The sequence below is a fragment of the Sorangium sp. So ce1335 genome, assembly GCF_051521615.1.
In the GTDB taxonomy this organism is placed as follows: domain Bacteria; phylum Myxococcota_A; class Polyangia; order Polyangiales; family Polyangiaceae; genus Sorangium.
Genome location: NZ_CP150363.1, coordinates 6,773,852 through 6,830,500, shown reverse-complemented (window position 1 = coordinate 6,830,500; position 56,649 = coordinate 6,773,852). Strand labels below are relative to the sequence as shown.

At 71.5% G+C, this 56,649-nt stretch carries 48 protein-coding genes (2 of these 48 only partly in view); 28 read left to right on the top strand and 20 right to left on the bottom strand.

Going from position 1 to position 56,649, the window contains the following annotated elements; translation table 11 throughout:
- The 4 genes in view from WMF24_RS25315 to WMF24_RS25300 are tightly spaced (at most 1 nt apart) and all read left to right on the top strand, a layout consistent with a single transcriptional unit that may run on beyond the window.
- On the top strand, positions 1-345 hold the end of the coding sequence (locus tag WMF24_RS25315; protein ID WP_437729950.1) for a TolC family protein. Its footprint begins 1,167 nt before the window's first position; 345 of the gene's 1,512 nt are visible here — the last part of the coding sequence; its start codon lies beyond the left edge, outside the window; it ends in the stop codon at positions 343-345.
- Complete coding sequence (locus WMF24_RS25310) at positions 342-1,583, top strand: efflux RND transporter periplasmic adaptor subunit (RefSeq protein WP_437729949.1); 1,242 nt, start codon at positions 342-344, stop codon at positions 1,581-1,583. Before WMF24_RS25315 ends, WMF24_RS25310 begins: the two co-directional genes overlap by 4 nt.
- A 1-nt stretch (position 1,584) precedes the next feature.
- Complete coding sequence (locus tag WMF24_RS25305; protein WP_437729948.1) at positions 1,585-2,316, top strand: ABC transporter ATP-binding protein; 732 nt, start codon at positions 1,585-1,587, stop codon at positions 2,314-2,316.
- Complete coding sequence (locus tag WMF24_RS25300; RefSeq protein ID WP_437729947.1) at positions 2,310-3,512, top strand: ABC transporter permease; 1,203 nt, start codon at positions 2,310-2,312, stop codon at positions 3,510-3,512. The genes WMF24_RS25305 and WMF24_RS25300 overlap by 7 nt, the downstream gene beginning before the upstream one ends.
- 196 nt (positions 3,513-3,708) lie before the next feature.
- On the opposite strand, the gene WMF24_RS25295 is transcribed toward WMF24_RS25300, so the two are convergent.
- Both WMF24_RS25295 and WMF24_RS25290 read right to left on the bottom strand, forming a co-directional pair.
- The gene (locus WMF24_RS25295) at positions 3,709-4,545 is read right to left on the bottom strand and encodes a helix-turn-helix domain-containing protein (RefSeq protein WP_437729946.1); all 837 of its coding nucleotides are present in this window, start codon (positions 4,543-4,545) and stop codon (positions 3,709-3,711) included.
- Positions 4,546-4,572: 27 nt separating this feature from the next.
- Positions 4,573-5,589, bottom strand: coding sequence for an aldo/keto reductase (locus WMF24_RS25290; protein ID WP_437729945.1), 1,017 nt, complete (start codon positions 5,587-5,589; stop codon positions 4,573-4,575).
- 59 nt (positions 5,590-5,648) lie between these two features.
- On the opposite strand from WMF24_RS25290, the gene WMF24_RS25285 reads away from it, so the two are divergent.
- The gene (locus WMF24_RS25285) at positions 5,649-5,963 is read left to right on the top strand and encodes a hypothetical protein (RefSeq protein ID WP_437729944.1); all 315 of its coding nucleotides are present in this window, start codon (positions 5,649-5,651) and stop codon (positions 5,961-5,963) included.
- A 28-nt stretch (positions 5,964-5,991) separates the two neighbouring features.
- Here the strand turns inward: WMF24_RS25285 and WMF24_RS25280 are convergent, their stop codons facing one another.
- Positions 5,992-6,753: a hypothetical protein gene (locus WMF24_RS25280; protein WP_437729943.1), complete on the bottom strand. Its 762-nt coding sequence runs from the start codon at positions 6,751-6,753 to the stop codon at positions 5,992-5,994.
- Complete coding sequence (locus WMF24_RS25275; RefSeq protein ID WP_437729942.1) at positions 6,750-8,063, bottom strand: AAA family ATPase; 1,314 nt, start codon at positions 8,061-8,063, stop codon at positions 6,750-6,752. The genes WMF24_RS25280 and WMF24_RS25275 overlap by 4 nt, the downstream gene beginning before the upstream one ends.
- Positions 8,064-8,251: 188 nt before the next feature.
- Between WMF24_RS25275 and WMF24_RS25270 the strand changes: the two genes are divergently transcribed.
- The 5 genes from WMF24_RS25270 to WMF24_RS25250 all read left to right on the top strand — a co-directional run bounded on the left by WMF24_RS25270 (position 8,252) and on the right by WMF24_RS25250 (position 14,159).
- Positions 8,252-8,734: a hypothetical protein gene (locus WMF24_RS25270; RefSeq protein ID WP_437729941.1), complete on the top strand. Its 483-nt coding sequence runs from the start codon at positions 8,252-8,254 to the stop codon at positions 8,732-8,734.
- A gap of 160 nt (positions 8,735-8,894) precedes the next feature.
- Complete coding sequence (locus WMF24_RS25265; RefSeq protein WP_437729940.1) at positions 8,895-9,608, top strand: zf-TFIIB domain-containing protein; 714 nt, start codon at positions 8,895-8,897, stop codon at positions 9,606-9,608.
- A 338-nt stretch (positions 9,609-9,946) separates the two neighbouring features.
- Positions 9,947-11,545 carry a glycoside hydrolase family 26 protein gene (locus WMF24_RS25260; RefSeq protein ID WP_437729939.1) on the top strand — a complete coding sequence of 533 codons (1,599 nt, stop codon included), beginning with the start codon at positions 9,947-9,949 and terminating at the stop codon, positions 11,543-11,545.
- A 218-nt stretch (positions 11,546-11,763) separates the two neighbouring features.
- A complete protein-coding gene (locus WMF24_RS25255; RefSeq protein WP_437729938.1) occupies positions 11,764-12,909 on the top strand; it encodes a PAS domain-containing protein in 1,146 nt (381 codons plus the stop codon).
- 200 nt (positions 12,910-13,109) lie between these two features.
- The gene (locus WMF24_RS25250) at positions 13,110-14,159 is read left to right on the top strand and encodes an iron-containing alcohol dehydrogenase family protein (protein ID WP_437729937.1); all 1,050 of its coding nucleotides are present in this window, start codon (positions 13,110-13,112) and stop codon (positions 14,157-14,159) included.
- A 36-nt stretch (positions 14,160-14,195) separates the two neighbouring features.
- On the opposite strand, the gene WMF24_RS25245 is transcribed toward WMF24_RS25250, so the two are convergent.
- From WMF24_RS25245 to WMF24_RS25235, 3 genes are read right to left on the bottom strand one after another with little or no spacing between them, the layout of a single operon-like run.
- The gene (locus WMF24_RS25245) at positions 14,196-15,014 is read right to left on the bottom strand and encodes an ABC transporter ATP-binding protein (protein WP_437729936.1); all 819 of its coding nucleotides are present in this window, start codon (positions 15,012-15,014) and stop codon (positions 14,196-14,198) included.
- 2 nt (positions 15,015-15,016) lie between these two features.
- Entirely contained in the window at positions 15,017-15,826 is an 810-nt protein-coding gene (locus WMF24_RS25240; RefSeq protein ID WP_437729935.1) for an ABC transporter permease subunit, read from the bottom strand.
- A complete protein-coding gene (locus WMF24_RS25235) occupies positions 15,823-16,863 on the bottom strand; it encodes a sulfonate ABC transporter substrate-binding protein (protein WP_437729934.1) in 1,041 nt (346 codons plus the stop codon). Before WMF24_RS25235 ends, WMF24_RS25240 begins: the two co-directional genes overlap by 4 nt.
- A 275-nt stretch (positions 16,864-17,138) precedes the next feature.
- Here WMF24_RS25235 and WMF24_RS25230 point away from each other — a divergent pair, with 275 nt between their 5' ends.
- The 3 genes from WMF24_RS25230 to WMF24_RS25220 all read left to right on the top strand — a co-directional run bounded on the left by WMF24_RS25230 (position 17,139) and on the right by WMF24_RS25220 (position 20,447).
- On the top strand, positions 17,139-17,846 hold the full coding sequence (locus WMF24_RS25230) for an SDR family NAD(P)-dependent oxidoreductase (protein WP_437729933.1): 708 nt from the start codon (positions 17,139-17,141) through the stop codon (positions 17,844-17,846).
- Positions 17,847-18,046: 200 nt separating this feature from the next.
- A complete protein-coding gene (locus tag WMF24_RS25225; protein WP_437729932.1) occupies positions 18,047-18,829 on the top strand; it encodes a hypothetical protein in 783 nt (260 codons plus the stop codon).
- Between the two features lie 367 nt (positions 18,830-19,196).
- Positions 19,197-20,447: a pectate lyase family protein gene (locus tag WMF24_RS25220; RefSeq protein ID WP_437729931.1), complete on the top strand. Its 1,251-nt coding sequence runs from the start codon at positions 19,197-19,199 to the stop codon at positions 20,445-20,447.
- 103 nt (positions 20,448-20,550) lie between these two features.
- Here the strand turns inward: WMF24_RS25220 and WMF24_RS25215 are convergent, their stop codons facing one another.
- The 5 genes from WMF24_RS25215 to WMF24_RS25195 all read right to left on the bottom strand — a co-directional run bounded on the left by WMF24_RS25215 (position 20,551) and on the right by WMF24_RS25195 (position 29,657).
- On the bottom strand, positions 20,551-23,490 hold the full coding sequence (locus WMF24_RS25215; RefSeq protein ID WP_437729930.1) for a glycoside hydrolase family 3 protein: 2,940 nt from the start codon (positions 23,488-23,490) through the stop codon (positions 20,551-20,553).
- Between the two features lie 194 nt (positions 23,491-23,684).
- A complete protein-coding gene (locus WMF24_RS25210; protein WP_437729929.1) occupies positions 23,685-24,722 on the bottom strand; it encodes an NAD-dependent epimerase/dehydratase family protein in 1,038 nt (345 codons plus the stop codon).
- Positions 24,723-24,818: 96 nt separating this feature from the next.
- Positions 24,819-26,171 carry a cytochrome P450 gene (locus WMF24_RS25205; protein ID WP_437729928.1) on the bottom strand — a complete coding sequence of 451 codons (1,353 nt, stop codon included), beginning with the start codon at positions 26,169-26,171 and terminating at the stop codon, positions 24,819-24,821.
- An 11-nt stretch (positions 26,172-26,182) separates the two neighbouring features.
- Entirely contained in the window at positions 26,183-28,306 is a 2,124-nt protein-coding gene (locus WMF24_RS25200; RefSeq protein WP_437729927.1) for a glycoside hydrolase family 52 protein, read from the bottom strand.
- 61 nt (positions 28,307-28,367) lie between these two features.
- Complete coding sequence (locus WMF24_RS25195) at positions 28,368-29,657, bottom strand: DNRLRE domain-containing protein (protein WP_437729926.1); 1,290 nt, start codon at positions 29,655-29,657, stop codon at positions 28,368-28,370.
- A gap of 219 nt (positions 29,658-29,876) precedes the next feature.
- On the opposite strand from WMF24_RS25195, the gene WMF24_RS25190 reads away from it, so the two are divergent.
- On the top strand, positions 29,877-30,068 hold the full coding sequence (locus WMF24_RS25190) for a hypothetical protein (RefSeq protein WP_437729925.1): 192 nt from the start codon (positions 29,877-29,879) through the stop codon (positions 30,066-30,068).
- A 145-nt stretch (positions 30,069-30,213) separates the two neighbouring features.
- Positions 30,214-30,702 carry an FHA domain-containing protein gene (locus WMF24_RS25185; protein ID WP_437729924.1) on the top strand — a complete coding sequence of 163 codons (489 nt, stop codon included), beginning with the start codon at positions 30,214-30,216 and terminating at the stop codon, positions 30,700-30,702.
- Between the two features lie 105 nt (positions 30,703-30,807).
- Here the strand turns inward: WMF24_RS25185 and WMF24_RS25180 are convergent, their stop codons facing one another.
- The gene (locus WMF24_RS25180) at positions 30,808-31,872 is read right to left on the bottom strand and encodes a hypothetical protein (RefSeq protein WP_437729923.1); all 1,065 of its coding nucleotides are present in this window, start codon (positions 31,870-31,872) and stop codon (positions 30,808-30,810) included.
- Positions 31,873-32,261: 389 nt separating this feature from the next.
- Here WMF24_RS25180 and WMF24_RS25175 point away from each other — a divergent pair, with 389 nt between their 5' ends.
- Together WMF24_RS25175 and WMF24_RS25170 are read left to right on the top strand one after the other, a co-directional pair.
- Positions 32,262-33,335, top strand: coding sequence for a hypothetical protein (locus WMF24_RS25175; RefSeq protein ID WP_437729922.1), 1,074 nt, complete (start codon positions 32,262-32,264; stop codon positions 33,333-33,335).
- Positions 33,335-34,834 (top strand): hypothetical protein, encoded by a 1,500-nt coding sequence (locus WMF24_RS25170; RefSeq protein ID WP_437729921.1) that lies wholly within the window; start codon positions 33,335-33,337, stop codon positions 34,832-34,834. The genes WMF24_RS25175 and WMF24_RS25170 overlap by 1 nt, the downstream gene beginning before the upstream one ends.
- Before the next feature lie 42 nt (positions 34,835-34,876).
- Here the strand turns inward: WMF24_RS25170 and WMF24_RS25165 are convergent, their stop codons facing one another.
- Complete coding sequence (locus WMF24_RS25165; protein ID WP_437729920.1) at positions 34,877-35,062, bottom strand: hypothetical protein; 186 nt, start codon at positions 35,060-35,062, stop codon at positions 34,877-34,879.
- A 130-nt stretch (positions 35,063-35,192) separates the two neighbouring features.
- Here WMF24_RS25165 and WMF24_RS25160 point away from each other — a divergent pair, with 130 nt between their 5' ends.
- The 4 genes from WMF24_RS25160 to WMF24_RS25145 all read left to right on the top strand — a co-directional run bounded on the left by WMF24_RS25160 (position 35,193) and on the right by WMF24_RS25145 (position 40,976).
- Positions 35,193-36,713 carry a hypothetical protein gene (locus WMF24_RS25160; RefSeq protein WP_437729919.1) on the top strand — a complete coding sequence of 507 codons (1,521 nt, stop codon included), beginning with the start codon at positions 35,193-35,195 and terminating at the stop codon, positions 36,711-36,713.
- Positions 36,714-37,183: 470 nt separating this feature from the next.
- The gene (locus tag WMF24_RS25155) at positions 37,184-38,524 is read left to right on the top strand and encodes a sigma-70 family RNA polymerase sigma factor (protein WP_437729918.1); all 1,341 of its coding nucleotides are present in this window, start codon (positions 37,184-37,186) and stop codon (positions 38,522-38,524) included.
- 463 nt (positions 38,525-38,987) lie between these two features.
- Positions 38,988-39,722 carry a TetR/AcrR family transcriptional regulator gene (locus WMF24_RS25150; RefSeq protein WP_437729917.1) on the top strand — a complete coding sequence of 245 codons (735 nt, stop codon included), beginning with the start codon at positions 38,988-38,990 and terminating at the stop codon, positions 39,720-39,722.
- Between the two features lie 6 nt (positions 39,723-39,728).
- A complete protein-coding gene (locus WMF24_RS25145) occupies positions 39,729-40,976 on the top strand; it encodes a cytochrome P450 (protein ID WP_437729916.1) in 1,248 nt (415 codons plus the stop codon).
- A 91-nt stretch (positions 40,977-41,067) separates the two neighbouring features.
- Here the strand turns inward: WMF24_RS25145 and WMF24_RS25140 are convergent, their stop codons facing one another.
- Together WMF24_RS25140 and WMF24_RS25135 are read right to left on the bottom strand one after the other, a co-directional pair.
- Positions 41,068-42,336, bottom strand: a complete 1,269-nt coding sequence (locus tag WMF24_RS25140) for an RNA polymerase sigma factor (protein WP_437729915.1) — start codon at positions 42,334-42,336, stop codon at positions 41,068-41,070.
- Positions 42,333-42,728 (bottom strand): YciI family protein, encoded by a 396-nt coding sequence (locus WMF24_RS25135; RefSeq protein ID WP_437729914.1) that lies wholly within the window; start codon positions 42,726-42,728, stop codon positions 42,333-42,335. The genes WMF24_RS25140 and WMF24_RS25135 overlap by 4 nt, the downstream gene beginning before the upstream one ends.
- A 181-nt stretch (positions 42,729-42,909) precedes the next feature.
- Between WMF24_RS25135 and WMF24_RS25130 the strand changes: the two genes are divergently transcribed.
- The 3 genes from WMF24_RS25130 (at position 42,910) to WMF24_RS25120 (ending at position 46,872) form a co-directional block, all read left to right on the top strand.
- Positions 42,910-44,016 carry a DUF3089 domain-containing protein gene (locus tag WMF24_RS25130; protein ID WP_437729913.1) on the top strand — a complete coding sequence of 369 codons (1,107 nt, stop codon included), beginning with the start codon at positions 42,910-42,912 and terminating at the stop codon, positions 44,014-44,016.
- A 711-nt stretch (positions 44,017-44,727) separates the two neighbouring features.
- Positions 44,728-45,591 carry a tyrosine-type recombinase/integrase gene (locus WMF24_RS25125; RefSeq protein ID WP_437729912.1) on the top strand — a complete coding sequence of 288 codons (864 nt, stop codon included), beginning with the start codon at positions 44,728-44,730 and terminating at the stop codon, positions 45,589-45,591.
- Between the two features lie 6 nt (positions 45,592-45,597).
- On the top strand, positions 45,598-46,872 hold the full coding sequence (locus WMF24_RS25120) for an IS91 family transposase (RefSeq protein WP_437729911.1): 1,275 nt from the start codon (positions 45,598-45,600) through the stop codon (positions 46,870-46,872).
- Between the two features lie 524 nt (positions 46,873-47,396).
- Here the strand turns inward: WMF24_RS25120 and WMF24_RS25115 are convergent.
- Positions 47,397-48,911 carry a flavin-containing monooxygenase gene (locus tag WMF24_RS25115; protein ID WP_437729910.1) on the bottom strand — a complete coding sequence of 505 codons (1,515 nt, stop codon included), beginning with the start codon at positions 48,909-48,911 and terminating at the stop codon, positions 47,397-47,399.
- Between the two features lie 395 nt (positions 48,912-49,306).
- On the opposite strand from WMF24_RS25115, the gene WMF24_RS25110 reads away from it, so the two are divergent.
- Both WMF24_RS25110 and WMF24_RS25105 read left to right on the top strand, forming a co-directional pair.
- Complete coding sequence (locus WMF24_RS25110) at positions 49,307-50,314, top strand: AraC family transcriptional regulator (protein ID WP_437729909.1); 1,008 nt, start codon at positions 49,307-49,309, stop codon at positions 50,312-50,314.
- Positions 50,315-50,731: 417 nt separating this feature from the next.
- Positions 50,732-51,685 (top strand): transposase, encoded by a 954-nt coding sequence (locus WMF24_RS25105; RefSeq protein WP_437729908.1) that lies wholly within the window; start codon positions 50,732-50,734, stop codon positions 51,683-51,685.
- Positions 51,686-52,152: 467 nt separating this feature from the next.
- Here WMF24_RS25105 and WMF24_RS25100 read toward each other — a convergent pair whose 3' ends face one another.
- A complete protein-coding gene (locus WMF24_RS25100) occupies positions 52,153-53,319 on the bottom strand; it encodes a hypothetical protein (protein WP_437729907.1) in 1,167 nt (388 codons plus the stop codon).
- Positions 53,320-53,533: 214 nt separating this feature from the next.
- Here WMF24_RS25100 and mazG point away from each other — a divergent pair, with 214 nt between their 5' ends.
- The gene (gene mazG / locus WMF24_RS25095; RefSeq protein WP_437729906.1) at positions 53,534-54,388 is read left to right on the top strand and encodes a nucleoside triphosphate pyrophosphohydrolase; all 855 of its coding nucleotides are present in this window, start codon (positions 53,534-53,536) and stop codon (positions 54,386-54,388) included.
- A gap of 31 nt (positions 54,389-54,419) precedes the next feature.
- On the opposite strand, the gene WMF24_RS25090 is transcribed toward mazG, so the two are convergent.
- Positions 54,420-55,028 (bottom strand): hypothetical protein, encoded by a 609-nt coding sequence (locus WMF24_RS25090; RefSeq protein WP_437729905.1) that lies wholly within the window; start codon positions 55,026-55,028, stop codon positions 54,420-54,422.
- Complete coding sequence (locus WMF24_RS25085; protein ID WP_437729904.1) at positions 55,025-55,615, bottom strand: RNA polymerase sigma factor; 591 nt, start codon at positions 55,613-55,615, stop codon at positions 55,025-55,027. Before WMF24_RS25085 ends, WMF24_RS25090 begins: the two co-directional genes overlap by 4 nt.
- A 305-nt stretch (positions 55,616-55,920) precedes the next feature.
- On the opposite strand from WMF24_RS25085, the gene WMF24_RS25080 reads away from it, so the two are divergent.
- Positions 55,921-56,649, top strand: the 5' portion of a protein-coding gene (locus WMF24_RS25080) for a SulP family inorganic anion transporter (RefSeq protein ID WP_437729903.1). The gene runs 906 nt beyond the window's last position; the window shows 729 of its 1,635 coding nt (coding positions 1-729); it begins with the start codon at positions 55,921-55,923; its stop codon lies off the right edge, out of view.

Below are 56,649 nucleotides of genomic sequence, written 5' to 3'. Positions count from 1 at the left end.
ACGCAGCTCGCGGCGGCCGAGGCCCGCTACAGGGCGCGCGCCGACGCGATCACGGCCGAGATCACCTCGCTGCGGGTGAGCCTCGAGGCCGCCGCCGATCAGGTCTCGATCGCGACGGAGACGGCCCGCCTCGCCGGCGAGCTGGCCGAGGCGGAGCGGCAGCGGCTCCTGCTCGGGACATCGACGTCGGCGGACGTCGTGAAGGCGGAGCAGACGCTGCGGGAGGCGGAGCTCCGCAGGCTGCGGGCCGCGGTGACAGAGCTCACGTCGCGGTTCCAGCTCGAGCACGCCACGGGCGCGCTCCTCGAGCGCTTCGCTTCGGTGCTTCCCAGGAGGTCGTCATGAACAGGAACAAGAAACGCTACCTGATGTCCGGCGTGGCCGCGGCGGCCATCGCGACGTTCGCGATCGGCGGGTACGCCTGGTATCAGACCCCCTCGCAGGCGCCGGCCGGCCCCACGGTCGAGATCCGCAAGGGGAGCCTCACCGAGACCGCCGCGGCGTCCGGGAAGATCGAGCCCGACGTCCAGGTCGAGGTGAAGTCGCGCGCCTCGGGCCAGGTCATCGAGGTGCTCGTGAAGGAGGGCGACCAGGTCGAGGCCGGGCAGCTCCTCGTGAAGCTCGATCCGACGGACGCGGAGCGCGGCCTCAACGAGGCGCGCGTGGCGCGCGACCGCGTGAAGGCCGACCTCGCCGCGGCGCAGGCGTCGCTCGCCGTCGCCGACCTCGAGCGAAAGAACAACGAGGTGAGCCAGGGGATCGCCGAGAAGAGCGCCGAGCTCGGCCTCGGGTCGACCGACGCCGCCCGGTCGGCGGCGCACTCGACGAAGGTCGCGGGCGCCAACATGACGCTGCGGCGCGCGCAGGTGACCGCGGCCCAGGCGCAGCTCAAGACGGCCGAGCTCGCGGTGCAGGACGCCGAGACGCGCCTGAAGGAGATGCAGATCTACGCGCCGATCGCCGGCACGGTGCTCGACGTGGCGGTGGAGGTGGGGACGCTCGTCTCGTCGGCGCTCACCAACGTGAGCGGCGGCAGCGCCGTGATGACGCTCGCCGACCTGTCGAACCTGCGCATCGTCGGCGCGATCGACGAGGCGCAGATCGGCCGCGTGGCCCCGGGCCAGCGGGTCGACATCCGCGTCGACGCCTACGGGGACCGGGTGTTCCAGGGCGTCGTCGACCGCGTGAGCCCGCTCGGCAAGGAGACGTCGAGCGTCGTGACGTTCGACGTCGAGATCGTCGTCAACGACAAGGACGCGTCGCTGCTCCGGTCGGGGATGAGCGCGGACGTGGAGATCGTGACCGCGGAGCAGAAGGACGTGCTGCTCGTGCCGCTGCTCGCCGTGCAGTCGGCCGGCAAGCGGCGGTTCGTGCGGCTCGCGAGCGGCGAGGAGCGGCCGATCAAGACCGGGGCGACGGACGGCACGCAGATGGTCGTGCTCGAGGGGCTCAGCGAGGGGGACGACGTGCTCGCGAGCGCGCCGCCCGCGGCCGCCCCGGGCGCGCAGGGGCAGGGGCAGCGGCCGGGCGGCTCCAACCCGATGCGCGGGATGGGCATGGGCATGGGCCGAGGGGGCCGCTGAGATGGACGTCCCTGTCTTCGTCGAGGGCCTCTCCAAGGTCTACCACGCCGATCGCGCGGACCTCGCCGTGCGCGCGGTCGACCGGATCGGCTTCGAGGTGCGCCGCGGCGAGTCGGTGGCGATCATCGGGCCGTCGGGGTGCGGGAAGTCGAGCCTCCTGAACATCCTCGGCTGCCTCGATCGGCCGACGGAAGGCACGTACCGGCTCGGGGGGCGCGACGTGGCGGAGCTCGACGACGACGAGCTCGCGGGGCTCAGGAACCGCCACATCGGGTTCGTGTTCCAGAGCTTCAACCTGCTGCCGCGGATGACCGCGGCGGAGAACGTCGAGCTGCCGCTGCTCTACGGGGCGGTGAAGGACAGCCGCGCCCTGGCCGAGAGCGCGCTCGCGCGCGTCGGGCTCGCGGCGCGCTCGAGGCACCTGCCGTCCGAGCTCTCGGGCGGCCAGCGGCAGCGCGTGGCGATCGCGCGGGCGATCGTGACGCGGCCGTCGATCCTCCTGTGCGACGAGCCGACGGGCGCGCTCGACAGCCGGACGGGGCGCGACGTGCTGGAGCTGCTCCTCTCGCTGAACGCGGACGGGACGACGCTCGTGATGGTGACGCACGACCTCGGGGTGGCGCGGGCGCTCGCGCGCGCGATCCACATGAAGGACGGCCGCATCGTGGCCGACGGGCCGTCGAGCACGGTGGTGGCGGCGTTCCACGCGAGCGAGATGGAGGCGGCATGCTGATCAAGGAGACCGCGAAGAGCGCGTGGCGCTCGCTCGCCTCGAACCGGCTGCGCACGCTGCTCACGATGCTCGGGATGATCATCGGGACGGCCGCGGTCGTGGCGGTGCTCGGCATCGGCGAGGGCGCGCGCAGCAGCGTCGAGGGGCGGATCCGGTCGCTCGGCGCGAACCTGCTCATGGTGCGGCCGGGGTCGGCGTCCACGGGCGGGGTCCGCTCCGGCGCGGTGAAGACGCTGACCGAGGGCGACGCCGAGGCGCTGAGGTCGCTCGACGGCGTGGCCGCCGTCGCGCCGGAGCGGAGCGGCAGCGCGCAGCTCCGGTACATGGCGAGCAACCTGAACGCCTCGGTCACCGGCATCACGCCGGCGTACCTGGAGGTCCGGTCGCTCGCGATGGGCAGCGGCGTGCCGTTCTCCGAGCACGACGAGCAGCAGCGCGCGCGCGTCGTGATCCTCGGCGCGAACGTGGCGCGGCAGCTCTATCCGGGCGTCTCGCCGCTCGGCACGCGGCTCCAGATCAACGGGAGCGCGTTCCGGGTGGTCGGGGTGCTCGCCGAGAAGGGCTCCGGCATGGGCTCGCCGGACGACGGGGTGTTCGTGCCGCTGTCGACGCACCGGTCGGTGCTGTTCGGGCAGGACCACCTGTCGACGATCTCGCTCCAGCTCGCGAGCGAGGACAGGTCCGAGGTGGTGATCGCGCAGCTCGAGCAGCTCCTGCGCCTGCGCCACCGGCTGCGGCCCGATCAGGCGAGCGATTTCGAGGTGCGGTCGCAGGCCGAGATGCTGGCGACGATGGGGCAGATCACGGGCACCTTCACGACGCTGCTCGGCAGCGTGGCGGCGGTGTCGCTGATCGTCGGCGGCATCGGGATCATGAACATCATGCTCGTGTCGGTGCGGGAGCGGACGCGCGAGATCGGCGTGCGCATGGCCGTCGGGGCGCGCCGCCGGGACATCCTGCGGCAGTTCCTCGTGGAGGCCGTCGTCGTGTCGCTCGCGGGCGGCGTGGCCGGCGTGGGCCTCGGGTACGGGGCGGCGGTGCTGCTGTCGCGGTTCGGCGAGTGGGCCACCATCGTGCCGCCGTACGCCGTGGGGCTGGCGCTCGGGGTGTCGATCCTCATCGGGATCACGTTCGGCGTGGGCCCGGCGCGGCGCGCGGCGCGGCTCGATCCGGTGGAGGCGCTGCGGTTCGAGTGACGGTCGGGGAGGGCTGGGGGGCCGCATGACGCGCACTCATGGGTGCATCGGGCTCCGGAGAGGCCGGGGGGCCCAGCCCGATCCGGTTGTGTCTTCCGCTGCTGTCCATGAGCCCGGCGCAGGGCTCCCTCGAAGCCCACGCACTGGGCGAGCCAGAGAACGCCGTTGCGATGGAATCGACGGTGGCCGCGCCGAGCTACAGGACAGGCAGCGGAAACTCCGAAATGATCAGCTTCGGCTGAGTCATCCGGCCGCCCGCGCGTCTGGAGAACGCGCCCGGTGTGAGCCCGACGAGCTGACGGAAGTCGGCGATGAGGTGGGCTTGGTCATAATAGCCCGCGTCCGCGGCGATGCGTGCCCAGTCGCACGAGGTCGCTGCCATTCGCACCGCGCGTTGCAGGCGGGCGGTCCGCGCGAACTCCTTCGGGCCGATGCCGACGTTCTCGGTGAAGGCGCGGCGAAGATGCCGCGCCGTGACGCCGAGCCGGTCGGCAACACCCTCCACCCGGACCTCGCCCTCTTCGAGCAAGCGAACCGCACGACGAGCGAGCTTCGCCGATGCCGTCTCGAAGGGGTGGCTGGCACGAAGGGCGAGCGCCCGGGCGACGCAGTCCATCACGTCCGCGCGGCTCCTCGCGGCGAGGAGCTCACCGCCGAGCTCGCGCCCGGCGCGGCCCCACACGTCCTCCAGCGGAACCATCCGGTCCGTGAGCTCGCTCGCCGCCACGCCGAGCAGCGGAACCGACCAGCCTGGCCTGAACCGGAGCGTGACCGTCCGCGCGAGGCCGGTCTTGGTCTTGAATAGCGCGCGCGTTCGGGGGCCCGCGACCCACACATCCCCCTCGCGCGCGCCCTCGAGCGCTCGAAAAAGGAGGGTCGTTCTGCCGTCGGGGAGCCACTCGAGATCGAGCGCCTGACCGGGGGGCGGCGCGACCGCACGGACTTCCTCGACGAAGCGCGGGAGCGCGAGGGTGGGGAGATCCATCGCTGCGGCCACGTTCACCACTCTTACGCCTTTCGTGCGGCCGTTCAAGCCGACGCGGGGCCCCGCATCGATCGGCTACCGCTCGCTGTCGAGGACCTTCATTTGCTGGGCGGGGTAGCGCGCGCCGCCGATCGCGTCCGCTGGCACGATGCGCTCGAGCGCCGCGACGTCGCTCGCCGACAGCGGCTTGTCGAGGGCCACGAGGGCATCGTCGAGCTGGGCTCGCGTGCGGGCCCCGACGACCGGCACCAGCGTGGGTTGCTTCGCCAGCACCCACGCGAGCGCCACCTGAGCCGGCGTCATCCCGCGCTCGCCGGCGAAGGCGTGGAGCTTCTCGACGACGCTCGCGTTCTTTGCCCCTTGCTCGCCTGCGAAGCGCGGCATGTACTGTCGGAAGTCCCCCTTTCCCGAAGGCTTGCTGCCGGTGAGCAGCCCCCGCGAAAAGACCCCGTAGAGCGTCGCGCTCATCCCGAGCTCTGCGAGGGCAGGGAAGATCGACGCCTCGGGCCCGCGCGTCGCGATCGCGTACTCGATCTGCAGGTCCACGATCGGGTGCACCGCGGTCGCGCGCCGGATCGTCTCGACCCCCACCTCGGACAGCCCGATGTGCCGGACGAAGCCGGCCTTGACGAGGTCGGCGATGGCCCCGACGGTGTCCTCGATGGGCACCTGCGGGTCGAGGCGCGCGGGGCGGTACACATCGATGACCTCCACGCCGAGCCGTTGCAGGCTGTATGCCGCGAAGTTCTTCACGGCCGCCGGGCGGGTGTCGATGCCCAGCATGGCGCCGTCCGGGCCGCGCATCGCGCCGAACTTCACCGAGAGCTGGACCTTGTCGCGCACCCCCTCGATCGCGCGCCGGATGAGGAGCTCGTTGTGCCCGTTGCCGTAGAAGTCTCCGGTGTCGATCAGGGTGATCCCTCGCTCGATGGCGTGGCGGATCGTCGCCACGCCCTCGGCCTCTTCGGCCGGGCCGTAGGCGCCGGACATCGCCATGCAGCCGAGGCCGACGGGAAAGACGCTGGGCCCGGTCTTGCCCAGCGGAGTCGATCGGAGGAGGGAGCGGTTCATCGTGGCGTCGAGATTGGTCATGGGATGTTCATGGCACGCGCCCGCGGCCTCCGATTGGATAAACCGGACATCTGCAGCTGATGATGGTTCAGATCGGCGATATCGGACCGAGCGGCGCGGACCTGAGCTGGGTTACAGGGCTCACGAACCTCATGTGGATCGAGGGGCGCTCCGACTCCATCACCGACCTCTCGCCGCTCGTGGGCATACCGCGCGTCCACACGCTGGATCTATCGGACAACCTGATCGAGGACGCGTCCCTGCTGAACGACATCGAGTTCGACCGCTGCGCGCGGGTCTCGATCGCGGGGAACCCCGGAGAGAGTTCTTTCGGCGTGGGCCCGGCGCGGCGCGCGGCGCGGCTCGATCCGGTGGAGGCGCTGCGGTTCGAGTGAGCCGGGGGGGCTGGGGGGAGAGGCCGGGTCAGACGGGCCGGGTGGCGGCGAGGGCGGCGAGGAGCGCGGCGTTCTGGTGGAGCGACTCCACGGCGTGGTGGAGGGATTTCTCGGCGTAATAGACGGCTTCCACGTCGAGGCCCTCGGCGAGCTGGCGGTTGTGGCCGTCCTTGAAGCAGACCTGGTTCTTGGGCTTCACGATCTCATCCAGGGCGCCGCGGTCATTCGCCCAGGCCTGGAACAGGGATACATGCTTTCCCCGGCACGCCGGGTTCTCCTCGCAGAACCGGGCCCCGGCGCGCGTGTTCTGGAAGAGCCAGGCTTCGATGCTGTAGTAGGGCACGACGAGGAGGAGCTGCGACAGCGCCAGATCGCCAGCCGGAGCGCGGCCGGTCTGGCGCCGCCGATGCTCGACGAACTGGCGCACGTCGGTCTCGATGAAGCTGCGGAATTTCGTGACGTTCTCGCTCGCCTCGCGCTCCGTCCACGGGCGGTCGCCGTCGATGTGGTAGAGCACGAAGGCGCGGTCGCCTTCGAGGAGCTTCGTGGCGATGTACCCGATCAGGTCGAGGCGAGCTCGGTAGTCCCGCGGCTCCCGGCTCTTCCAGAGATTGCCGCGGAGGGCCTTGCGTACGCCCTCGCCCTCGGGCGGCTCGAAGCGGACCTGTTGCCAGTCGTAGCTGCTGTCGACGAGGCGGAGGAGGTTCTTCGCGAGCGCGACGAGCGTATCGTGCGCGCCCCCGGCTGAATCCTCGCTGAGCACCAGGATCGAGCAGCGGGCGACGCTCACCAGAGCCCTCGCGTCCGCAGGATCTCGCCGACGTGCTCGATGCCGACCTGGTAGGCGCGATAGAACATGTCCGCCTCGTCGTCGGTCATGTTGCGCCAGATCATCCGCTCGCGGTCGCCGTCGGCCTGGTTGCGGCAGAGGATGAAGCTCTCCTTGACCTGCTCGGCGGACTCGAAGGACAGGTAGTCGAGGAGGAGCGGGTTCTGGCTGGTGAGGAACGCCTGCCGGTCGCCGATGGCGTTCATGCACTCCTCGATCCACGCGTGGTGGAGGCCGTTCACGAGCTCGTCGGCGATGACGAAGCTGGGGTTCGCGTCGAGGTAGTAGAGGAACGCGAGCAGGCGCTTCTGGCCGTAGCTCAGGTGCTGGTCCTGGAAGATCGAACCGTCGCGGCGGGTGAACCAGAATTTAAGATTGCCGAAGTCAAGTTGCTCTATCTTGCTGGTTTCATGTACTCTCTTGTCAATAAGCTCGAACATGGCGGTCGCGGACAGTAGGCCGAGTAGGCGAACTGTTTCGGATAGAAAAGGTAATTCATCGTGGCGGATTGAGTGCTCGATTGTGGATGTGGGTAAGTCCACTCTGGTGAGTATGTCGATAATTTTCTTCGGTACGATTCCATGAGCAGGGATGCCGCCACCCGGTTCTCGCGGCGAGCCATTGTCGGACCGTCGAGCAATGCTAATTTCTGGCCGTAGGTCGCCTTCCGGGAGACCGGTGATAGTTTGTCTCGCTGTGAGTGCGCGAAACATGTCTAGGGATTCGTCGAATCGGCAGGCGTTCCAAAGATCCGTTAGGAAATCGACGAGTGGGCCTATTGGAGGGGTTGATGCAAAATTTAGGATCAGATTGAGTGTGCCGATGGAGCTCATAAGAAGTCCTAGCGGCCACCCATCTTCTCGTCCTCCGCCCTGGATTATGACCCTGTCGTCCGAGCGCCGGATCGAGATTGTCGTCTGACAGTCTGCTACGCTCAGCACGAGATTGAAATCCGGTACCTCGGAGGCTGCGTACGCACCTACGCGGGCCATCGGCGGCAGGCGTAGGAGCTCGGCCGCATCGGTCCGGGGTTCGCGGCTTGCGATCGTCCCGCTGAGCATCCCTCGAGGGAGCATCAGCTCAATCTCGATCGAGAAGGGATCGCCCGGATCCGCCAGGTTCGTCCTGAGCACCTTCGAGATCAGCGAGAGGAGCGTCGTCTTCCCGGCGCCGTTCGGGCCGAGCAGGACGTTGCGGCGGTCGCTAAAGATGAGCTCGCATGGCTCCACGTTGCGGTAGCGGTGGATCTTGAGGCGCTTCAGCTTGACCACGGTGTGGCAGCGTAGTCTCCGGCACCGCCGGCAGGCAACGAGAACGCCTCGGCTCCGGCCACCCGGCCGGTCGGGGAAAGCCGGGGGCCCGCTCCGGTCGCTCCCGACGCGACAACCTCCGCCACGTCTTCGAGATCGCAGAGCTTTTCAGTGCCGGCTCGCCGCCGGCCAGCTATCCTGTCCGGGGCATGTCGGTCCTGCTGCAGAACGATCACCTGACGGTCATCCTGCACGAGGACCTCGCGATCGTCCGGAGCACGCGCTCCGAGGTGCCGTATCCGTCGCCCGACGATTTCATCCGGGTCCACACCGAGGCCCTCAAGGCCTACGAGTCGCTCGATCGCGCGAGCCTCGGCCACCTGATCGACCTCCGACAGCCCCCGATGAACAACGACCCGGGCTTCGAGGCCGCGACGATGCGCACCCGCAGCATGCTCGTCCAGGAGTTCGGCTGCGTCGCCATCGTCGTGCGGACCGCGGTCGGCGCCCTGCAGGTGAACCGGCTCCTGCGTGAGGAGAACAACGACAACGTCCTCGTGTTCCACGAGGAGGAGGTCGCGTTGGCCTACCTCCGCGGCGAGCTGCGCAAGCTGGGGCGCCGCTCCAGCGCGCCGCCGGTGGTCCGCCCCCGGAGCTCCCACCCCGCGGCGCGCCCCGCCAGGCTGCGCTGACGCGGCGCAGCGCCGCCGGCCCGGAGGCAACGCGGCGCCCGGCGCGACGGCGCCCGGCGCGACGGCGCCAGGCGCGACGGCGCCCGGCCCGACGCCCCCAGCCTCACCGCGCGCGCGCGCGCCGCTTCTCGGGCGCGCGGCGTTCTCGTAGAATCGTGCGATGGGCGCCGGCGGCATCACGTGTCCGCGCTGCGGTCTCCTGATCGACGCGCAGGGGCGCTGCTATCCCGGGTGCACAGGCCCGCTCGCCACCCTGCGCTGCGGCGGCTGCTACCAGCCGAACCTGCCCGACGCGGAGCGCTGCGAGGGGTGCGGGCACGAGCTCGGCCTGGAGCCGATCGCGGAGCCCGACGCGCTCCGCTGCTCGGACTGCGACGCGCCGTTCTCAGCGTTCCGCGCCCCGACAGGCCTGCTGCGCGACTGCGGCCGCTGCGGCGGCCAGCTCGTCGACCACGCGCTCCTGCGAGACCTCCTGGAGCGCCGCGAGAGCTACGGCAAGAGCGCGCCTCACCCGCCGCGGCGCCCGGGGCACGTCGACATGCGCGTGCGCTACGTCCGCTGCCCCGCCTGCCGCCAGCCGATGAACCGAAAGAACTTCGCCGGCAAGAGCGGGATCATCGTCGACATCTGCAAGGAACACGGCACCTGGTTCGATCGCGGCGAGCTCCCGCAGCTCCTCTCCTTCGTCGCGTCGGGCGGCGCCGCGAGGGCGCGACAGCAGCAGATCGAGGAGGCGGAGCGCTCGCGCCGCCAGGCGGAGCTCGCCAGGGACGCGGCGAGGCGCGCGAGCGCCGTCGCGCCCGCGTCGACCTGGGAAAACCGGCGCATGGTGGTGGAAGAGCTCCTCGAGCTGCTCTGGCAGATCACCCGCTGATCTGGCGGACTGTATGCGTGGCGACCGCCGCGGACAGGGCACGGACAACACGTGCCAATGGACAGCGCGCGAGGGACAGAGCAACCGACGCTCGCCCGCCGACCGTCGACCGCCGCCGCGCTGACAACTCTTCTCCGTTTCATCACATTACTTAACAGTTCAGTGTGCGTGTCGCGCAGCGCGCGGCGCGGAATCCTCGGCTCTTGCGCGGCGCTGTGCGGAGAACATGAGGTCTCACAAGGTGTCATGTCGAGCCTCGTGTGTGCAGCGTCGCTGGAGAAGGCTCGAAATTCACTCAATGTCTTGATCTTCGACTCTCGTGTGCTTTCTCATGGCTCATGATGACTTCTCGAGCTCGCTTCACTTCAGTTGGTCCCCGACTCCTCCTGTGCGCCGCGCCCGTCCTCCTCGCCGCCTGCGGCTCGGGAGAGCTCGCCGCCCCGGAGCTATCGGATCAGCAGGCGTCCGCCGCCGTGGCGGCCGTGAGCCTGAAGCCGACGAGCGACGTCGCGCTGACGAAGATCTGGGGGGGCGGTGGCACCCCGCCCATCCACGCGCTCGTCGACGACGGCACCTCGTTCCTGGAGAGCGACGGCGGCAGCACGTTCGCGCGGAGCTCGCCTGGGACCGCGACCGCGTCGCTGACGCTCGGCTACGCGGGCGCCCCGGCGGGCGGCGCGACCCAGGTCGTCGTCAACTACCAGGCGTGGACGATCGACGGCGGCGCCGGGACCGTGCGCGTCAACCTCTACGACGGCGACACCCTCGTCGGCTCCGGCCCGGCGCGCACGCTCCGCGCGATGCAGCAGAACCTGAGCGACACGTTCAGCGATCTCAAGGTGAGGAACAGCGACCAGCTCCGGACCGAGCTCGTCTTCGAGAACACGGCAGGACGCGGCTCGCTCGTCACCTCGATCGTCTGGATCGACGTCACGCCCGCGGACGCAGGCACGCCCGCGGACGGCGGCGCGCCAGGGGACGGCGGCGCGTCGACCGACGGCGAGCCCGTCGTATCCGACAAGCTCGTGCCGAGGAACGGCGCCTGGTGGGGCGCCTACAACTCGGCGAAGAACTACGGCTGGGACTGGGGCGCCGCGATAAAGGACTTCGAGGCGAAGGCCGGCCGCAAGCTCGACATCGTGTACCGCTACCACGACTGGGGCACGAGCGATAACGGCGTCTTCCCGGACAGGTACGAGACCGCGCAGATGAGGGAAGGATACATCCTCCACCTGTCATGGGAATCGCGCCGCTACTCGGGGGGCACGAACGTCACGTGGACCGAGATCGCGAACGGCTCGCAGGACGCCGTGATCAGGGCCGCTGCCGAGCGCGCGAAGAACGCGCCCGGCAAGCTCATGATCGCCTTCGACCACGAGATGGACAACGTCGACGTCCACGCCGCGGACGGCCCGGACGCCGACTACGTGCGCGCGTACCGGCGCATCGTCGACATGTTCCGCGAGGCGGGCGCGACCAATGTCGTGTGGGTCTGGACCCCGATGGGCTGGAGCGGCACGCGCGCCCGGCTCCCCGCCCTCTACCCGGGAGACAGCTACGTCGACTGGATCGGGTACGATCCCTACAACTTCTACGTGTGCAACGGGGGAGGGTGGAAAGATCCCGCGACGACGTTCGGGAGCCACTACCAGTGGATGCACGAGCCGGCGCAGAGGGCCTGGCACGGCGACAAACCGTACATCCTGAGCGAGTTCTCGAGCCACGAGGACCCGGCAGACCCGAACCGCAAAGGCGAGTGGATGCGCGGCGTCGTCGACGCCCTGAAGCGGTATCCCGACATCAAGGCGGTGCAGTTCTACAACTCCAACGTGACCCTCAGGAGCGCTTGCAAGCTGGCCGTCGACTCGAGCCCGCAGTCCGTGGCGGGCTATGCCGAGGCCGGGCGCGACCCGTACGTGAATCAGCCGCACCAGTGAACCGGTGAACCAGGGAAGTGCGAGCCAGCCGCACCGGTGAACCAGGGAAGCGCGAGCCAGCCGCACCGGTGAACCAGGGAAGCGCGAGCCAGCCGCACCGGTGAACCAGGGAAGCGCGAGCCAGCCGCACCGGTGAACAGTGGACAAGGGAAGCGCGAACCCTGGACGATAGGTGCGTGCAGGACGGTCGACGGCATCGTATGACGTGCCGCCACGCCATGACGTCCCTTGACCAGCGCCTGTCGGCCTTCGAGCTGTCGATCCTGCCGACCTGGGTCTACGACCACGAGCTCTATCGCTTCCCCTGGGCCAACGCCAAGGCGATCCAGTTCTGGCGCGCGACAGAGCGCGCCGAGCTCCTCTCCCGCGACCTCTCGGACCTGTCCCCGGCCGTCCGCGCGCGGCTCGACGGGTACCTCCGCACCGTCGCGGAGGGCGGCACCGTCATCGAGGACTGGACGCTTTATCCGCGCGGGGAGCCCGAGACCGTCACCCTCCACGGCCAGGGGATCCGCCTCGACGATGGGCGGCTCGCCATCCTGTTCCAGGCGCTCCCGCGGCGGCCCGGCGTCGACGAATCCATGGTGCGCGGCGTGGAGGCGGTCCGCCACTCGTCGGTGCTCGTCAGCGTCGTCGACGGGGAAGGCAAGGTGCTCTTCCACAACCCCGCGGCCCTGCGCGCCCTCGGCGACGCGCCGCAGATCGACGCGGCGTTCCCGGACGACGGCGTCGGCGCAGCCCTCCGCGGCGCGATCGACGCCGACGCGCCCTGGGCAGGCGAGGTGCGGGTCCTGACGACCGACGGCGAGCGGTGGCACCGGGTGGAGGCGCGCCGCACGACCGATCCGGTGACGGGCGCGCCCGCGGTGCTCGTCCAGCAGCTCGACGTCACCGCGCAGCGCCGCGCCGAGGGGCAGATCGAGGAGCAGGGCCGGCTCATCGACGAGCTCAACCGCTCGCTCGCCCTCGTGGAGGAGCAGCGGCGGCAGATCCTGAAGCTCTCGGCGCCGATCCTCGACGTGGGCCGGGGGACGCTCGCCGTGCCGCTCATCGGGCGCCTCGACGCCGAGCGCGGCGGCGAGCTCGGCGAGCGGCTCCTGCCCGCGATCGTCGCGCAGCGGGCGTCCCACGTGGTCCTCGACGTGACCGGCGCGGACGCGCTCGATCCGGACGGCGCCGCCGCCCTGGAGCAGCTCGCCCGCGCCATCCAGCTCCTCGGCTCCCGGCCGATCCTCACCGGCGTCCGCCCCGAGGTCGCCCGCGCGCTCGTCGACGTCGATCTCGGCGAGGACCTGCTCGTCCTGCGCAGCCTGGGCCGCGGCCTGGAGGTCAGCCGGAAGCGCGCGGCGGCACGGCGAGCGTGAACCGACGCGATCAGGCGTGAACAGGCGCCCTGGGGCGTAATCAGGCGCAATCGAACGCGGTCGGGCGTGAGCCGGCGCGATCGGGCGCAATCAAGCGCAATCATGCGTGAGCAGCCGTGAGCAGCCGTGACCGGGCGCGATCGAACGCGGCCGAGCGTGATCCGGCGTGATCCGGCGCGATCCTGCGTAATAACCACCGCATGCTCGGACCGACCCAGATCGGCATCCCCACGCTCGTGCGCATCAAGCCCGGGGCGCTCGCGCGCACCGGCCTCTACCTCGCGCGCGCGGCGCGCCGCCACGTCCTGCTGCTCTCCAGCGCGGGGATGCCCGCCGCCATCGAGGCGGCGATGCTCGAGGCCCTGGCGGGGCAGGGGATCGAGATCGCGGCGCGGCGCGAGGTCGGCACGGCCAGCTTCGAGGAGGCCGCCGCGCTCCTGCCCGCGCTCCCCGCGCGCTGCGACGCGATCGTCGGGCTCGGCGGCGGCCGCGCCCTCGACACGGCGAAGTACCTCGCGTTCCTCGCGCGGCTGCCGTTCCTCGCCGTGCCAACGTCGCTCTCGAACGACGGCTTCTGCAGCCCGTCGGCCAGCCTCACGGTCGGCGGCAGGCGCCGCTCGCTCCCGTGCGCCGTCCCGTGCGGCGTCGTCGTCGACACCGAGGTCTGCCTGCGCGCGCCCGAGGTCCTCTGGCTCTCCGGCGTGGGCGACCTCGTGGGCAAGGTGACCGCTGTGCACGACTGGAAGCTCGCGTTCCACGCGCGCGGCGAGCCGGTCAACGACTTCGCCGCCCTCCTCTCGGACGCGACCGTGTTCCAGTTCATGGCCCGCCCCGAGCGCGACCTCGAGGGCATGCGCCTGCTCGCGACGGCGCTCATGCTGAACGGCATCGCCATGGAGATCGCCGGGTCGTCCAGGCCGGCGAGCGGCAGCGAGCACCTCATCTCGCACGCGCTCGACCAGACCTCCGCGCGGCCGCGGCTCCACGGCCTGCAGGTCGGCGCGGCGGCGTACGTCGTCAGCCGGCTCCAGGGGCGAGACACGGACCACCTCGCCGCCGTCCTCGACGCGACGCGCTTCTGGGACGCGATCCGCGCGGACCCGTTCTCGCTCGACGAGTGGCGCGAGGCGGTCCGCGTCGCGCCGGAGATCAAGCCGGGCTTCTACACCGTCCTCTCCGCCCGCGACTGCGGGCCGGAGGTCGAGGCCATCCTCCGGACCGACCCGCGCCTCGCGGGGTGCTTCGTCTGACGGCGCTCCTCGGCGCGGGAGCGCGGCGGAGCGCCGTCACCCCGCGCCCGCGAGGAGCGGCGCCGCCAGCTGCGGAGGGAGGCTCGCGCGCGACGGGGGCGGCGGCTGCGAGCCCTCGCCCGAGGCGAGGATCGTCCGGAGCAGCGCGCCGGTGAGGCGGCCGACCTCCGGGAGCTCCCTCGCGCGGGGCCGCGGCAGGTCCACCGCGACGCTCTCCACGATGCGACCCTCGTCGAAGACGAGCACGCGGTCGCCGAGCAGGACGGCCTCCTCCACGTCGTGGGTGACGAGGATGGCCGTGAAGCCGTGCTGGGCCCACAGCGACTCGACGAGGCGCTGGGCGCCTATCCGCGTGAGGGCGTCGAGCGCCCCGAAGGGCTCGTCGAGCAGCAGGACCCTGGGGTCGTGGACGAGCGCGCGCGCGAGGGCGACCCGCTGCCGCTGGCCGCCCGAGAGCACGCCGGGGTAGTCGTCCTGGCGATCGAGCAGGCCGACCCGCGCGAGGACGTCGCGCGCGCGCTCGCGGCGCTCCCTGGGCAGGCCGATGCAGACGTTCTGGAGGACGGTGCGCCACGGCATCAGCCGGGGCTCCTGGAAGACGACGCGCACGGCCGCGCCGCCCGCGCCGCCCTCCGGCGTGACGACGCGCGCCGCGCCGCCCGTGGGCTGCTCGAGGCCGCACAGGACGCGAAGGAGGGTGCTCTTGCCCGATCCGCTCCGCCCGACGATGGTGAGGAGCTCGCCAGGGGCGATGTCGAGCTCGATGCCCGAGAGGACTGGCCTGTCATCGAACCGCTTCTCGAGCCGCTCGAGGACGACCCGCGCGCCGCTCCGGCGACTGTCCGGCACGCTCATGTTCACCCCGCGTCCATTCGCTGCAATCGAGGCTGCCAGGGCAGGAGACGGCGCTCGGCCCACCGCGCCAGGGAGTCGGCCAGCTTGCCGAGGATCGCCCAGAGCACGATGGTGAGCACGAGCAGGTCCATCTGCATGAACTCCCGCGCGTTCATCGCGACGTAGCCGAGGCCCTGCGTCGCGCCGATCGTCTCGGCGACGATCAGCACGAGCCACGAGATCCCGAGCGCGAAGCGGAGGCCCACGAGGATCGACGGGAGGGCGCCGGGGAGGATGACCTCGCGGTAGAGCGCGAGCCCGCGGACGTCGTAGACGCGCGCCATCTCGATGATGTGCGGGTCCACGCTGCGCACGCCGTGGAAGGTGTTCAGGTAGACGGGGAAGAGCACCGTCACGGCGACGATGAAGAGCTTGGCCGTCTCGCCGAGCCCGAACCACAGGATGACCAGCGGCACGAGCGCGAGCGCCGGGATGGCGCGGAGCATCTGGAGGGGCCCGTCCACGACGAGCTGGAGCGGGCGCGAGAGGCCGGTGGCCAGGCCGAGCACGAGCCCGATGCCGGCGCCGATCACGAGGCCGCCGAGCGCGCGCAGCGCGCTGACGCCGAGGTGCGCCGGGAGGTCGCCGCTCGCGGTGGCGTGGACCGCGGCCAGCACCACCTCCGACGGCGACGGGAGCAGGCTCTTCGGGAGGATCTGCAGGCGGGAGAGGGCTTCCCAGACGAGCACGAGCGCGATCGGGGCGACCCAGGGGGCGAGGCTCCGGCCAAGCGCGCCCGGCGCGCGGCGGCCCGGCGCGCTGCCGGCCGTCATCGGACGCCTCCGTACGCCGCGACCGACAGGAAGGCGTCCTCCACGCGGACCTCGCGCGGGATGATCGCGAGCTTGTGGAGCGTGTCGGCGATGACCTGCTGCTTCTTCAGGATCTCGGGCGTGATCGGCAGGAGGCCGAACGCGCGCCGGCGCTCGGAGGTGAGGAACGCCTCGTAGGCGACGCCCGACGATCTCGCGAGGATCTGCGAGGTCTCCTCCTTGTTGTCGCGCTCCCACCCGCTCAGGGCCTGGTACTCGTCGAGCACGATCCGCAGGAGCTCCGGGTGCTCCTCGGCGAACTCGCGCCGGGCGACGTAGAAGAGGTGGTTGTCGACGAGCCCCTCGCCGCTCTGGAGGACACGCGCGCCGGCGAGCTCCGCCGCGGCGAGGAACGGGTCCCAGATCACCCAGGCGTCGACCTTGCCGCTCTCGAACGCGCTCCGCGCGTCCGCCGGCGCGAGGAACGAGATCTGGAGGTCGTCCAGCGTCAGCCCGGCGCCCTCGACGGCCCGGATCAGCAGGTAGTGCACGTTGGAGCCGCGGTTGACGGCGACGCGCTTGCCCTTCAGGCCCGCGACGCCGGTGATCGGCGAGCCCTTCGGCACGATGATCGCCTCGGCCTTCGGGGCCGGAGGATCGGTGGCGACATAGACGAAGGGCACGCCGCCCGCCTGCGCGAAGACCGGGGGCGTCTCGCCGACATGGCCGACGTCGACGGCGCCGGCGCGCATGGCCTCGAGCAGCGGAGGCCCCGCGGGGAACTCGACCCACTCGGCGCGCGCGTTCCTCGCCTCGAGCGCCTTCTTGAGGCCCTCCGCGCGGTCCTTGAGCAGGTAGGGCGTGCCGATCTTCTGGTAACCGAGGCGCACGACCGCCGCCTCGCGCGTGTCCTGCGCCCGCGCCGGGGCGACTGCGTCGCTCCCGGTCGCTGCGCCCGGCTCACCGCCGCCGCGATCGCAGCCGAGCAGGGCGCACGCCAGCGCGGCGAATCCAAGCAGCCCGGAGCGGATCGTCGTGAAGGAGGTGTGCCTGATCATGAGGGTCTTCTGGATGCCTTCCGGCTCGCCGAGGACAGTACGGGTTGATTCCAGGTACACGGGATTGGGCGAGGAAATCGCGCCTGGATGTAAGCGCTGGTCTCAGGCAGCCGTCGTGCCAGCCAGGAACCCTGTCATTTCGAGCGCTTGTCGGGACCTCCGCCGGCAGAGTCCGGGTTGCGCTGCTGCTCCAGCAGCACGCGATCAGCAATCCTTGCTGCTGGGGAGGCTTTCAGGTGTCAGCCAGGACGGACTTCTGTCATAAGGGCGCCGTCATGACGGTAGAGATTCAAGGGAAATGGGCGCTTGTGACCGGCGCGAGCCGGGGTATCGGCAAGCAGATCGCGCGCGGGCTCGCGGGTCTCGGCTGCAACCTTGTCCTGCACAGCCGCGACGCGGCGCACACGCGGGAGCTCGTGGGGGAGCTCGCCGGCAAGGGGATCCGGGTGAGCGCGGTCGCGGGCGAGCTGTCGGACCAGGGGGCTGTGGATCGCCTGCTGGACGAGGCCATCGCCGCGTCGGGCGGGATCGACATCCTGTACAACAACGCCGCGATCATGACGCCTTTCCGCACGTCGTACACGGAGACGCCGGCGGAGGATTACCGGCTGAGCTTCGAGGTCAACGTGATCAGCCCGATCCGGATCACGTACAGGCTGCTGCCGACGATGCTGAAGCGCGGCTGGGGGCGCATCGTCCAGGTGACGTCCGGGATCCAGGACCAGCCCGAGCTGATGGCGTATGCGGCGTCGAAGGCGGCGCTCGACAAGTTCGTTCGCGACACCGTCCCTTCGCTGCGCGGCACGGGTGTGCTGATGAACCTGCTCGACCCGGGATGGCTGCGGACCGATCTCGGCGGGCCGAAGGCGCCGAACGACGTCGAGTCTGTCCTGCCGGGAGCGCTGGTGCCGGCGCTCGTCGACGGCGAGGTCCACGGCGTGTTCTTCCGCGCGCAGGACCACGCGCGTCCCGTCGCGCGCTGACGCACCCGGTCCCCCGGCGCGGCGCCTCCGACGGGGCGCCGCGCGGGTCGTGCCCGGCGAAGCGGGGAGGCGCCGTGTCGACCTATTGTGTCGCGCGGCGGGCGCGCGCGTTGCTAAGGTGCCGGGAGGTGAAAGCGATCTCGGGACCTGGGGCGGAGACGGGACGTCGCGCGGCGGCCGGCGCAGGGCGAGCCGCTCCGGTGTGCGCGACGGCCGTCGAGGCGCGCCCGCCGGGGCGGTGGCGCTGGGGGGCGCTCCTGCCCCTCCTGGCGTGCGGCGCCTGCTCGCTCGAGGGGCTGTCCCAGGCGTGGGACACGTCGTCGGCCTCCGCGGGAGGTGCGGGCGCGGCGAGCGGCGGAAGCGGGGCCGTGTCCAGCGGCGGGGGCGCGGACGCGGCGAGCGGCGGGGGCGCGGCGAGCGGCGGGGGCGCGGCGAGCGGCGGGGGCGCGGCGAGCGGCGGAGGCGGAGGCGAGGGCGGAGGAGCGTCCAGCGGCGGAGGCGAGGGCGGAGGAGCGTCCAGCGGCGGAGGCGGGGGCGCGTCCAGCGGCGGCGACGTGCTCGAGCGCGAGGCCGAGGGGTGCATCCTTTACGGCAGGTTCATTCCGATGACTCACCCGGAAGCGAGCGGCATGACGTACGTGGTCGTACCCGAGGAGGCGGGTTGCAGCGTGGGCGACGTTGTCGACTGCGCGTTCGAGGTCACCAGGGCCGGCACGTACCAGATCAAGGCCAGGGTCGCCGAGGGGCCCGACGGCGGCAAGGACAACTCGTTCCTTGTCCGCATGAATTACGAGCCGACCCTGGGGTACCAGTACGACTTCACCGGCACGGATTTCCACGACGACGTCGTCAGCGACGCGAAGGCCACCAACACGGCGCTGCTCACCTTCGCGCTCGATGCCGGGGAACACATCGTCTCGTTCGGGTGCCGCGAGGACGGGTCCATGCTCGACCGGGTCGGGCTCGTGCGCATCGGCCCTTGAGCCTCGCCGCGACCTTCCGTGACGCCGGTGACTCCCGGGGGGCGGACACCGCAGGCGGCTGAGCGGGCGAGGTCCGGCGGCGCGGTGACCGCGCGTGTCCACCGTGTCAACCCCGGGTTGACACCGGCGCAACCCCCGGCGCCGCGTGTGACGCGGGGCGAGGACGCGCGCTGGGGCCGTCACCGCGGGAGATGTCGTGTGCGATGCGCCCATCGGGGTGGCCGCGGCCCGTACTGAGCTGCTGGCATGTGCGTTGCTGCTTCAGGGGCGCGCGTCGCTGTGGCGCCGCCGGAACGGCCCGCGCGCTGTCCGGCTCCTCCTCTGCGCCGCGCGATCGCTTGGCTCATCACGGAAAGGTAGCTTGCTCATGAAGTGCGAAACTCGGGTCGCTCTGGCTGCGCTGTTCGCTCTCGGCATCTCGGCGGTCGGCTGCGGCCCGGAAGCGTCGGAGCCATCGGAGGGCGACGAGGGGCAGCCGACCGGCAGCGCGAGCGTCAGCTCCAGCAGCAGCGCCGGCACGGGCGGGAGCCCTGCGGGCAGCGGCGGCTCCGGCAGCGCGACCGCCGGCACCGGCGGCAGCGATGATGGCGGCGGCGCCAGCGGCACCGGCGGCAGCGACAACAGCGGCGGCGCCGGCGGCAGCGGTGAAGGCGGCGGCGCCGGCGGCAGCGGCGCAGGCGGCTCGGGCAGCTCCGGCAACCCCGGCGGCGTGGACTTCCGGCTCTACGGCTATGCGACGACCGGCGACGGCACGACAGGCGGCAAGGGCGGCGAGATCGTCTCCGTGAGCTCGCTCGACGACCTGAAGACCGAGGCCGCGCGGCCCGGCGCCCGCATCATCCAGATCACCGGCAAGATCAGGGGCAGCGACGACGACGTGGACGTCGCCTCGGACAAGACCATCGTGGGGGTCGGGACGAGCGGAGAGCTCGAGGGGATCGGGCTCAACCTGAGGAGATCGTCCAACGTCATCCTCCGCAACCTGAAGATCCACCACGTGCTCGCCGACACCGGCAACGGCGACGGCATCCACATGGACGAGAGCCGCAACGTCTGGATCGACCACTGCGAGCTCTGGGCCGACTCCCCCGCCGTGAACTCCGACAAGGACAAGTACGACGGCCTCATCGACGCGACCCACGAGTCGTCGAACATCACCATCTCGTGGAGCTACCTGCACGACCACTGGAAAGGCATGCTCGTCGGCTCGTCGGACAACGACGACAGCGATCGCCGCATCACCTTCCATCACAACCACTTCAAGAACGTGAACTCCCGCCTCCCGAGCTACCGCGGCGGCAACGGCCACATCTTCAACAACTACTTCGAGGACGTCCCCACGTCGGGCGTGAACTCGCGCGTGGGCGCCTGCCTGCGGGTCGAGGGCAACCACTTCTTCAACGTCAAGAACCCCATCACCACGCTGGACAGCGACGCCGGCGGCACGCACCGCATCGACAACCTGTTCGAGCAGACCACCGGGACGCAGAAGTCCGGCGCGGACTGCACCTGGACCGCCCCGTACGACTACCCGCTCGACCGCGCGGCCGACGTCAAGGCGATCGTCCTGGCGCACGCGGGCGTGGGGAAGACCGACCCCCTCGAGAACCTGCCCTGATCGCGCGCTGCCTGACCGACGGTGACCTGGGATGCCTGACCGCCGGGGCGAGAGATCGCCCCGGCGTCGCCTCTTCCGGGAGGAGGAGCAGGGATCTGGAGGCTCAGAACGTGCAGGTCGGCGTGGGGCCGGCGGTGAAGGGCTCCCAGCGGACGTCCTCGATCGCCACGTCCATCGGCGAATCCGAGTAGATGAGGAAGGGCGTGTTGACGTTGGTGATGTCGAGCCCGCTGTCCGTCAGGCACTTCAGCGGGACGGAGACCTCGTGCCACGCCCCGTCCGCGATGGATGTCAGCGTGCTCGCGATGTTGATTTCGCCGAGGCAGGGATACACGCAGTGGGCCGAGAGCGTGACCAGCGTGCCCTCGGGCGGAGCATCGACGCGGGCCCGGAAGACGATCGAGGTCTCGGAGTTGTAGTAGGGCGACAGATCGACGCCGGGCATGCCCGCCGAGACCTGCGCGTAGATCTGGCCCGTCGCGCTCCAGGTCACCTGCTTGGCGCTGCCCTGGATCTCGCCGTCGACCGTGCTCACGCTGACCTCGCCGTCGGGCAGGGTGGCCCCCATGCCCACGTCCATGCCGCCCCAGTTCGAGGGGCCGCCGATGCGCAGCACGTAATCGCCCTTCTCGTCGCCATCCACGAAGATCTCGAGCGGCTCGTTCGTTGTGCCGGCCATCCCAGGGTCCGGGGCCGCGCAGCCGTGGCCCGTGGAGACCTCGGGCAGATCGTCGCCGAGCGTGTCGGCGTCGGTGGTCGTGAGGCCATGACCGTACGGGAAGAGCGGCTCTTCGCCGTCCCCCTTGTTGATGGGTGTCTGGCAGTCGGCCGAGGGCCACGAGAACGACAGCTTGCCCTGGAACTCGTGATCGCCGAAGAGCACGTCGGCGACGCCGCCGCCCTCGCTGCCCGGCAGCCAGGCCGCCACGAACGCGTCCGACCGGTTGATCTCCTTGTTGGTGTGGAGCGGGCGGCCCGACACGAACACCGTGACGATGGGCACATTCGGCGCCTGGGCGCGGATGGTGTCGATGACGGCGAGGTCCTCGGGGTGGCGGTTCGCGTGCTCGAGCGTCTCGAACTTGCCGATGTCGCCCTGGCCCTCGGCGTAGGGCGTCTCGCCGATGACGACGATCGCGGCGTCGAAGGTGTCGGCCGCGGCGGTGCCGTCGGGGCTCAGGGTCGCGGTGCCGTTCATCCCGGCGCCCGTGATCGCCTCGTCGATGCCGGCGTAGATGGACTGCGCGTTCGGGAAATCGGCGTTGGTGTTGCCGGTGCCCTGCCAGGTCAGCGTCCAGCCGCCGGACTGGTTCTGGATGCTGTCCGCGGTCTTGCCGGCCACGAGGACGTTCATCGACTTGCTGAGCGGCAGGACGCCGCCCTTGTTCTTGAGCAGGACGAGCGACTTGCGCACCGCCTCGCGCGCCACGGCCCGGTGCTCCGGCGCGGCGAGGAGCGTGTCGTCGCCGGCGACCAAACGCATCGAGGGGGCGCCCTTGTTGGCCCTGGGGCCGAAGAGGCCGGCCCGCATCTTCACGCGCAGGATCCGGGTCACCGCGTCGTCGACGCGGGACATCGGGATCTCGCCGCTCTGCACCCGGGCGATGGTGTTCTCGATGAACGCCATCCAGTCGTTGGGCACCATGATCATGTCCACCCCGGCGTTGATCGCCGCGGCGCATTGCGCGTTGGTACAACCCGGGAGCTGGCCGTGCCCGTTCCAGTCGCCGATGACGAAGCCGGTGAAGCCGAGCTGGCCCTTGAGGATGTCGGTGAGCAGGTACCGATGGCCGTGCATCTTGTCGCCGTTCCAGCTGCTGAACGACGCCATCACGGTCTGCGCGCCCGCCTCGAGCGCGGAGAAGTAGCCCTGGGCGTGGATGTCGCGCAGGACCTCCTCGGAGCAGACGGTGTCGCCCTGATCCTTGCCCTGCTCGGTCCCGCCGTCGCCGAGGAAGTGCTTGGCGGTCGCGACCACGTGCGTGTCGCTGAACAGGTCGGCGCTGTCCGCCGGCCGGCCCTGCAGACCCCGGATCATCCGGCCCGCGTAGCTCTTCACGATCTCCGGATCCTCGGAGTAGCCCTCGTAGGAGCGACCCCACCGGTCGTCCCGCACCACGGCGAGCGTGGGAGCGAAGGCCCAGTCGAGCCCGGTGACGGCGACCTCGGTGGCGGTGATGGAGCCGATCTGCTCGATGAGATCGGGATCGTTCATGGCGCCGAGCCCGATGTTCTGCGGGAACAGCGTCGCGCCGACCACGTTGTTGTGGCCGTGCACCGCGTCCACGCCCCAGAGGACGGGGATGCCGAGGTGCTCGCCGGGCGCGCCGCTCGTGTCGGTGGAGGCCGTGTAATAGGCGTCCGCGAGGGCGACCCAGTCGGCCACGGTCGCGTGCTTGGAGCGGCCCGGCCAGGAGCCGCCGCCGTTCAGCACCGAACCGATGTGGTGCTCCCGGACCTGCTCCGGCGTGATCGCGAGGATCTCGGGCTGGACCATCTGGCCGACCTTCTGCGCCACGCTCATCTGCGCGAGCAGCTCGGTGATGGCGTCCTCGATCTCGGGGTCGAGCGGGATATCGCTGGTCACCGTCGGCCATTCGACCGACGCGGTCTCGCCGCCCGCGCCGCCGCCGCCGGTGGCCGCGCCCGCGCCGGAGCCGCCCGCGCCGCCGCCGCCGCCGGTGGTCGCGCCCGCGTCGGAGCCGCCCGCGCCGCCGCCGCCGCCGGTGGTCGTGCCCGCGCCGGAGCCGCCCGCGCCGCCGCCGCCGCCGGTGGTCGCGCCCGCGCCGGAGCCGCCCGCGCCGCCGCCACCGCCGGTGGTCGCGCCCGCGCCGGAGCCGCCCGCGCCGCCGCCACCGCCGGTGGTCGCGCCCGCGCCGGAGCCGCCCGCGCCGCCGCCACCGCCGGTCGTGGCGCCGCCGCCCGACCCGCCCGACCCTGTCGGGTCAGCCGGGGGATCTGTGGAGTCGTCCCCACAGGCGGGAACAGGGGTGGTCAGGGCTGCGAGCAGCAGCCATCTGGCGTATCGGTTCCAATGGTTCATACGAGCGCCGGAGCATCGTCCCGGCGCAGTGGGGCGTCAAATGATTAGACCGCAGGCTGCGGACTGAGGGCGGCCCCTGGATGCATGGATGACGGCCGTCGGTTCGTGCGCTGAGGCCCGGCGGCGGGCCGACACAGCGGGGGACCCTCGACGTCCCCGCGGGTCTTCTCCCGTGAACCTCGCGGCGGCGGGGATCAGGACTCGGGCTCGTTGCCCCAGGGATTGACGTCGTGCACCTGCCCCGGGGCGGGCTTCTCGCCCTTCGTGAACGCGCCGATCAGGATGTCTTGCAACGGCTCTTCCTCTGCGCGCCGGTAGGTCCCCGCGCGCTCCGACCAGGCGATCTGGCGGCGGAAGGTCTCGACGAGCGGCACGGTGGTGCGGAAGCCGAGGTCGCGCGCGGCCTTGCCGTTGTCGAAGATCGACCCGTATTGATAGATGAACTTGACGCCGACCATGCGGCGCGGGGCGACGTCGTAGAGCCAGCCGGTGGGAATCGAGACCACGGGGGACTTGCCGCCGGCGGCCTCTTGCAGCGCGGCGAAGATGCCGCCCCACGTCGTGTGCTCGTCGCTCGTGAGGTGGTAGGCCTGCCCATAGGCCTTCTGGTTGCCGAGCGCGTTCACGAAGCCCCGGGCCACGTCGGAGACGTGCGCGATGGCCCACGGCGTCGCCCCGTCGTCGTGGACGACGAGCGGGAGCCCGCGGCGCGCGCGATCGGCCATCGAGTCGTCGAAGTAGAGCGCGCCGAGGGCGGTGTGCCCCTCGCCGGTCGTGAACGACGGCCGCAGGACCGTCGTCATGAGCCCGTCTCTGCCGTTCGCCGCGAGCAGCGTCGACTCGATGCGCGACTTGGCCTGGCCGTACCTCGTCACGGGGCGGTGCGGCTCGTCGTCGGTCGCCGGAGAGCGGGTGAGGGGACCGCCGTAGACGCACACCGTCGAGCAGACGACGAGGTGGCCCGCGCGGCCCGAGAACGCCCGGAGCAGCGAGTCGGCGTTCTCCGGCGCGAAGGCGACCATGTCGATCACGGCGTCGAACGTGCGCTGCTGCATCTCGCGCTCGAACTCGGCGTACTTCCAGCGATCGCCGACGATGACGTCGACGTCTCCCTCGAACCGCCGCGCCGTCACGCCCCTGTTGAAGAGCGTGACGCGATCGCCCCGCGCGAGGAGCTGCTCCACGATCGCGGTCGAGATGAGCCCGGTACCGCCGATGACAAGAACTCTCATGAAAGCACCTCGGTCGATCGCCCTTCTGTCAGGCCGGCCGCGCCAGCGCGGCGAGCCCGGCGCGTTCATGGCCGGAGGGGCTCTCGGGCGTCAAGGTCAATCGGCCGGCGGCGCCGCGCGGGTGCGTGTCAGCGAGACCCGGACTCCGTGCTTCGGGCGCAGCGTGATCACGGGCTCCGGCGTGACGCGGTGGCCCGGGACGAGATCGAGCGTGTAGCGCCGGGCGATCGTGGCGAGCAAGAGGACCGCCTCCATCATGGCGAACGCGTTGCCGATGCAGACCCTGGGGCCGCCGCCGAACGGAAGATAGGCATACCGCGGCAGGCGTCTCTGGAGGTCACCCTCCCACCGCTCCGGCCGGAAGGCCTCCGGATCCTCGTAATAGCGCGGGTCGCGGTGCACGACGTACTGGAGGATCCAGAGCTGCGCGCCGCGCGGGATCGCGTAACCGCCGAGCGTCGTGGAGACGATCGCCTCCCGCGCGATCGACCAGACCGGCGGCAAGATGCGCATGGATTCGAGGAGGACCTGCTCGGTGAAGCGGAGCCTCGGGACGTCGGCCACCGTCGGCGCACGGCCGCCGAGCACCTCGTCGAGCTCGCGGAGCAGCCGGGCGCGGATCTCGGGGTGCCTCGCGAGGAGCACCCATGTCCAGGAGAGCGCGGCGGCGGTCGTCTCGTGGCCCGCGAGGAACAGCGTCATCACCTCGTCGCGGAGCTGCCGGTCCGGGAGCGGCGCGCCGGCCTCGTCCCGCGCGGCCATCAGCATGGACAGGAGATCTCCCGCGTCCCGGCCGCTCGCGCGCCGCCCGGCGATGATCCTGTAGATCACGCCCTCCAGCGTCTGCATCGCCCTGTCGAAGCGCCGCTTGCCCGGCGAGGGGATCTGCCGGAGGAGCGGCACGCCGGGCGGGATGTCGCTGAACCGCTGCACGACGCCCTGGACCGCGGCGCTGACCTGCGCGGCGTCGGACGCCACGTCGGCGCTGAAGAGCACCCGCGCGACGATCTCCCGCGTGAGCGCCATCATGTCGGCGTGGGCGTCGCGCTCCTGGCCCGGCGCCCACGCGTCGAGCATGCGCTCGGTGAGCTCGACCATGACGGCGCCGTAGGAGGCCACCCGCTCCCTGTGGAAGCCGGGCTGGACGAGCCGCCGCATGCGCCGCCACCTGTCCCCCTCGCTCGTGACGAGCCCGTCGCCCAGGATCTCCGAGAGATCCCGGGTCGTGCGGTCCTTGATGTAGCTCCTGTGATCCTCGACGAGCAGGTGCTCGATGAGATCGGGCCGGCTGACGAGGTAGGTGGGCGAGAGCGGCACGCCGAGATCGACGATGTCCCCGTAACGCCGCGCGCACTCGAGGCACACCCCGAGCGGGTCCCGCAGGAGGCGCGGCAGGTTGCCGAGGGGCCGCGGCGCCTCGGCGCGCGGGGGAGACGGCAGGATCGGCATGCGGACGCGCGCTAGCGGCTCGCCGACGGCTGCCCCGAGGAGGCCTCGTCGAGCCAGAGGACGGCGGTGACGCCGCGGGGGTAATAGCGGCTGCCGACGGGCACGCCGCGCTGCATCTGGTCGGAGTAGGCCCAGTAGCCCGAGCCCTCGATCTGCCAGCGGACGTGGGCGTCCTCGTGGCGGTCGGGGTCGGGCAGGTCGACCTTCAGCACCGCGCGCGCGATGTGCTGGCAGAGGGCGATCTTGCTCGCCCACGAGTTGTCGCTGCTGCTCGAGAGCTTCCAGCCGCCCTCGGGGAACAGGCACAGCCCGGCCTTGAGCACCGCGAGCAGGTGGCGGCGGAGCACCCGGACGAGCTCGCCGTGCTCGCCCTCGGCGGCGTCGGCGCCGAGCAGGCCCATGACGTGCGGGTAGAGCAGCCCCTCGATCGCGGGGATGATCGCGCTCGTCGAGCCCCCGTCGAGCAGCGCGGGGATGTAGCCCAGCTGCTCGCTCCACGCGGCTGCGATCGCGCGCGCCGACTTCCGGGCCGCCTCCTTCGCCTCGGCGGCGCGCGGCGCGTCGCCGCAGCGCTCGAGCAGGTGCGCGAGGATCACGTACGACGCCCACCCCTTGCCGGCGAGGTAGAGGTTGCCGCGCGCGCGCCCGAGCGAGTGATCGAGCGAGTCGTACGTCGTGATCTCGGCGCCCGCCCCGCAGCGGCTGCTGTCGAGCGCCATCACGCCGGTGCGCGCGCCGGGCTCCGGCGCGTCGCGGTGGGACAGGCTCGCGAGCAGCTCGGCGAAGAGGGCCCGGTGGCGCTCGAGGAACCCCGCGTCGCCGGTGCGCGCGACGTACACGCCCGCGCAGCAGACCCAGTTCGTGAGCTGCTCGTACGTCATGTAGCTGAAGCAGAGGGCGTCGAGGTTCGGGCGCTCGTAGCTGGAGTGGGTGGCGGGCGAGAAGTTGTTGCTGACGCCCATGTCGTGCGTGAACGACACGCCGCCGGGCAGGAGCTCGCCCTGCGCGCCGGGGCGCTTCACCTGGTCGCGGTAGCTGTAGCGGTCGACGTAGAGGTCGAGGACGTTGCGCACGGCCCAGGGCGCGTAGCGCAGCTCGAAGAACAGGTGATCGATCGTGAGATCGAAGGTGTTCATCATCTCGTACTCGCCCTCGTTCACGACCCACAGCGGCGCGGGCGGCGCGGCGTCGTCGAGCGCGGTGTCGAGCCACTCGGTCGAGCCGAAGTAGCCGTGCGTCGCCTGGGCGAGCAGCCATTTCTGGGCGGGGGTGAGCGCCGCGCGCGCGAGCTCGTCGTCGCGCTCGGCCGCCTCGCGGACGAGCGCCTCGCGGCGGTCGAGCGCGGAGGTGAGGACGTCCTCGAGCCGCTTGAAGTAGCGGGTGTAGGCGTAGCGCGCCTCGACGCCCGTCGTGATGACGCCGGCGTCGTGGAACCCGAGCGCGATCCAGATCTCGCGCTTCTCGCCCGGGGGGACGTCGATGAGCAGGCCGCCGGTCTTGCCGAGGCGGAAGAGCCGATCGGCGCTGCCGTCGAACGCGTGCTCGGGCGAGAAGGCCTGGAAGGCGCGGACGCCGGGCTCGGGGCGGACGGCGAGCCCCCAGCGGCGGCCGTGGGCGACGCCGACGAGGCGGCCGTCGCTCGCCGTCTCGAGGTCGCGCAGGCTCGGCGCGTCGAGGGCGAAGAGGCCGGTCAGGGGCTCGGAGCGGCCGGTGTTGTCGAGCTCGAGGCGCGCGATGAGCGCCGGACAGGAGCGCGCGGCGACCTCGGCGGGCGGCGCCGTGCGCGGATCGGGGATCGGGCCGAACGGCGAGTAGAGCGTGAGCGCGAGCCGGCCGGCGCGGATCGTGTCGGTGGCCCAGCCGAGCTCGCGGCGGATGTCCTGCGCCCCGAAGACGCGGCGCGAGCGCGTGTCGCGCGTCAGCGTGACGCCGAAGGGGACGTCCGGGCCGCGGGTCGACTCGAAGTAGGGGAGCAGGCAGAGGTCCCCGTCGCCCTCGCGGTAGCCGATGAAGAGGTTCGAGTCTCCCGGGCGGCCCACCTGGGAGGCGAAGCCGCCCCGGCGGTCGAAGCTGCCAAGCGTGAAGGAGGCAAAGGCGCCGACCGGTGCGTGCTGGACATTGTAGGAGGAGGTCACGGCGGCAACATACGGCGGAGAGAGGGAGAGGGGAAGGGCGGGAAAGGCCCGGGGGAGAGGGTCAGCGAGGTGTGTAACAGACGTCGAGCCTGGGGCGCTGGCTCGCGACGTGGTGCTCGCTGGAGCGGTACGCGGTGCGCGCGCCGGCGTCCTCCTCGAGGAGAACACCGTGGTTGGGGTGGGCGCCGTCGACCCAGGCCTGGACGAGGGCGGTCAGGCCCAGGGCGCTCGTGCCGTACGGGATGCCGGTCGTCGTCGCCTCGACCTCCGGGGCGTAGCGCTCGGCGAAGCGCCTCCAGGTGACGGTCGCCTCGTCCCAGGGCGCGGTGATGCGGTGGGCGCGGATCGACTGCGCGCCGGAGCTGACGGCGGCGGTGACGAGGGTCGCGGAGTGGACGGTGGCGCCGAGCGGGATGGCGTCGAGCGCGAACCGGAAGAGCGCGCGCTTCGTGAAGCCCTGGCTGGCGCCCGAGTAGACATACGCCGCGTCGCCATCGTTGTAGTCCGGATAGGCCGCCCAGACGCTCGCGTCGGCGACGTCGCCGGCGAGGCCGCGCTGGAAGCTGACGCACACCGGATCGCACGCGTCGCCCTCCCCGTCGCCGTCGGTGTCCTCCTGCCCGGGGTTGTGGTGGTAGGCGCAGTTGTCGCGCTCGTCGCAGACGCCGTCCCCGTCTTCGTCCCACGCGCCCGCCGCCCAGCAGGGATCGCAGGCGTCGCCGACGCCGTTGTTGTCGCTGTCGCTCTGGTCGGGGTTGACGTCGCCCGGGCAGTTGTCGCAGGCGTCGCCCACTCCATCGGCGTCGCTGTCCTGCTGCCCGGCGTTCGCGACGGCATCGCAGTTGTCACAGGCGTTGCCGATCCCGACCGAGATCCCGTCGCCGTCGAGGTCGGCCTCGCCGACCGAGCCGAGGTAGCTGTACCCGTCGCACAGGTCGCGCTCGGCGCAGCGGGGGCGCGGCTCCTCCCCCGGCGCATCGTAGATGCAGGCCGTCTCGGTGCCCGCCGCCGACTCGACAGCTACCCGGACGAACCCCCACGCGATGTTCGGCCCGCCGACCGCCTCGACGCGGACGTCGTTGCACTGCGGCGCGTCGAGCAGCGCGAGCACCGCGGCATCCGTGTACGTCACGACGAGGGGCGTCGCGTTGCAGAAACACCCGTTGGTGCTCGGCACCGTGTCGATGTGCGTCCCCCCGACGAACAGCGCGAATCCGCCGCCGTCCCCGCAGTCCGCGTGGCTTATCGTGAACGTGACAGCGCTCGGCGCTGCCTGCGCTGTCCTCCAGGACAGCAGGACTGCGAGAGAGCCGAAGAGCAGCGCGAGGCGCGCTTTGCCGCGACCAAACATGGTGCCTCCTGGTCTGTGTTCCCGTGGGAGGTCTCCTCACTGAAGGCGCGACCCGAGCCCGCGCAGAGCGTCTCCCCGAGTGTATTTATCTTGTGTGCGTGTAATGCGCGCCGGCGTCAACAAGAAAGGCTGTGATCACCGTAGGTGTGTGATCTCCATCGACTCTTTGCGCCTCTCCCGCGGGCCGCGCCGGCCATGGGGGCGCCGCACGGACACGGAGTGTCTGACGGCATCGCCGCGGGCATGGCGCTCGTGAAGGCGGCTGGGAGCACACGTGGTGCGCCGTGCGTCAACCGCATGTGCGTTGTGCGTGAGACGGGTGTGGCAGATACCGACGTTGTGGTCCGCGCGGCGCCTGAATTTTCGACCACAGGGCTCTTCATGGCGCTCGGCGATCCCGTCGTGGACTGATGTATAAGGTCCTTATCAGGCCATGCCGGACCGGCCGCGCGCCGCCTGGCTCGGCTCCGCCGCTCGAACAGCACGGAACCTGGGGGAAGATCCGCTCATGTTGACCTTCGCGACCCTTTGTGCCCAGAGCCGCGCGCTCTCACGGATGGCCTTCGATCGGAGATACCCCCACGCCTGGCTGCTCCGGGAGCTCGGCCCCGAGGACCAGCCGCCTCCGTCGTTCAAGACCGTCTTTGCCGGCACCTCGCCCGGGTCGGCCGGCCAACCGACGCTGTGCCGTCACCGGATCTCGTCGGGCATGAGCGTCGCGTCCCACGGCTGCGAGCTCCTGGCCGTGGCCAAGCGCCCGGAGAGCCCCTGGCAAGATCGCATCCTCATCGGACGCGCCTTGAACAGCGATATCGTCCTCCGCGACCAGTCCGTCTCCAAGGTCCACGCGCACATCTCGATCGTCGACACGGACACCCCGGTCCTCCACGCGAGGAAGAGCACCAACGGGACCTTCCTGAACGACCGGCTCCTCACGCCGGCCGGCGACGGCGTGCCCCTCCGCAGCGGCGACATCCTCCAGTTCGGCAACGTCATCTGCGAGTTCATCCACAACGCCGATCTCTACCGGCTGATGAACCGCTGACACCGCCGCTCGCCGCCGGCCCGCGCTCCACCCGGCCGCTCCCCGCTGGCCGGCGCGTCCCTCGTCGCTCGCCGCGCGCGAGCGCCCTCCCGCGCGCGGTCGGGATCAGCGCCGCGCCGGGTGCGGCGCGCTGAACAGCACCTCCACCGGGCCCGCCTGCGTCTCCACCACGTAGCGCGCGTCCACCGGGGCGCCGCCGCGGAAGGCCCTCGCGACCTCCTTGCGCCGCTTCATCAGCTCGACGAGGCCGAGCGCGAGCGCCTCGGAGGCGGTGAGCTCCTTCGGCGTCGGCTTGCGGCCAATGAGGTCCTCGTCGATCATCGCGAGCATCGGGTACGCGTCCGGCCCGGCGAGCTCCCAGCGCTGCTCGGCGACCTCGGCGCGCAGCGCGGGGTGCAGGTCGCCCGCGCGGTCGAAGCTCAGCGAGAAGAAGCCCGCCGGCAGCGAGGCGGGCGGCGTGTCCGGGTGCCGCGCGGTCTCCTCGAAGTAGAGCTCGAACCCCTGCGCGCTCTCGAACAGGAGCACGCCGTGGCTCTGGCCGGCCTGCCCGACGATGCACAGCGCGAGATCGCGCGCGCCGAGCGACGGGATCGACAGCGCCATGATGTCGGCGTCGCTCGGCACGGCCTTCCAGGGCGTCGCGCGGTAGAGCGCGGCCGCCGCGCGGAAGAACGACGCCATCGCCGGCGCCTCGATGCCGCCCCCGAGGAAGCTCGGCGTCAGCCGGCCGTCCCGCGCGCCGAGGTGCTCCTCCAGGTCCTCGGCGACGGCGTCGATCTCGGGCGTCGGCGCGACGCGCACCTCGACCTCCGGGCCGAGCCGCGCGCGCAGCGCGTCCGCGAGCCCCGGCGAGGCCACGCGCACGCGCCGGGGCAGGCGCGGCTCGCCGTCGAGCGGCTCCCTGGCGGCGGCCTCGAAGCTGTCGACCGCGCCCGCCACGACGTCGCCCGGGCGCAGCGCGGCGCAGCTCAGGACGGCGCCGCGCTCGGTCATCCAGACGACCGCCTCGGGCCGGTACGCGTCGTCGCCCTCGTGCACGAACGCGCGCAGGGAGAAGAAGCCGCCGATCCACGCCTCGTCCCGGTGCGGCAGGGGCGCCGCGCTCTTCCTGGGGGCCTTCGCGGCGATCTTCTTGGGCCGCTTCTTCTTCGGGGCTGGCACGGAGGACATCAGGGCACCTGTTCGCGGGGACCGCTCCAGCCGGTACGCTCGGTGATCGGGGCTCGATGACCGGGGACGAGCGGAGACGAGGGGAACGAGGGAAACGAGGAGAACGGGAGGGGGCGACACCGGCCGCGGACGCGCAACGCTAGCGCAAAGGTCGCGCGGGGCGAAGGTCGGGCGGGCGCGCGCTCCGCTCGCGCCGTTGCAGCGACGGCGCGACGGCGAGCGCGGCCCGCGCGCAGCCCCCGCCCCGGGCGCCGGCGCGCGGGGAGCCCAGGGGGGCCTTTCGTCCTGGCGATCCCCGCGGTGCCCTGTTATCCGTCGTCGCGGTCCAGCGCATGGATCCGGACCGGGTGCCGCGCGCCGACCGTCCAGGGGACTCGATGCGTGAAGAGATGTGCAGAAGGTCCCGCGGCCTGGCGCGCGGCGCGGGTCGCGCGGCGCGGGCGGGCGTCGGCCGCCTCGCGCTCGGGCTCCTCGTCGCGCTGGCCGCCTCGGCGCCGGCGGCCCCCGCCCGCGCCGAGCCGACGGCGATCGGGGAGCGCGCGCGGGCCGACCAGCTCCGCCGGGAGGCGGGGGAGCTCATGGCGAGCGGCCGGCCCGATGCGGCCTGTCCGAAGCTCGAGGAGAGCCACCGGCTGAACCCCTCGATCGGGACGCAGCTCGAGCTCGCGAGGTGCCGTGAGGCCACGGGGCGCCTCGCGACGGCGTGGGCCCTCTACGCCGAGGTCGCGACCGCGGCGGAGAAGGCGGGCGACGCGCGGCAGGCCGCGGAGGCGCGCGAGCGCGCGGCGGCGATGGAGCAGCGGCTCCCGAAGCTCGCGATCGTCGCGTCCGCCGAGGTGCAGGGGCTGCCGGGGCTCGAGGTGACGCTCGACGGCGAGGACGCGCGGGGCCTCCTCGGCGCGGCGCGCCCTGTCGAGCCGGGGACGCGCCGGGTGACCGCGACAGCGCCCGGCATGCAGGGCTTCTCGCGCGAGGTCGAGGCGAGCCGGCCGGGACAGCTCGTCGAGGTCCGCATCCCGGCGCTCCGGCCCGAGGTGCCGGCGGGGGAGCCGCCGCCTGCCCCTCCCATCGAGCGGCGCGCGCTGGCGCCGCACGGCGCGAGGCCCGATCCGATCCACCGGAACCTGATGTGGGTGACGGGCGGGCTCGCGCTCGCGGGCATCGCGCTCGGGAGCACCTTCGGAGGTCTCGCGATCTCCACATGGGACAAGGTCGGGAACGCCGCCCCGACGGCGTGCCGGGATCCGGTGCGTTACCGGGACTGCGCGCGGCCGGTGCCCGATCTGTCCAGGAGGGCGATGTCGTACGCGACCGTCTCCGATTTTTCCTTCATCGCCGCGGGCGCGGCGCTCGCCGGCACGGCCGTCCTGTGGTGGACGTTGCCCCCGGACGGGCCGCGCGCGAGCGCCCGCGTGCACGTCGCGCCGGGCGTCCTCGGCGGCGCCTTCGTCGGGGTGTTCTGATGAGGAAGACGCTCGAACGTCGCGCCTGGCCCTGGCTTGCGAGCGCCCTTGCCGCGGCGAGCGCCGCGGGGTGCGCGCAGGTCGCGGGCATCGAGTTCATCAACGAGGACGATCTGGGCGCCGGGGGAGGCACGTCCAGCGAGCCCGGGTACACGTGCCAGTGGGCGATGCCCTTCGGCGACGCCGACACGGCGCTCGGCGGCATCGAGGTCGACAGGGACGGCACCTTGTGGCTGGCGGGCGGCTTCCAGGGGACGCTCGCGCTGGCGGGCGGCGAGGCGCTCCGGGCGGCTGGCGCGGGCAAGGACGTCTTCGTGGCGCACCTCGCGCGCGACGGGAACCACATCTGGAGCGGGCGCTTCGGGAACGCGGAGAATGACACCGCGACCCACGTCCACCAGGCGACCGCGATAGCCCTCGGCGATGGCGGCGTCTACGTGGCGGGCGACTTCACCGGCAGCCTGTCGTTCGGCGCGGACTGCGCGCTGCCCGCGGACGGGGGCGACGGCGACGTGTTCCTGGCGCGGCTCGACAGGAGCGATCCGGGCGGGGTCGCGGCGTGCACGACGCACGGATCCAGCCGCCTCGACGAGGCGAAGGCGGTCGCCGTGGACGGCGACCGCGTCGTCCTCCTGACGTCGCTCAACGGCGGCGCGGACATGGGCTTCGCCAGCCACGACGGGCAGACGCTCCTGGACGCGTGCACCGGCGTCTTCTCGGGCCGCGAGGGGGGGAGCTACCGGCCCCGCGCGCTCCGCGCGTCCTCCGGCGAGGCGCTCGTGATCGCCGATTTCGAGGGCCGCGTGAACCTCGGCTTCCCCGGCGACGAGCGCGCGCTGCCGCCCGGCGGCGAGGCCGCCGAGGGCGTCGACGCCTTCCTCACGTCGTTCCCCGCGGCCTGGATCTGCGGCGGATCGAGCGACGACGGCGCGGGCCTCTGGTACCGGCACTACGCCGCGCTGCCCGGCGATCAGCGCGCCGCCGCGATCGCGGTGCACAGGGAGGGCATCGCCCTGGCCGGCTCGTTCCAGGGGGAGATCGACCTCGCTGGCCAGCCCGACGGCGGGCTCGTCTCCAGCGAGGAAGACGGCTTCATCGCGCACCTCGACCGGCGCGGCGTCGCCCGGTGGGCCAAGCACCTCGGGGGCAGCCTGGCCCAGTCGGCGCAGGTCGTCGGCGTCGACGCCTCCGAGAAGTCCGCCAAGATCGTCGTGGCCGGGCACTTCCAGCAGCAGATGAGGACCGACGACGCGGAGGTCAGCGGCGAGGGCGTCGAGGGCGACATCTTCCTCGCGCGGCTCGACGCCGCGAGCGGCGAGGTCGAGTGGAGCGGCGCGCTCGCCGGCCCTGGGCTGCAGCAGATACAGGCGCTCGCCCTCTCCGGGACGGACATCTTCCTCGCGGGCACCCTCACCGGCGACTTCAGGCTCCTCAACTGCGAGGTCGAGGTCGCGGACGGTCAGCTCTTCGTCGCCAAGCTGTCGGTCTCGTCGCGCTGAGGGGCCGATCGCCGGGCGTGGCGGCTTTCTCTCGCGCCGGGCTCATCCGGCTTCGGCGCAGTCGTCGTCGAGGTCACGCGCCCCGCGGGCGGCCCGCGCGGCGAGGCGGCGGCTGGATCGCGACAGGACAGTGCCATCGATGAACGGCGCGCAGAGGCGGAGCAACAGAGCCGGCATGACCAGAAATTCAGGCGCTTTCCGCTCGGCATCTCTCAGGTTCAGGTGCATTTCGGTCCCGGTCTCCCTCTCGGTTCTCCTCGCCGTCGCCGCGTGCGAACCCGTCGACGGCGGAGGCGGCGGCGGATCGGGCGGCGCGGCGGGTGAAGGCGGCAGCGGCGGCGCTGGCGCTGCGCCCTCGATGGGAGAGGGTGGAGGCGGCGGTCCCAGCGGCGAAGGCGGCAGCGGTGGCGCCGGCGAAGGCGGCAGCGGCGGCGCCGGCGAAGGCGGCAGCGGTGGCGCCGGCGAAGGCGGCAGCGGCGGCGCCGGCGAAGGCGGCAGCGGTGGCGCCGGCGAAGGCGGCAGCGGCGGCGCCGGCGAAGGCGAAGGCGGCAGCGCCGGCGAAGGCGGCAGCGGCGGCGCCGGCGAAGGCGGCAGCGGCGGCGCCGGCGAAGGCGGCAGCGGCGGCGCCGGCGAAGGCGGCAGCGGTGGCGCCGGCGAGGGAAGCGTCGGGCTGGTCTGGGCGCACGGCTACGGCGGCCCCGGCAACGAGCGCGGAGCGGCCATCGCCAGCGACGCCGCGGGCAACTTCTACGTCACGGGCGCCTTCGAAGGAACCGTCGACTTCGGCGCCGGCCCTCTGACCAGCGCCGGAGGAGAGGACATCTTCCTCCTCAAGCTCGACCCCTCGGGCACGTTGCTCTGGAGCAAGCGCTTCGGGAGCTCCTCCAGGGAGAGGGGAGACGCCGTGGCCATCGACGGGAGCGGCAACGTCTTGCTCGCCGGCAGCTACAGCGGCGGGCTCGGCTATCCCACCGTCGATTTCGGCGGCGGACCGCTCGAGAGCTCCGACGACAGCGCGGTCGTCTTCGTGGTCAAGCTCGACGCCGCCGGCAACCACCTCTGGAGCCGGGGCCAGATCACGACCCCGATGTGGGGCCACCTCGGTGACATAGGCACGGATCAGCTCGCCGTCGATGCGCTCGGGGACGTGTACGCGGTCGTCTTCAACCGGCAGGAGGGCCCCTCGCCCTCCCTCGTCAAGCTGGACACGGCGGGGGCGGTCCTCTGGAATCAGGTGATCCCCGGCGAAGGGATGTATGAAACGCGCGGCCGCCTCGCGCTCGACGGCGCCGGCAACGTGCTGACAACGCTCGTGTCCATCCGAGGCCGCCCGTCGTGCCCGTGCGCCGAGCGCTTCGCCGTCTCCAAGTTCACGCCGGCGGGGGATATCGCCTGGAGCCGGCTCATCGGCCCCGAGCTCGCGGCAGACGCCGACACGGGAGCGACGGCGCTCGCGATCGCGGTCGACGCGGCGGACGAGGTCCTGGTGACGGGCTCCACGGATGGCACCGTCGATTTCGGCGGAGGTGCGCCGCCCGCCGGCCCCGTCCTCGTCAAGCTGGACGAGAACGGCGAGCACCTCTTCAGCCGGTCGATCCCCTTCGCCGACAGGATCGCCCTCGACCTCGACGGCAGCCTCCTCGTCGCGGGCGGCGGGCTCGCCAGGCTCGACGCGACAGGGGCGGCGATCTGGACGCTCCCCATCGCGGCCCCGGTGAGCGGCCTCGCCGTCTCGCCGCTCGGCACGATCGCGATCACCGGCGCCGCGCCCGCTGCGCTGGATCTCGGTGCGGGGCCGATCGCCCACGCCGGCGGATCCGACGTCTTCGTGGCCACGTTCGACCCCGAGGGCAACCCGGGTGCGCGCCACGGTCGTTGATCGTGCGCACCGCCGCCCCGAGCCCACGTACCCTCGACCCCTGAGCTCGCGCGCCGCGCCCGGCCGAGCACGCCTGGCACGCGCGGGCTCGACCGGCCGCGCAGCCAGCTGAGCGCGCCCCACGGAGCCCGGAGGATACCCCACCACAGCAGGCTCGGCCGCGCCGAGACGCCGCGCGGCGCGCCCGGCGGCGCCGCCGGGCGCGCCGAGACGCCGCGCGGCGCGCCCGGCGGCGCCGCCGGGCGCGCCGAGACGCCGCGCGGCGCGCCCGGCGGCGCCGCCGAGATGCAACGAAGCGCGCGTGGCAGTGGAAGCGGAACGAAAAATGCCGTAAAAGGGCGGCAGTAGGCTAGCCCTTCGATTTTCTGTTTACGTCCATAGCGGATAGAGTATCGAGGCGCCTCGCTGCTCGTATCTCCCTGCACCTCCGGGGGCAGGCACGCCGCAGCGGCAACACTGGAGCGCACTGAATGAGGTTCCGTTCCTCGCTCTCTGCGAGCGAGCCCGAATCGAGTGGTCCCGTTGTCATCGATTCCCCGGAGGAGCAGGGGGGCGATCGCGCCCCGGCGCGCCGCGGCCGGGCCGCGGTCGGGCACGCTGCGCCCGGCGCGACCGAGCTCTACTTCCGTGCGCTCGCTGGCAGCCAGCCGCTGACGCGCGAGGGGGAGGTCGCGATCGGCCGCCGCATCGAGGCGGGCGCGCTCGCGTGCGTCGAGGCCTGGGTCCGCTCGCCGGTCGCCCTGCGCGAGCTCGCCTGGACGGCGGAGGACGTGCAGGTGGGTGCGCTCAGCCTGCGGGATCTGCTGTGCGAGTCCGACGCCAGCGACGTCGACGCGGATGCCTGCTCGAAGCGGCTCGCGGGGCTCCTCGAGCTGGCCCGCGCGCTCCACGCCGGGCAGCGCACCGGCGACGATCTGGAGATCGCGCTCGCGGGCCTCGCCGCGGGCCTCGCCGAGCTGCGCCTCGATCCGGCCTTCGAGGAGCGCATCGAGCGGAGCCTGCGCGCGGCGGCGGCCGAGTCGACGGGGGCGGAGCGCGCGTCGATCGAGGGCACGATCGCGGCGATCGCGCGCGCCCGCCGCGCCGTGGCGCAGGCGAAGTCCGAGCTCGTCCAGGCGAACCTGCGCCTCGCTGTCGCCATCGCGCGCGAGCACCAGCGCTTCGGCGTCCCGCTGCTCGACCTCGTGCAGGAGGGCAACCTCGGTCTGATCCGCGCCGCCGACAAGTTCGAGTACCGCCGCGGCCACCGCTTCGGCACGTACGCCGCGTGGTGGATCAAGCAGGCGATCAAGCGGGCGGTCCTCAACCAGGGCAAGGCCGTGCGCATGCCGGTGCACCTCACCGCGATCCGGAGCCAGGTGGTGCGCGCCCGGCGGGACCTCGTGCAGGAGCGCGGGCGCGAGCCCTCGGTCGAGGAGGTCGCGGAGCGCAGCGGCCTGTCGGTCGAGAAGGTGCGCATGATCGGCGAGCTCGCGATGGATCCGCTCAGCCTCGACGCCCCCATCGGTGAGGAGGGGGACACCCGGTACGGCGATCTGCTGGCCGGCGAGGACCCCACGCCCGCCGACGTGCTGGCCCGGCGCCGCCTGATCGAGCAGACGCGCGAGCTGCTCGACTCGCTGCAGCCGCGCGAGCGCGAGCTCCTGCGCCGCCGCTTCGGGCTGGACGGCAACGAGGACGAGACGCTCGAGGAGATCGGGCAGTCGTTCTCGCTGACGCGCGAGCGCATCCGCCAGATCGAGGCGAAGCTGCTCGAGAAGCTCCGGATGCGCTCGCGGCAGCGAGAGCTCGGCTCGTACCTCGAAGGCTGACGGCTGACGGCGCGGGCCGCGTCGGCGTGATGCCGCCGCGCAGGCGCGCGGCGTGCCTCCGCTCGGCACAGCGACAGGACGTCCGCCCCGCGACGGCGCTCGCGGCGGAGGGGGCGTGCGCCGCGCGATGGCATCGCGCGGGGGGGCCGGGGGGTCCCGGGTTGAGTCGCCGGGGGGGGGGTCCCGGGTTGAGCCGTGGCGGCGTCCCGGGTTGAGTCGCGGGGGGCGTCCCGGGTTGAGCCGCGGGGGCGTCCCGGGTTGAGCCGCGGGGGGGGGGCGTCCCGGGTTGAGCCGCGGGGGCGTCCCGGGTTGAGCCGCGGGGGGGCGTCCCGGGTTGAGCCGCGGGGGGGCGTCCCGGGTTGAGCAGCCCACCGGTTGACCAGCCCAGGGGGAGCGCTACATTGACCGGGTGACGTTTGACCAATTTTCGAAATTGGTCAAACGCCCGTGATGGAGCATGAGCTTGGCCGACGGGGAGATTTCGAAGCATCGGCAGCGGGCCGAGCGGATCCTGGATGCAGCGGCGGACCTGGTGCTCCGCTGGGGCTACAAGCGCGTCACCATCGATGAGGTCGCCAAGCGGGCGGGTATCGGCAAGGGGACCGTCTACCTGCACTGGAGGACGCGCGAGGCGCTCTTCCTTGCCGTGCTCGCGCGCGAATCGGTGAAGCTGTACGACCGGATCATCGGGTCGATCCGCGAGGATCCAGCGGAGATCCTGCTGCACCGCTTGCTGCGGAGGACGCTCCTTCTGTTGAAAGAGTTTCCGCTGCTGCAAGCGATGTTCACCGGGGACACGGAGGTGCTCGGCAGCCTGCTCGAGGACAGGACGGTACGTCCGCTCCGGGGCCGCAAGTTCGCGTCGTTCCGCGACCACTTCGCGCTCCTGCGGTCGCACGGCCTGCTGCGCACCGACATGGCCGCGGAAGACCAGTTCTATGCGATCAACGCCTCGGTGTTCGGTTTCTACCTGCTCGATCCGCTGCTTCCGCCCGAGGAGCGGCGGTCGCTGGACGAGAGGGCCGACATCGTCGCCGCGATGGTGCGCAACGCCTGTGAGCCCGTTGAACCCCCCGATCCCGCGGTCCTCCGCGCGCTCGCGCCCGGGATCATCGACAAGTTCGTGCGGTTACGTGCTGACTACGTGCAGTTCGCACAAGGGAATTCGACCTCAACGCGGGAGAGCCCCGAGGAGTGAGCCGAGATGAGCACGACCGACGCGATCGCCCATCCGAACCAGCCGGATCTGGACCCGTTTCTGGCCTGGCTGCGCCATGGGCGAGAGTCCAGCCCGGTTCATGCTGACGACAGCCAGCGCACCTGGCACATCTTCCGTCACGCGGACATCCACCGCGTGCTGTCCGATCCGGCGACGTTCTCGTCGGACATGTCCAGGTTCATCCCGCCGCAGGCGGACTTCGATCTGTTCTCCCGGGGCAACTTCGTCCGGATGGACCCGCCGATGCACCGGAAGCTCCGCGATCTTGTGAGTCAGGCGTTCACGCCGCGCATCGTGTCCGGGCTCGCGCCGCGGATCGCGGCGCTCACGAGCGAGCTGCTCGACGGCGTCGGCGACGCCGAGCGCTTCGATCTGGTCGGGGCGCTGGCATACCCGCTGCCGGTGGTCGTGATCGCCGAGCTGCTCGGCGTCCCGGTGGCGGACCGGGCGTCGTTCCGGCGGTGGGCCGACACGCTGCTATCGAGGGAGGACACGGGCTCGCTGCCGGACGAGGCCATGATGAACCGCATGGCCCCGACGCTGCGGGAGATGAACGAGTACCTGCTGGCGCACATCCGGCAGCGCCGCGCCCGGCCCACCGACGATCTGATCGGCAAGCTGGTGGGCGCCGAGGTCGACGGGCACCGCCTCGAGGACGAGGAGATCGTCGGCTTCGTCGGCCTGCTGCTCCTCGCCGGCCACATCACGACGACCGCGCTGGTCGGCAATGCGATCCTCTGCCTCGACGAGAACCCCGCCGCAGCGGCCGAGCTGCGGGCCGACCCCTCGGGGATCCCGGCCGCCATCGAGGAGGTGCTCCGCTACCGCCCGCCGTTCCCGCGGCTCGCCCGGCGGACCACCACCGCGGTGGAGATCGGCGGGAAGCCGATCCCGGCGGATCAGATCCTGATGCTGTGGCTCGCCTCGGCGAACCGGGACAGCGCGCAGTTCGAGGACCCCGACCGGTTCAACATTCACCGCAAGCCGAACCCGCACCTGAGCTTCGGGTACAGCATCCATTTCTGCCTCGGCGCCCCGCTCGCCCGGCTCGAGGCCAAGATCGCGCTGGAGATCCTGCTCGATCGCTACCAGGCCATCGCGGTGGCCCGCGACGACCGCAGCGAGTTCTTCAAGCCGTTCACGATGAACAGCGCCAGGCGGCTTCCGGTGGACGTGCAGGCAGCCCGGGCCGTGGCGAAGGGAGCGGCGCTGCGGGGCGTCGTCTCCGCGTAGCGCCCGCGCCCTGCCGTCATCGCGACGCGATCGGGGCTGACGTCCCCGGAGAATCGCGATATCGGGGCCGCCGCTGGCCTGCCGGCTGTCGTCACGTCGACTTCCGGGCGTCGCTCAGCCGCGCCGCCTGCGTCGCGAGGTAGTTCTGCTCCGGGATGTTCGTCGTGCGGCTGGCCGCTCTCCTGTAGTGCGCGCTCGCAGCTTCGTGATCTCCGGCCCGCTCCAGCAGGTGCGCGCGGACGGCGTCGAGGCGGTAATGGCCGGTGAGCCGAGGGTCCTTGTCGAGGTCCTCCAGCAGAGCGAGCCCGGCGCGAGGCCCGTGCACCATGGCTGCCGCGACCGCGTGGCTGAGCGCGACCATCGGATTGTCGGACATCCGCATCAGCACGCCATAGAGCGCCAGGATCTGCGGCCAGTCCGTGTCGTCGGCGCGCGCCGCCTCGTCGTGCACCGCCGCGATCGCGGCCTGGAGTTGATACGGGCCGACGGAGCCGCTCGACAGCGCCGCGGTGACGAGCGCGACGCCCTCGGCGATGGCGCCCTGGTCCCAGAGGCTCCGGTCCTGCTCGTGGAGGGGGATCAGCTCGCCCGCGGGCCCGGTGCGCGCCGCGCGCCGCGCGTCGGTCAGCAGCATCAGCGCGAGCAGGCCCGCGACCTCGCCGTCGCCGGGGAGGAGCGCGTGCACGGCGCGGGTCAGGCGGATCGCCTCGATCGACAGATCGGTGCGGTGGAGCTCGGGGCCGGAGCTCGTCGTGTAGCCCTCGTTGAAGATCAGGTAGAGCACGTGAAGCACGGCGCCGAGCCGCTGCGCGCGCTCCTCGGGCGTGGGCAACTGGAAGGGCACGCCGGAGGCCTTGATGGTCTGCTTTGCACGGCTGATCCGCTGCGCCATCGTGGCTTCCGGGACGAGGAAAGCCCTGGCGATCTCGGCCGTGGTGAGGCCGCCGACCGCGCGGAGCGTGAGCGCGATGGCGGAGGACGGCGACAGGGCGGGGTGACAGCACATGAAGAGGAGGGCGAGCGTGTCGTCCTGCTCGGGGGGGTCGTCGCTGTCGGGGGCGAGGGCGATCTGCTGCTCGGGCGGGACGAGGCTGACGACGAACGCCTCGCGGCGACGGCGGGCGGCCTCGCTGCGGACGTGATCGGTGATGCGCCGCGACGCCACCTGGATGAGCCAGGCGCGCGGCTCGTCCGGCACGCCGTCGCGCGGCCACTGCGTGGCCGCGGCGAGCAGCGCTTCCTGGACGGCGTCCTCCGAGGCGGCGAAGTCGCGGAAGCGGCGGAGGACCGCGGCGAGCACCTGCGGCGCGAGGTCGCGCAGCAGGTGCTCGGCCGGGGCGTCGCGCGACGGGGAGGTCACAGGAGATCTCTGGGCGGCGCGCTCATCACCTCGCGGACCTCGATCCCCATGTTGAGCGGCGCGCCGCCGGGGCCGGGCGCGGCGGACGCCTCCGCGGCGATCTCGTAGGCGCGCTCGGGGGTGTCGACCTCGACGATCCAGTACCCGGCGAGGAACTCCTTGGTCTCCGGGAACACGCCGTCGGTGATCGGCTTGCCGTCCTTGCCGGCGCGCACGAGCTTGGCCTGCTCGGGCCCGGAGAGGCCTTCGGCGGCCACGAGCTCGCCCGAGTCGCTGAGCTTCTTATGGAAGCTCTTCATGAAGGCGATGTGCGCGTGGAGGTCCTTCTGCGGCCAGCTTGCAACCTGGTACGGCCCGTCGTGCGGGGTGTTCATCATCAGCATGTATTTCATGGTCGGCTCCCTCTCATCACTGGCGCCCCGGGCGCGGGGCGCGTTCACAGATAGGTCGGAGCCGCGGGCGGCGTCTCGACATCGCAGGCGATGGTAGCGAAGAAATTTGAGGACCGACATGGGGGATGACGTGGGGTATGTGGGTAGATGGCGGCTGACCAGGCCAGGTTGGGGACGCGCAGTGATAGGGCCAGCGCGGATCGCCCTCACGGTCGTGCTCGGCCTCGTCGCCGTCGCGGTGATCGCGCTGCTGAACGTCGGCGTGCTCGTCCGCTTCGCCATGACGCCGGAGGTCCCCTTCGACGCTGCGAAGCTGCCGCCGGCGCCGGACTACGCGGACCCACGGAGCTGGAGCGCGCTTCCGGAGCGCGACGACGTCGGGGATCTCTGGCCGCCCGGCGCGCCAGCCGCGGATCAGCGCCGCGCCGCAGCCGACGTCTTCTATGTTCACGCGACGTCCTACGTGGGCAGCTCCTGGAACGCCTCCACGGGCGATCCCACGACCAACCAGGCCACGGATCGGGGGGCCACGCGCGTCCAGGCGACCGCGTTCAACGGTTGTTGCGCGGTGTATGCACCGCGGTACCGGCAGGCGAACGGCATGGCGTTCACGCGAGCGTCTGCCGACGGCGCCCGCGCGTTCGATGTGGCCTACGGCGATGTGAAGCGGGCCTTCGACGACTTCAACGCGAGGCGCGGCGCCGGCCGTCCGTTCCTCCTCGCCGCCCACAGCCAGGGGGCCGTGATGACGGAGCGGCTGCTGTACGACGCGATCTCTCGCTCCCCGCTCCGGGACCAGCTCGTGGCGGCCTACCTCGTCGGCGCCGCGGTCACCATCGACGGGCTGCGCGAGCGCGCGCCCGACATCCCGGCGTGCAGCGCGCCGGACGATCTCCACTGTGTCGTCGCGTGGAACGCGCGCGGACCGACGTATGCGCCGAGCGAGTTCGAGATGCACCGGGCGGATCCCCGCGAGCGGCTCTGCACCAACCCCATGTCCTGGCGGACGGACGGAGCCCTCGCGCCCGCGACGCTACACCTGGGCGCGGTGTTCCTCGAGAGCGACGATCCGGCGCCGCGCGTCGGGCTCGTGGGGGGCGCGCGATGCGTGAACGGTACGCTCGTCCTTCATCACGTCGGCGCCACGCCGCGCGACCTCCCTAGCCGTATCCTCGATCGCGTGCTCGGTGACGGGAACTATCACGCGATCGAATACCAGCTCTTCTTCATGAACATCCGGGAGAACGCCGCGGCGAGGGTGACCGCGTTTCTCTCGGCACACAGGTGAGCGAGCCGACGCGGATCGGGGCCGCGGGCGTCAGAGGGCAGGCGAGCTGGAGCGACCTTCGCGCGTCGGGTATTCAAGCAATACGGTCTGTCTTCGGGGACGGGGCCTGTCGTGCTCCTCCCGCGCAGGAGCCGACCCGACCCGGCTCAACCCGACCCAGGTTGGGGCGGCTCAACCCGACCCGGGGAAACCGACCCAGGTTGGGGGAACCGACCCAGGTTGGGGGAACCGACCCAGGTTGGGGGAACCGACCCAGGTTGGGGGAACCGACCCAGGTTGGGGTCGCCCGTTGGGGGGAAACCGACCCAGGTTGGGGGAACCGGACCCAGGTTGGACCAAGCCGCTTCGCGGCAGCTCCAGCCACCATGAGACCTTGGGAGCCATGGACCTGGCGGCGGCGCTCGGGCCCCCGAGCGAGCGCGATGCGGACGAGGTGCAGGAGTTCGGCGTGAGGCTCAAGAAGATGCTGCGGGCTCTGCTTCGTTGAGCATTCCGGATACCGAGCCGCGATTTCCTTCCGCGGCTCGGGTCCTTGTCGTCGTTGCAGTTGTCGCGGCAGTGATTGCTGCCGCAGCGCGGCTTTTGCCGGTATTCCCTGCGAAAATAAACGCCCGGCGCAGCGCAGGACTGCCCGCCTGCCGCCTCATTCCCTGCCCACCCTGCCGGTCGCGACGCCCCTGCCCGGGCGCCGCGTTCACCAGGAGGGCAGCGATGGGACAGCTCCGCGATCGAATGGCCGAAGACCTGAAGCTGCGGCGATACAAGCCGTCGACATGCGACAATTACCTCCGCTGCGCACGGGCCTTCGTAGCCTACCACAGCAAGCCGCCGCAGCAGCTGGGTCTCGACGAGGTGCGCGCGTTTTTGCTCTACCTCGCCGAGCAGCGGAAGATCGCGGAGGCGACGCAGCACCAGTACGTGGCGGCGATCAAGTTTCTCTACGCCACCACGCTCGGGCGTCCGGAGGTCGCTGTCGCGATCCCGTGGCCGAAGGTACCCCAGAAGCTGCCGCCGGTCCTCAGCGGCACCGAGGTCGAGGCGCTGCTCAACGCGATCGGCTCGGTCAAGCAGCGCACGATCGTGCTGACGGCGTACGGCGCCGGTCTGCGCATCGATGAGGTCTGCTCGCTGCGGGTCGAGGACATCGACAGCAAGCGCCACCTCATCCACGTCCGCAATGGCAAGCACGGGCGTGATCGGTACGTGATGCTCAGCGCCCCCGTGCTGACCGCGCTGCGCATCTACTGGCGGGCGGAAAGACCCGCTGGACCGGAGCTGTTCCCGGGTCGCCAGCAGGGCTCGGTCATCTCGCACGAGGCGGTGCGCAGCGCGCTGCGCGAGGCGGCGAGGCGCTGCAAGCTGCACAAGCGCGTCACCCCGCACGTGCTGCGGCACAGCTTCGCTACCCACCTGCTCGAGCTCGGCACCGATATCCGCGTCATCCAGGCGCTGCTCGGCCACCGCTCCATCCGCACCACCGTCCGCTACGTCCGCGTCAGCCAGGCTCACATCGGTCGCACCCGCAGCCCGGCCGAAGTGCTCGGCACTCAGGAGGCCAAGAAGAAGCTCGGCTGAGCTCGCGTGCACCCGCATCGCCCGGCGCCGCGGCCCGCGGCCGCGGGTAGGCCTCGGCTCGAGGTCGCGGATATCGTCCGCGCCCACGGCGAGGCCTACCTGCGCGCGCACGCCGTCTCCGCCGCCCAGCGCAAGGTCCTGCGCGACATCGCTGCGTGCAGGACCGCGGTGCTCGGCGGCCATGTCGACGTGTGCACGAGCTGCGGCCACGAGCAGCCCTCGTACAACTCCTGCCGCAACCGCCACTGTCCCAAGTGCCAGAGCCTCAGCCAGGCCCGGTGGATCGCCGAGCGGCAGCAACGCATCCTGCCGACGCATTACTTCCACGTCGTCTTCACGCTCCCGGCCGAGCTGCGCCCGCTGGCGCTCGTCAACCAGCAGACGGTCTTCGATCTGCTCTTCCAGTGCGGCTCGCAGACCCTGCTCGCGCTCGGCCGCGATCCCAAGCGGCTCGGCGCCGACCTCGGTGTCACCGCCGTGCTGCACACCTGGAGCCGCGATCTCAGCTTCCATCCGCACCTGCACTGCATCGTCACCGGCGGCGGGCTTTCGCTCGACGGCTCGCGCTGGATCGAGGGGCGGCGCGGCTACCTCTTCCCTGTGCAGGTCCTCGGCAAGCTCTTCCGCGGCAAGTTGCTCGCCGCGCTTCGGCAGGCCTATGACCAAGGAGAGCTCGACCTGACCGGCGGGGCCGCCGCGCTGGCCAACCCCGCGGCCTTCGCTGCGCTGCTCGACGCGCTCTACCGCAAGCCCTGGGTGGTCTACGCCAAGCCGCCCTTTGCTGGGCCCGAGCAGGTCTTTGCCTACCTCGGTCGCTATACCCACCGTGTCGGGCTGTCCAATCACCGACTGCGGTCGATGGATGAGCGCGGCGTGTGCTTCCGGACCCGCGGAGACAAGACCGTGACGCTCTCCGCCGAGGAGTTTCTGCGTCGCTTCCTGCTGCACGTGCTGCCTCATCGCTTCGTGAAGATCCGACACTTCGGCTTGATGGCAGCGTGTCACGCCACCACCACGCTCGAGGTGGCACGCACGACGATCCTGGCGGCGCGAGACGCAGCGCAGCGCGCTGTCGGGGGAGAGGAGCGCCGGGAAGGCAGCTCTCACGAGCACGAGCCCTCTCCGCGCCACGTCGTCAAGGTCGACTGGTGCACGCTGCTCGCCGCGCTCACGGGGATCGACCTGTCCCTCTGTCCTCGCTGCGGTCAGGCTGCGATGGCTCGCCGTCCGCTGCCGTCGTGCGTCGTCGCCTCTTCCGCTGCTCCTCCGGACACGTCATGAGCATCGATGGCCTGGGCAGGAGCAACGACACCACCTCCGTTGCGCGGCGGTCAGGCATCGATCCGCCTTCTGCGCCGTCCATGGCGGCGGCGTGCGTGCTCCTGGGCCTCCGTCGGCGCCGCGCTCTGCCTCGGCACGTCTGCGCCCGACGTCGTGGCAGCGGGATGCCCCCCGCGTGCGAGCCCCGCCGAGCCCGCCCTCTGCTGCCTTCTCGGGCAGGATCCCCATAGGCCTCGCGACCGCTCCGCCCGGCCGCGAACCGGCCCGGTCCAACCCGACGTTTGCGGGACTGCGCCGGGACCTCGCCGCCGCCGCTGCTCAGGCGCAGTCCCGCAAACGCCTATTCGTTGGGGGAACCCGGGGGAAACCGAGACCGACCCGACCCAGGTTGAGCCAACCCGAGGTTGAGCCAACCCGACTCAGGTTGCGTCACCCGGCGTTACCCGAACCGAGACGACAACGCGTTCGGCGACGGCGCGCCCCTCTCGGCCCCATGACCTGGCGGATCGCGCTTCCTCCCTCGTTCAAGCCTCCGCGTGCCGAGGACGCTCCGTGCTCGCGGCATCGCGGCGCGGCGGCCGACCATCCCTGGAAAAGACCACGGTGCCGTCGTCCACGGGGCCGAGCTTCATCGCGAGCAGATCGACCACGTAGTTCTGGCGGAAGTGCCACGGCGCCTTCGATCCCTGCTTGGGCAGGTCGTCCATGGAGCGCTGTACGTAGCCCGACATCAGGCCGAGCAGCGGCCGGGGCTCGAGGATGGATTCGTCAGGACGCGGCAAGCACTGCCGGTAACCGTGGCGATCCATGTGGTTGAGCAGCCGGCAGACGTACATCGAGGCCAGCTCCGCGCGGAGCGTCCACGAGGCGTTGGTGTAACCGAGGCAGAGCGCGAAGTTCGGGACGCCACCCAGCATCAACCCCTTGTAGATGAACGTCCGGCCAGGCTCGAGGACGCGACCGTCGACGGTGATGCGAATGCCGCCGCAGAGCAGGAGCTGAAGCCCCGTCGCCGTCACGATGATGTCGGCATGGAGCTCCTTGCCCGACTCGAGCAGCACGCCGTTCTTCGTGAAGGTCCGGATCCGGTCGGTGACCACCGAGGCCCGCCCTTCCTTCACCGCACGGAAGAGATCGGCGTCCGGCACGAGGCAGAGGCGCTGATCCCAGGGATTGTAGCGAGGGTTGAAATGCGTATCAGTGTCGAAGTCGGGCGGCAGATGCCGCGCGACGCCGCTGCGGAGCATCCGCCTGGCCATCCGCGGCGCGCGTCGACAGACCTGGTACACAAGAAGGCTGATAGCGACGTTCTTCCAGCGGGCGACGCGGTGGGCGACCCGCTCCGGCAAGCGCTCGCGGAGCGCGTTCGCGATCGGGTCCTCCGAGGGCAACGAGGCGATGTACGTCGGCGAGCGCTGGAGCATCGTCACGTGCGCTGCGTCAGCGGCCATCGCGGGCACCAGCGTCACGGCCGTGGCGCCGCTGCCGATGACCACGACGCGCTTGCCCCGGTAGTCGAGATCCTGGGGCCATCCCTGGGGGTGTACCAGCCGTCCCTGGAAGTCCTCGCGGCCAGGGAAGCTGGGGGTATAGCCGCTCTCGTAGCTGTAGTAACCGCTGCAGACGTACAGGAAGCTGCAGGAGTAGCGGACGGGCTCCTCGCCTGGGCCGACGTCCACCTCGACGGTCCAGCGCGCGTGCTCGGAGGACCACGATGCGGAACGAACCCGGTGATTGAACCGGATGTGTCGGTCGATGCCGAACTCCTGGGCCGTGTCGCGCACGTAGTCGCGGATCGAGGGCCCGTCCGCGATGGCCTTGGCCTCCTTCCAGGGGCGGAAGGAATAGCCGAGCGTGAACATGTCGGAGTCCGAGCGGATCCCGGGATAGCGGAACAGGTCCCAGGTACCACCGATGGCGCCGCGCCCCTCGAGGATCGCGTACCGCTTGCCGGGGCAGCGTGTCTGGAGATGGTAGCCGGCCCCGATGCCGGAGAGGCCGGCGCCTACGATCAGGACGTCGAAATGCTCGATGGACATGCTGGGTTCCTCGGGGGCGAGCGCCATGGCGCTCCAGGACCCGAGCATAGCCTGGCGGACCGGCTGTGCTCGACGCCGCGAGCACTTTTCGAGGCGCCGTGAGGCGCGAACGCGATGAGGCGAGCCGGTGGGCTGCTGCAGGGCGGCGAGCCGGATGGGCGGCTGCGGTGTCGCCGGCTCGGGCTCGGCTCGCTCGACCGGGGGCGAGGCGCCCCGCCTGTGCGCCCGCCGACAGGTGGGCCCGGCGTCCGGCGGCGAGAGGCGCAGCCGGCGTCGATGGCGGCGGCACAGGGCGCGTCGGCGATGGAGGGCAGGGCGGGGCGTTGGACGAGGCGGGGCGGTGTCCTCGCCTGTTCTGTCCGGCCGGAGGTGCCACAATCAGGTAACCTCCGCCCGTGGCGAGCAACGACAAGAGCCGGGCCGAGTACCAGAAGCGGGTCAATCGCGTGATCGACTACATCCAGGCTCACCGCGCGGAGGAGCTCTCCCTCGAGACGCTGGCGGCGGTGGCGGCGTTCTCGCCGTTTCACTTTCATCGGGTGTTCAAGTCGATGACCGGCGAGAACCTCCGCGAGTTCATCCAGCGGACGCGCCTCGAGAACGCGGCCAGCCACCTGACACTGCGGCCGCGTGCCGACGTCCTCGAGATCGCGCTCGAGAACGGGTTCAACTCGGCGAGCGCCTTCGCGCGCGCATTCAAGGAGCGCTTCGGGATGAGCGCGTCCGCGTGGCGAAACGGCGGGGCCGCGCAGGCGTGCAAGGCGCGGCAAGCGGATAGCAAGCCGGGTGAAGTCGTACGCAAGCCCGGCAAAGCAGCGGACTGCGAAGCCGAGCAAGATGGCTCCTCGTCGGGCGCTGACGCCCGCCAAGACGAGGAGGAGAGCATGAACGTGACGGCCAAGACGCTGCCGAGCTACCACGTGGCCTATATCCGGAATGTGGGACCCTACGGCCCGGAAGGGGGCGTCCGGGAGACGTGGCAGCGGCTCGCGCGCTGGGCGGCGGCGCGCGACCTGTGGACCGCAGATCGCATCTGCCTCGGCATCGCCCATGACAACCCCAAGGTGACCGAGCCGGCCAGGTGCCGCCACGATGCGGCGATCGTGATCCCGGAGGGCCTTCAGGCCTACGGCGATGTCAACGTGACCGAGATTGCAGGAGGCAAGTATGCCGTGAGCGTGTTCGTTGGTCACGCAAGCACGATCGGTGCCGCCTGGGACCAGCTCTTTGCGCGGTGGCTCCCGGAGAGCGGTTATCAGCCGGATCATCGGGCCTGCTTCGAGCTCTACCGGCGCGACCCGACCCACGTTGCCGCGCCACATCGCGATCCGACCCACGTTGCCCGACCCACGTCGCGACCCGCCGCGACCCGACCCACGTTGCCGGGACCCGACCCAGGTTGAGCTGCGCGACCCGACCCAGGTTGAGCTGCGCCGCGACCCGACCCAGGTTGAGCTGTGCGACCCAGGTTGAGCTTTCGTCGGGACCCGACCCAGGTTGAGCGGCGCGCGACCCGACCCAGGTTGAGCTGTGCGACCCAGGTTGAGCTGTGCGCTGCGACCCGAAGGCGACCCGAACGACGTTGGGCTTGCGACGTTGGGCTTGCGTTGGGCTTGCGACGTTGGGCTCGCGTTGGGCTCGCGACGACGTTGGGCTCGCGACGTTGAGCTTGCGACATTGGTTAGCTGCAGCCCAGGTGGGCAGTCGCGCCAGCAGTTCAGGGTGGCGGGCCGCCTGGCGGCCGTCACCTGCGGTCTTCGTAAGTTATTGAATTCATTGGCCCAGATCCCCGGCACGGAGCTTGTCAATGTACGTCAGCCATGAGCCAGCCCCGTGAGATCGCTGCCGGTGCCACCTACCTGATCACCCGACGCGTCCTGCGACGTCATCTTCTCCTCCGCCCCGATTCGGCCATCACCCAGCTCCTCGTCTACGCCCTCGCGGTTTCGACCCGCCGCTATGGCATCGAGGTACATGCACTCTGCGCGATGTCATCGCATGTGCACCTCGTCGTGACCGATACGGAGGGCGTCCTGCCGCGGTTCTTGCAATTTTTTCACCGCATCGTAGCGCTCGGCACGAAGGTGCTCCGCAAGTGGGAAGGACCCGTCTGGGACCACGAGGCCACGAGCGTGGTGCGGCTGCTGACTCGCGCGGCGGTGGTGGAGAAGATCGCCTACGTCCTTGCAAATCCCGTGGCCGCTGGTCTGGTCCGGCATGCGCATGAGTGGCCGGGCGCCAAGGTGGATGTGGGCGAGCTCGGCCTCGGCGTGCTGCGCGCGGCGCGGCCTGCGGTATATCTCGATCCAGAAAACCCGCAATGGCCGGCGGAAGTAACGCTTCGGCTCGCGCTGCCGCCCGTCATTGAGCAGGACGGCGCGGAGGCGTTTCGATGCCAGGTCGCGGCCGAGCTCGGGCGGCAGGAGGCGCAGGCGCATGCCGAATTGCAGAAGCGAGGACTCCGCTTTCTTGGCGCCGATAGCGTCGGTCAGGTTTCCCCTTACGAGCGGGCCACGAGCTTCGAGGCTCTGCGCGAGCGCAACCCGACGTTCGCGGTCGGCCGTGACCAGGGGGGTGCATGGCAAACCGCTGCTGCTGCTGTACGGGCGTTTCGTGCGTCCTATCGCGCAGCGCTGGAACGGTGGCGTGTCGGTTTGCGCAGCGCTGTATTCCCGGCGGGAACCTGGTGGATGCGTATCTTTCACGGCGCCGGCGTCACCGGGATGCGCGCGTCTCATGACGGCGGCTTGAGCGACATTGTGCTTCCAGAATAGACACTGCTCCGGGGTATGACAGCAAGGTGGGCACTGGAGGACAACGGTAAAGTTTCGTCGAAGGACACGTCCGCCGCGCGTGCGGAGCGTGGCGGCAGAGCATTCTCACGTGCTGCTGCGTACAGGGACGCGTGTGTGATGTGCCACGCTGAGCGCGAATGCACCGGTGTCAGGTCTGGGTTGGTGTGGTCTCGGCCTGAGCGCTGCTGAGCTGCTGGTCGACATGCGGGCGTGACCGGTCAACGTGGGTCGGGTCATCCAGGCCCACGTGGGCGCATTCCCGCTGTACCAAGCCCACTCGGGTTACTCGCTCGCTGCCCAACCTGGGGCGGGTCACGCGGGACTAACCCGGAGCGGGGCACCGCTGGTCGGGTCACCGCCGCCGGGCCAACCCCGGTCGGGTCACCCCGGGCCAACCCCGGTCGGGTCACCCCGGGCCAACCCAGGTCGGGTCACCTCGGGTTGGGTCACCGACCTTTTCCCGTGGCGATTCCCGCGAGGGCCGCCGCAAAGCGCCGCCGGAACTCTGCGTCCTCTACCAGCTTGTCGCGCAGCGTTCGCGACAGCTCGAGGTGGTAGAACGGCGCACCCATCTGCCTCGACCAGCGCGCCTGTACATTCGTGGCGCCGCCAAGCTTGTCGATGTCGGCGGGGTAGGCGAGGACCTTCCCGTCGCTGATGACCGCCCGTAGCGGGGCGAGCAGCCGCTCCAGGTCGGCGCCAGGCCCGACGGCGCTGGCGATGGCCGCGGCGTCTGCCGCCGAGCTGTCCTGAAAGCCGTGTAGCTGTACCGCCGGTATGCCGGGAAAGCTCTGGAGCAGGGCCCGGTGCGCCGACAGGAAGAACGACCGCTCCGCGTGCGCCACGTCCGCAAAGGTCAGCGACGGAGCCAGCCGCGCGCGGGCAGCACGGCTCCCTCCCTGAGCGCCGCCGCCGCCCCCACCCTGGCCCCTTCCGCCCGCGCCGAGAGCGCCCCCGCCGGTGGTCTCGCCGTGCGCGACCTCTTCCCCCGCGCCCTCGCCGCCCCCACCGCCCCCTTCTTCCGCACCCTCGTCTTCGCCGGCGGCGTCAACCGGCTTGGGGTGTCCCCCGTACCGGTGCGACGTGTTGAAGACCAGCGCCCGCGCGCGTTGCGCGTCGAACACGGCGAGCGCGACGGGCAGCGTACCCCGGTCGAAGAAGGTGTGCGGCGCCTCGACGATCAGCGGCGCCGCCTCCCCTGTGCGCAGCACGACCGCGGCGGCTCCGCGGCGGCGCTTCTTCTCCTTGGGCTCCTCCGAGAGCACCCACAGGTCGCGCCCGGGGATCGCCCGCAGCGCGAACCCCAGTGGCGGAGCCGGCGGCGGCTGCTTGTGCTGCGCAGCGAGCCCCGCCGCCGCGACCCACGCGATGTACGCCGCCTCCTCCGCGTCGTCCGGCGGCTCCGCGATGAGGTGGCGCCCACCCTTTCGCAGCGGGGCGATCTGCTCCTCCAGGGCCTCCTGCTCGCCGCTGTCGGGCTGGGCCGCCATCACGGGCTCCGCCGCGGAGTGCCCTGGGCTCGGCGCCGTGCCCGGCGTGCTCCCGATGCTCCGACACACCCCTTGCGAGCACCCGGCGATCGTGAACAGCACCACATAGCCTGCGCTCTTCATGGGCGCCCTCGCCGCCAGAATCCGACCACCTCTGCACTTTTCGCATGCCACGGCCCGCGAATCCAGGTTGACCCTCAACCAGGTTGACCCCCAGCAGCCGCGCCGCCGCCTCGGCGGCGGCCCCCGTCCCACCCGCCCCCGTCCGGCTCGTCCCGTTCCCCCGCTGGGCCGCCCCGTCTCCTCAGCGGGGACGGTTTGCGCTAGTAGCTTCCGCATGCCTCGTCCCTTCGAGCCTGTGGAGGCGCCGCCGCTCGCCGAGCAGGCCGGTCGTACGTTCCCGCGCCTGGTCGAGCTCATGCAGCGGCTCCTCGCGCCCGACGGGTGTCCGTGGGACCGCGAGCAGAGCTTCGCGACGCTCCGGCGCTACGTGCTCGAGGAGGCCTGCGAGGTCATCGACGCGATCGACGGCGGCGACCGCAAGGAGCTCTGCGCCGAGCTCGGCGACCTCCTGCTCCAGGTCGTCTTCCAGGCCGAGCTCGCCCGTGCCGAGGGCGCGTTCGGCCCGGACGATGTGGTCGCGGCCATCTGCGAGAAGCTCGTGCGGCGCCACCCCCACGTGTTCGCCGACGAGAGCGCCGAGAACACCGACGAGGTCCTCCAGAACTGGGAGCGCATCAAGGCCGCCGAGCGGGCCCGCCAGGGCAAGGACCGCGGCGTGCTCGGCGGCGTTCCCCGCAGCCTGCCGGCGCTGACGCGGGCGCAGCGGGTGGGCGAGAAGGTCGCGCGTGTCGGCTTCGACTGGCCGGACGCGCGGGGCTCGCGCGCCAAGGTCGAGGAGGAGCTCGGGGAGCTCGACCGGGCCTTCGAGAGCGGCGACCCCCGCGCGATCGAGGAGGAGCTCGGCGACGTGCTCTTCGCGCTCGGCAACCTCGCGCGCCACGCCGGCGTCGACGCCGAGGGAGCGCTGCGCCGGACCATCGACAAGTTCACACGGCGCTTCGAGCACGTCGAGCGGCGGGTCGTCGAGCGGCACGGCGGTTGGCCCGCCAGGGCGTCGGACGACACGCTCACGCTGGAGGAGCTCGACGGCTACTGGGACGAGGCCAAGCGCGCCGAGCAGCGGACTTGACCGCGGCGCGGCCCCCCAGGCTCGCTCCGGCTCAGTCGCGCACCGCGGTCACGACGAAGCGCTCGCGTACGCGCGCCTCGTTGGACTCGTGGCGGACGTGGATCTCGTAGCGGCCCGGCTGGGCCACGGCCACGCTGAGCGGCGCCTCGCCACGGTATCGCGTGACCCGGTGCGAGCAGCGCTCCTGCTCGCAGTGCTGCTCCATCGCCCCGCCCTCGCCGTCGGGCAGCCGCACGCGCACGTGCTCGGGCACCTCGAGGTGAACCACCGCCGGCTCGTCCGCGTGGCGATGCGTCCACAGATCGAGGTGCATCCACGCGTGCCCGTCGTCTGGCAGGGCGACCGCGCGCTCCTCGGAGCGCTCGATCGCCGGAGAGCTCGCCCACCGGTCGACCGCCATGACGACGGCGAGCGCGAGCGCGGCGAGCGCCGGCGCCGCGACGAGCGCCCTCCACCCCCAGCGCCCGCCCGCCCGCTGCGCCCGGTCGCCCCCGTCCGTGACAGGGCGCGCCGGCTGCTCCGGCAGCTTGCCCAGCGCGCGCTCGACGAGCGCCTCCGACGGGCTCATCGAGCGCAGCGCCCGCATGCTCGCCGCCAGGTCCGGCGGAATCGGAGGTAGATCGTGATCGTGTCCGCTCACGCCGATTCCTCCTCCCGCGCCGCGACGATCCGTCGCGCCGCCAGGCGCTCGTAGGCATCGCGTAGCCGCGCGCGCCCGCGGGCGTGGCGGCTCTTCACCGTCCCCTTGGGGATCCCGAGCACATCGGCCACGCTATCATAACCAAGATCCTCGATATCGCACAGCACCACCACGGTGCGAAACTCCTCCGGTATCTCCTGGAGGCAGGCGAGCAGCACGCCCGTGTCCTGGCTCAGGATCGCGATCTCCTCGGGGCTCGTGACCGCGGCGCGGGGAATCACGCCGAGCACCTCGGTGCACGCCTCGACCAGCCGATCGAGCAGGCCGCGGCGCCGCGCCTCCGTGCGGTACGCCTCCAGGTACTCGTTTCGAGCGATCCCGCAGAGCCAGACCCCGAGGTCCGAGCGCCCCTCGAACGACGCCGCGTTCAGGTACGCCTTGAGCAGCGCGTTCTGGAACAGATCGTCCGCCTGATCCCGAGCGCCGCAGAGCGAGACGCAGAATCGATACAGGCGCGGGAGCGCCGGGCGCACCGCTGACTCGAACTGCGCGCGCGACTCGCCGGGGATGGGTAGCGATCCGGTCATGAGGGCCGCTCGATCGCCTGGAGCGTCGAGGGCCTGGACTCTAGCGTGGAATGGACGGCGGGGTAGCGCCCGCTGCCCGCGCGTCCGCGGCGCGAGCGGCGGCACCTCGAGCGGCGGCACCTGGATCGGGGCAGCGCTGTGCATCGGCGCCCCTGGGACGGAACGTACCCACGCGCAGGTTCCGGCGCATCGCACGAAATTCGTCACCCGGAGCGGGAACCTGGCGCCGTGTCGTCCCGTCCTGGGGCGTGTCCTGACGAACAGCGGGCCCACTCAAGGCCCGTCACTCCGAGGCCGAGCACCGCATGTCCACGTCGAGCATCTCGAGCACGCCCGTGACTTCTACCTGGAAGAGCGACCTGATTTCAGGGTTCCTCGTCTTTCTGATCGCCCTGCCGCTCTGCCTGGGCATCGCGATGGCGAGCGGATTTCCTCCCATCGCAGGCGTGCTCACCGCCGTCGTGGGCGGCATGATCGCCACCTGGCTCGGAAGTGCGCCGCTGACCATCAAGGGGCCCGCCGCGGGCCTCATCGTCATCGCGCTGGGCGCCGTCCAGGAGCTCGGCGGCGGAGACAACGCGATCGGCTACCGCCGCGCGCTCGCCTGCATCGTCGTCGCCGCGGTGACGCAGATCGCCTTCGCGCTGGCGCGCGCCGGCAAGCTGGGAGACTTCTTCCCCTCCTCGGTCGTGCACGGCATGCTCGCGGCCATCGGGATCATCATCTGCTCGAAGCAGCTCCACACGCTCGTCGGCGTCACGCCCGCGGCGAAGGAGCCGGTCCACCTGCTGCTCGAGATCCCGCGGAGCGTGTCCCGGCTGAACCCCGAGATCGCCGCGATCGGCGTCCTCTCGCTCCTCCTGCTCTTCGGTTATCCGCTCGTCGCCACGAGGGCGCGGTGGATGCAGAAGATCCCCGCGCCGATGCTGGTGCTCGCGGTCTCCGTGCCGCTCGCCTACGCCTTCGACCTCGAGCACGAGCACACGTACACGCTCGCGGCGACCCACACGACGTACGTGATCGGGCCGAGCTTC

Excerpts from the sequence above, each read along its gene's own strand:
- WMF24_RS25310 (WP_437729949.1), top strand. The coding sequence starts at position 342 with ATGAACAGGAACAAGAAACGCTACCTGATGTCCGGCGTGGCCGCGGCG.
- WMF24_RS25265 (WP_437729940.1), top strand. The coding sequence starts at position 8,895 with ATGGGCGCCGGCGGCATCACGTGTCCGCGCTGCGGTCTCCTGATCGAC.
- WMF24_RS25290 (WP_437729945.1), bottom strand. The coding sequence starts at position 5,589 with ATGACCAATCTCGACGCCACGATGAACCGCTCCCTCCTCCGATCGACT.
- WMF24_RS25135 (WP_437729914.1), bottom strand. The coding sequence starts at position 42,728 with ATGAAATACATGCTGATGATGAACACCCCGCACGACGGGCCGTACCAG.
- WMF24_RS25100 (WP_437729907.1), bottom strand. The coding sequence starts at position 53,319 with ATGAAGAGCGCAGGCTATGTGGTGCTGTTCACGATCGCCGGGTGCTCG.
- WMF24_RS25195 (WP_437729926.1), bottom strand. The coding sequence starts at position 29,657 with ATGTTTGGTCGCGGCAAAGCGCGCCTCGCGCTGCTCTTCGGCTCTCTC.
- WMF24_RS25305 (WP_437729948.1), top strand. The coding sequence starts at position 1,585 with ATGGACGTCCCTGTCTTCGTCGAGGGCCTCTCCAAGGTCTACCACGCC.
- WMF24_RS25085 (WP_437729904.1), bottom strand. The coding sequence starts at position 55,615 with ATGACCGGATCGCTACCCATCCCCGGCGAGTCGCGCGCGCAGTTCGAG.
- WMF24_RS25215 (WP_437729930.1), bottom strand. The coding sequence starts at position 23,490 with ATGAACCATTGGAACCGATACGCCAGATGGCTGCTGCTCGCAGCCCTG.
- WMF24_RS25170 (WP_437729921.1), top strand. The coding sequence starts at position 33,335 with ATGAGGAAGACGCTCGAACGTCGCGCCTGGCCCTGGCTTGCGAGCGCC.
- WMF24_RS25125 (WP_437729912.1), top strand. The coding sequence starts at position 44,728 with ATGGGACAGCTCCGCGATCGAATGGCCGAAGACCTGAAGCTGCGGCGA.
- WMF24_RS25270 (WP_437729941.1), top strand. The coding sequence starts at position 8,252 with ATGTCGGTCCTGCTGCAGAACGATCACCTGACGGTCATCCTGCACGAG.
- WMF24_RS25115 (WP_437729910.1), bottom strand. The coding sequence starts at position 48,911 with ATGTCCATCGAGCATTTCGACGTCCTGATCGTAGGCGCCGGCCTCTCC.
- WMF24_RS25250 (WP_437729937.1), top strand. The coding sequence starts at position 13,110 with ATGCTCGGACCGACCCAGATCGGCATCCCCACGCTCGTGCGCATCAAG.
- WMF24_RS25285 (WP_437729944.1), top strand. The coding sequence starts at position 5,649 with ATGATGGTTCAGATCGGCGATATCGGACCGAGCGGCGCGGACCTGAGC.
- WMF24_RS25245 (WP_437729936.1), bottom strand. The coding sequence starts at position 15,014 with ATGAGCGTGCCGGACAGTCGCCGGAGCGGCGCGCGGGTCGTCCTCGAG.
- WMF24_RS25255 (WP_437729938.1), top strand. The coding sequence starts at position 11,764 with ATGACGTCCCTTGACCAGCGCCTGTCGGCCTTCGAGCTGTCGATCCTG.
- WMF24_RS25205 (WP_437729928.1), bottom strand. The coding sequence starts at position 26,171 with ATGCCGATCCTGCCGTCTCCCCCGCGCGCCGAGGCGCCGCGGCCCCTC.
- WMF24_RS25155 (WP_437729918.1), top strand. The coding sequence starts at position 37,184 with ATGAGGTTCCGTTCCTCGCTCTCTGCGAGCGAGCCCGAATCGAGTGGT.
- WMF24_RS25185 (WP_437729924.1), top strand. The coding sequence starts at position 30,214 with ATGGCCTTCGATCGGAGATACCCCCACGCCTGGCTGCTCCGGGAGCTC.
- mazG (WP_437729906.1), top strand. The coding sequence starts at position 53,534 with ATGCCTCGTCCCTTCGAGCCTGTGGAGGCGCCGCCGCTCGCCGAGCAG.
- WMF24_RS25260 (WP_437729939.1), top strand. The coding sequence starts at position 9,947 with ATGATGACTTCTCGAGCTCGCTTCACTTCAGTTGGTCCCCGACTCCTC.
- WMF24_RS25235 (WP_437729934.1), bottom strand. The coding sequence starts at position 16,863 with ATGATCAGGCACACCTCCTTCACGACGATCCGCTCCGGGCTGCTTGGA.
- WMF24_RS25230 (WP_437729933.1), top strand. The coding sequence starts at position 17,139 with ATGACGGTAGAGATTCAAGGGAAATGGGCGCTTGTGACCGGCGCGAGC.
- WMF24_RS25175 (WP_437729922.1), top strand. The coding sequence starts at position 32,262 with ATGTGCAGAAGGTCCCGCGGCCTGGCGCGCGGCGCGGGTCGCGCGGCG.
- WMF24_RS25300 (WP_437729947.1), top strand. The coding sequence starts at position 2,310 with ATGCTGATCAAGGAGACCGCGAAGAGCGCGTGGCGCTCGCTCGCCTCG.
- WMF24_RS25180 (WP_437729923.1), bottom strand. The coding sequence starts at position 31,872 with ATGTCCTCCGTGCCAGCCCCGAAGAAGAAGCGGCCCAAGAAGATCGCC.
- WMF24_RS25145 (WP_437729916.1), top strand. The coding sequence starts at position 39,729 with ATGAGCACGACCGACGCGATCGCCCATCCGAACCAGCCGGATCTGGAC.
- WMF24_RS25240 (WP_437729935.1), bottom strand. The coding sequence starts at position 15,826 with ATGACGGCCGGCAGCGCGCCGGGCCGCCGCGCGCCGGGCGCGCTTGGC.
- WMF24_RS25220 (WP_437729931.1), top strand. The coding sequence starts at position 19,197 with ATGAAGTGCGAAACTCGGGTCGCTCTGGCTGCGCTGTTCGCTCTCGGC.
- WMF24_RS25105 (WP_437729908.1), top strand. The coding sequence starts at position 50,732 with ATGAGCCAGCCCCGTGAGATCGCTGCCGGTGCCACCTACCTGATCACC.
- WMF24_RS25210 (WP_437729929.1), bottom strand. The coding sequence starts at position 24,722 with ATGAGAGTTCTTGTCATCGGCGGTACCGGGCTCATCTCGACCGCGATC.
- WMF24_RS25160 (WP_437729919.1), top strand. The coding sequence starts at position 35,193 with ATGGGAGAGGGTGGAGGCGGCGGTCCCAGCGGCGAAGGCGGCAGCGGT.
- WMF24_RS25165 (WP_437729920.1), bottom strand. The coding sequence starts at position 35,062 with ATGCACCTGAACCTGAGAGATGCCGAGCGGAAAGCGCCTGAATTTCTG.